Annotated in this window: 52 protein-coding genes (1 of these 52 only partly in view); 29 read left to right on the top strand and 23 right to left on the bottom strand. The window is 72.1% G+C overall.

Annotation, left to right across the window (positions count from 1 at the left end; all coding sequences use genetic code 11):
• The 4 genes in view from dnaK to ADK52_RS28670 are tightly spaced (at most 39 nt apart) and all read left to right on the top strand, a layout consistent with a single transcriptional unit that may run on beyond the window.
• A protein-coding gene (gene dnaK, locus ADK52_RS28685; protein WP_030152904.1) for a molecular chaperone DnaK crosses the window boundary here: on the top strand, positions 1-857 show its final stretch. Its footprint begins 991 nt before the window's first position; 857 of the gene's 1,848 nt are visible here — the last part of the coding sequence; the start codon falls outside the window, past its left edge; its stop codon occupies positions 855-857.
• A complete protein-coding gene (gene grpE / locus ADK52_RS28680; protein WP_053692748.1) occupies positions 857-1,522 on the top strand; it encodes a nucleotide exchange factor GrpE in 666 nt (221 codons plus the stop codon). Before dnaK ends, grpE begins: the two co-directional genes overlap by 1 nt.
• Before the next feature lie 39 nt (positions 1,523-1,561).
• A complete protein-coding gene (gene dnaJ, locus ADK52_RS28675) occupies positions 1,562-2,752 on the top strand; it encodes a molecular chaperone DnaJ (protein WP_053692747.1) in 1,191 nt (396 codons plus the stop codon).
• A 2-nt stretch (positions 2,753-2,754) separates the two neighbouring features.
• Positions 2,755-3,207: a heat shock protein transcriptional repressor HspR gene (locus ADK52_RS28670; RefSeq protein ID WP_053692746.1), complete on the top strand. Its 453-nt coding sequence runs from the start codon at positions 2,755-2,757 to the stop codon at positions 3,205-3,207.
• 54 nt (positions 3,208-3,261) lie between these two features.
• On the opposite strand, the gene ADK52_RS28665 is transcribed toward ADK52_RS28670, so the two are convergent.
• Positions 3,262-4,275, bottom strand: a complete 1,014-nt coding sequence (locus ADK52_RS28665) for a helix-turn-helix transcriptional regulator (protein WP_078988675.1) — start codon at positions 4,273-4,275, stop codon at positions 3,262-3,264.
• A 326-nt stretch (positions 4,276-4,601) separates the two neighbouring features.
• Here ADK52_RS28665 and ADK52_RS28660 point away from each other — a divergent pair, with 326 nt between their 5' ends.
• Positions 4,602-4,916 carry a hypothetical protein gene (locus ADK52_RS28660; RefSeq protein ID WP_030299141.1) on the top strand — a complete coding sequence of 105 codons (315 nt, stop codon included), beginning with the start codon at positions 4,602-4,604 and terminating at the stop codon, positions 4,914-4,916.
• Positions 4,917-5,104: 188 nt separating this feature from the next.
• Here ADK52_RS28660 and ADK52_RS28655 read toward each other — a convergent pair whose 3' ends face one another.
• Entirely contained in the window at positions 5,105-5,518 is a 414-nt protein-coding gene (locus ADK52_RS28655) for a pyridoxamine 5'-phosphate oxidase family protein (RefSeq protein WP_053692745.1), read from the bottom strand.
• A 127-nt stretch (positions 5,519-5,645) separates the two neighbouring features.
• Between ADK52_RS28655 and clpB the strand changes: the two genes are divergently transcribed.
• Positions 5,646-8,246 (top strand): ATP-dependent chaperone ClpB, encoded by a 2,601-nt coding sequence (gene clpB / locus ADK52_RS28650; RefSeq protein WP_053692744.1) that lies wholly within the window; start codon positions 5,646-5,648, stop codon positions 8,244-8,246.
• A 100-nt stretch (positions 8,247-8,346) separates the two neighbouring features.
• Here the strand turns inward: clpB and ADK52_RS28645 are convergent, their stop codons facing one another.
• The gene (locus ADK52_RS28645) at positions 8,347-8,853 is read right to left on the bottom strand and encodes a hypothetical protein (RefSeq protein ID WP_053692743.1); all 507 of its coding nucleotides are present in this window, start codon (positions 8,851-8,853) and stop codon (positions 8,347-8,349) included.
• Between the two features lie 126 nt (positions 8,854-8,979).
• Here ADK52_RS28645 and ADK52_RS28640 point away from each other — a divergent pair, with 126 nt between their 5' ends.
• The gene (locus tag ADK52_RS28640; RefSeq protein WP_053692742.1) at positions 8,980-9,525 is read left to right on the top strand and encodes a YbjN domain-containing protein; all 546 of its coding nucleotides are present in this window, start codon (positions 8,980-8,982) and stop codon (positions 9,523-9,525) included.
• 10 nt (positions 9,526-9,535) lie between these two features.
• Here the strand turns inward: ADK52_RS28640 and ADK52_RS28635 are convergent, their stop codons facing one another.
• The 5 genes from ADK52_RS28635 to ADK52_RS28615 form a co-directional block, all read right to left on the bottom strand.
• Positions 9,536-10,624, bottom strand: a complete 1,089-nt coding sequence (locus ADK52_RS28635; protein WP_053692741.1) for a hypothetical protein — start codon at positions 10,622-10,624, stop codon at positions 9,536-9,538.
• 235 nt (positions 10,625-10,859) lie between these two features.
• Positions 10,860-12,029, bottom strand: coding sequence for a pyridoxal phosphate-dependent aminotransferase (locus ADK52_RS28630; RefSeq protein ID WP_053692740.1), 1,170 nt, complete (start codon positions 12,027-12,029; stop codon positions 10,860-10,862).
• Positions 12,030-12,042: 13 nt separating this feature from the next.
• Positions 12,043-13,359 (bottom strand): hypothetical protein, encoded by a 1,317-nt coding sequence (locus tag ADK52_RS28625; RefSeq protein WP_053692739.1) that lies wholly within the window; start codon positions 13,357-13,359, stop codon positions 12,043-12,045.
• Positions 13,359-14,879 (bottom strand): N-6 DNA methylase, encoded by a 1,521-nt coding sequence (locus tag ADK52_RS28620; RefSeq protein ID WP_234344293.1) that lies wholly within the window; start codon positions 14,877-14,879, stop codon positions 13,359-13,361. Before ADK52_RS28620 ends, ADK52_RS28625 begins: the two co-directional genes overlap by 1 nt.
• Complete coding sequence (locus ADK52_RS28615) at positions 14,876-15,067, bottom strand: hypothetical protein (protein ID WP_053692738.1); 192 nt, start codon at positions 15,065-15,067, stop codon at positions 14,876-14,878. The genes ADK52_RS28620 and ADK52_RS28615 overlap by 4 nt, the downstream gene beginning before the upstream one ends.
• A gap of 388 nt (positions 15,068-15,455) precedes the next feature.
• Here ADK52_RS28615 and ADK52_RS28610 point away from each other — a divergent pair, with 388 nt between their 5' ends.
• From ADK52_RS28610 to ADK52_RS28560, 11 genes are all read left to right on the top strand, one after another.
• Complete coding sequence (locus tag ADK52_RS28610; protein ID WP_078988674.1) at positions 15,456-15,716, top strand: hypothetical protein; 261 nt, start codon at positions 15,456-15,458, stop codon at positions 15,714-15,716.
• Between the two features lie 257 nt (positions 15,717-15,973).
• Entirely contained in the window at positions 15,974-16,516 is a 543-nt protein-coding gene (locus tag ADK52_RS28605) for a DUF2617 family protein (RefSeq protein WP_053692736.1), read from the top strand.
• 139 nt (positions 16,517-16,655) lie between these two features.
• Positions 16,656-18,296 carry a polyamine aminopropyltransferase gene (locus ADK52_RS28600; RefSeq protein ID WP_053692735.1) on the top strand — a complete coding sequence of 547 codons (1,641 nt, stop codon included), beginning with the start codon at positions 16,656-16,658 and terminating at the stop codon, positions 18,294-18,296.
• Positions 18,297-18,531: 235 nt separating this feature from the next.
• Positions 18,532-19,425, top strand: a complete 894-nt coding sequence (locus tag ADK52_RS28595; protein WP_053692734.1) for an SRPBCC family protein — start codon at positions 18,532-18,534, stop codon at positions 19,423-19,425.
• A gap of 21 nt (positions 19,426-19,446) precedes the next feature.
• Positions 19,447-20,232 carry an aldose epimerase gene (locus tag ADK52_RS28590; protein ID WP_053692733.1) on the top strand — a complete coding sequence of 262 codons (786 nt, stop codon included), beginning with the start codon at positions 19,447-19,449 and terminating at the stop codon, positions 20,230-20,232.
• A 21-nt stretch (positions 20,233-20,253) separates the two neighbouring features.
• Positions 20,254-20,793 carry an orotate phosphoribosyltransferase gene (gene pyrE / locus ADK52_RS28585; RefSeq protein ID WP_030152877.1) on the top strand — a complete coding sequence of 180 codons (540 nt, stop codon included), beginning with the start codon at positions 20,254-20,256 and terminating at the stop codon, positions 20,791-20,793.
• A 322-nt stretch (positions 20,794-21,115) separates the two neighbouring features.
• Positions 21,116-22,138, top strand: coding sequence for a class II fructose-bisphosphate aldolase (gene fbaA, locus ADK52_RS28580; protein WP_030152875.1), 1,023 nt, complete (start codon positions 21,116-21,118; stop codon positions 22,136-22,138).
• A gap of 112 nt (positions 22,139-22,250) precedes the next feature.
• Complete coding sequence (locus ADK52_RS28575; protein WP_053692732.1) at positions 22,251-22,664, top strand: DUF3151 domain-containing protein; 414 nt, start codon at positions 22,251-22,253, stop codon at positions 22,662-22,664.
• Between the two features lie 197 nt (positions 22,665-22,861).
• Complete coding sequence (locus ADK52_RS28570; RefSeq protein ID WP_053692731.1) at positions 22,862-23,707, top strand: tryptophan 2,3-dioxygenase family protein; 846 nt, start codon at positions 22,862-22,864, stop codon at positions 23,705-23,707.
• A complete protein-coding gene (gene kynU, locus ADK52_RS28565; protein WP_053692730.1) occupies positions 23,700-24,911 on the top strand; it encodes a kynureninase in 1,212 nt (403 codons plus the stop codon). Before ADK52_RS28570 ends, kynU begins: the two co-directional genes overlap by 8 nt.
• A 167-nt stretch (positions 24,912-25,078) precedes the next feature.
• Entirely contained in the window at positions 25,079-25,963 is an 885-nt protein-coding gene (locus tag ADK52_RS28560; protein ID WP_053692729.1) for an alpha/beta hydrolase family protein, read from the top strand.
• On the opposite strand, the gene ADK52_RS28555 is transcribed toward ADK52_RS28560, so the two are convergent.
• Positions 25,888-26,364 carry a hypothetical protein gene (locus ADK52_RS28555; protein ID WP_234344292.1) on the bottom strand — a complete coding sequence of 159 codons (477 nt, stop codon included), beginning with the start codon at positions 26,362-26,364 and terminating at the stop codon, positions 25,888-25,890. The genes ADK52_RS28560 and ADK52_RS28555 overlap by 76 nt on opposite strands.
• 153 nt (positions 26,365-26,517) lie before the next feature.
• Here ADK52_RS28555 and ADK52_RS28550 point away from each other — a divergent pair, with 153 nt between their 5' ends.
• A complete protein-coding gene (locus tag ADK52_RS28550; RefSeq protein ID WP_053692728.1) occupies positions 26,518-29,289 on the top strand; it encodes a PKD domain-containing protein in 2,772 nt (923 codons plus the stop codon).
• 79 nt (positions 29,290-29,368) lie between these two features.
• Here the strand turns inward: ADK52_RS28550 and wrbA are convergent, their stop codons facing one another.
• Positions 29,369-29,998 (bottom strand): NAD(P)H:quinone oxidoreductase, encoded by a 630-nt coding sequence (gene wrbA / locus ADK52_RS28545; RefSeq protein ID WP_053692727.1) that lies wholly within the window; start codon positions 29,996-29,998, stop codon positions 29,369-29,371.
• 112 nt (positions 29,999-30,110) lie between these two features.
• Here wrbA and ADK52_RS28540 point away from each other — a divergent pair, with 112 nt between their 5' ends.
• A complete protein-coding gene (locus ADK52_RS28540) occupies positions 30,111-30,725 on the top strand; it encodes a TetR/AcrR family transcriptional regulator (protein WP_053692726.1) in 615 nt (204 codons plus the stop codon).
• Between the two features lie 102 nt (positions 30,726-30,827).
• Positions 30,828-32,540 carry a PKD domain-containing protein gene (locus ADK52_RS28535; protein WP_159046049.1) on the top strand — a complete coding sequence of 571 codons (1,713 nt, stop codon included), beginning with the start codon at positions 30,828-30,830 and terminating at the stop codon, positions 32,538-32,540.
• 114 nt (positions 32,541-32,654) lie between these two features.
• Here the strand turns inward: ADK52_RS28535 and ADK52_RS28530 are convergent, their stop codons facing one another.
• Positions 32,655-33,152 carry a DUF4232 domain-containing protein gene (locus tag ADK52_RS28530; RefSeq protein WP_053692724.1) on the bottom strand — a complete coding sequence of 166 codons (498 nt, stop codon included), beginning with the start codon at positions 33,150-33,152 and terminating at the stop codon, positions 32,655-32,657.
• Between the two features lie 299 nt (positions 33,153-33,451).
• Positions 33,452-34,735, bottom strand: coding sequence for an adenylosuccinate synthase (locus tag ADK52_RS28525; RefSeq protein WP_030152855.1), 1,284 nt, complete (start codon positions 34,733-34,735; stop codon positions 33,452-33,454).
• A gap of 184 nt (positions 34,736-34,919) precedes the next feature.
• Here ADK52_RS28525 and ADK52_RS28520 point away from each other — a divergent pair, with 184 nt between their 5' ends.
• Complete coding sequence (locus ADK52_RS28520) at positions 34,920-35,726, top strand: hypothetical protein (protein ID WP_053692723.1); 807 nt, start codon at positions 34,920-34,922, stop codon at positions 35,724-35,726.
• Between the two features lie 101 nt (positions 35,727-35,827).
• Here ADK52_RS28520 and ADK52_RS28515 read toward each other — a convergent pair whose 3' ends face one another.
• Positions 35,828-36,331, bottom strand: a complete 504-nt coding sequence (locus tag ADK52_RS28515) for a GbsR/MarR family transcriptional regulator (protein ID WP_053692753.1) — start codon at positions 36,329-36,331, stop codon at positions 35,828-35,830.
• Between the two features lie 75 nt (positions 36,332-36,406).
• On the opposite strand from ADK52_RS28515, the gene ADK52_RS28510 reads away from it, so the two are divergent.
• Both ADK52_RS28510 and ADK52_RS28505 read left to right on the top strand, forming a co-directional pair.
• Positions 36,407-37,339 (top strand): ABC transporter ATP-binding protein, encoded by a 933-nt coding sequence (locus ADK52_RS28510; protein ID WP_053692722.1) that lies wholly within the window; start codon positions 36,407-36,409, stop codon positions 37,337-37,339.
• Positions 37,336-38,910: an ABC transporter permease gene (locus ADK52_RS28505; protein ID WP_053692721.1), complete on the top strand. Its 1,575-nt coding sequence runs from the start codon at positions 37,336-37,338 to the stop codon at positions 38,908-38,910. The genes ADK52_RS28510 and ADK52_RS28505 overlap by 4 nt, the downstream gene beginning before the upstream one ends.
• Before the next feature lie 15 nt (positions 38,911-38,925).
• On the opposite strand, the gene ADK52_RS28500 is transcribed toward ADK52_RS28505, so the two are convergent.
• Entirely contained in the window at positions 38,926-40,122 is a 1,197-nt protein-coding gene (locus ADK52_RS28500; protein ID WP_053692720.1) for a cytochrome P450, read from the bottom strand.
• Between the two features lie 135 nt (positions 40,123-40,257).
• On the opposite strand from ADK52_RS28500, the gene ADK52_RS28495 reads away from it, so the two are divergent.
• Positions 40,258-41,703: a hypothetical protein gene (locus tag ADK52_RS28495; protein WP_053692719.1), complete on the top strand. Its 1,446-nt coding sequence runs from the start codon at positions 40,258-40,260 to the stop codon at positions 41,701-41,703.
• A gap of 53 nt (positions 41,704-41,756) precedes the next feature.
• Here ADK52_RS28495 and ADK52_RS28490 read toward each other — a convergent pair whose 3' ends face one another.
• The 9 genes from ADK52_RS28490 to ADK52_RS28450 form a co-directional block, all read right to left on the bottom strand.
• On the bottom strand, positions 41,757-42,416 hold the full coding sequence (locus ADK52_RS28490) for a response regulator (RefSeq protein ID WP_053692718.1): 660 nt from the start codon (positions 42,414-42,416) through the stop codon (positions 41,757-41,759).
• Positions 42,413-43,765 carry a sensor histidine kinase gene (locus ADK52_RS28485; RefSeq protein WP_053692717.1) on the bottom strand — a complete coding sequence of 451 codons (1,353 nt, stop codon included), beginning with the start codon at positions 43,763-43,765 and terminating at the stop codon, positions 42,413-42,415. Before ADK52_RS28485 ends, ADK52_RS28490 begins: the two co-directional genes overlap by 4 nt.
• An 87-nt stretch (positions 43,766-43,852) precedes the next feature.
• Complete coding sequence (locus ADK52_RS28480) at positions 43,853-44,533, bottom strand: response regulator (protein ID WP_053692716.1); 681 nt, start codon at positions 44,531-44,533, stop codon at positions 43,853-43,855.
• A gap of 9 nt (positions 44,534-44,542) precedes the next feature.
• The gene (locus ADK52_RS28475; protein WP_053692715.1) at positions 44,543-45,886 is read right to left on the bottom strand and encodes a sensor histidine kinase; all 1,344 of its coding nucleotides are present in this window, start codon (positions 45,884-45,886) and stop codon (positions 44,543-44,545) included.
• A complete protein-coding gene (locus ADK52_RS28470; protein WP_078988673.1) occupies positions 45,879-47,102 on the bottom strand; it encodes an acyltransferase family protein in 1,224 nt (407 codons plus the stop codon). The genes ADK52_RS28475 and ADK52_RS28470 overlap by 8 nt, the downstream gene beginning before the upstream one ends.
• Positions 47,095-48,123 (bottom strand): alpha/beta hydrolase, encoded by a 1,029-nt coding sequence (locus ADK52_RS28465; protein WP_078988672.1) that lies wholly within the window; start codon positions 48,121-48,123, stop codon positions 47,095-47,097. The genes ADK52_RS28470 and ADK52_RS28465 overlap by 8 nt, the downstream gene beginning before the upstream one ends.
• Before the next feature lie 376 nt (positions 48,124-48,499).
• Positions 48,500-49,102, bottom strand: a complete 603-nt coding sequence (locus tag ADK52_RS28460) for a LysE family translocator (RefSeq protein WP_053692714.1) — start codon at positions 49,100-49,102, stop codon at positions 48,500-48,502.
• Between the two features lie 112 nt (positions 49,103-49,214).
• Positions 49,215-49,694: a MarR family winged helix-turn-helix transcriptional regulator gene (locus ADK52_RS28455; protein ID WP_053692713.1), complete on the bottom strand. Its 480-nt coding sequence runs from the start codon at positions 49,692-49,694 to the stop codon at positions 49,215-49,217.
• Positions 49,687-50,358 (bottom strand): DJ-1/PfpI family protein, encoded by a 672-nt coding sequence (locus ADK52_RS28450; RefSeq protein WP_053692751.1) that lies wholly within the window; start codon positions 50,356-50,358, stop codon positions 49,687-49,689. The genes ADK52_RS28455 and ADK52_RS28450 overlap by 8 nt, the downstream gene beginning before the upstream one ends.
• 200 nt (positions 50,359-50,558) lie before the next feature.
• Between ADK52_RS28450 and ADK52_RS28445 the strand changes: the two genes are divergently transcribed.
• The 4 genes from ADK52_RS28445 to ADK52_RS28430 all read left to right on the top strand — a co-directional run bounded on the left by ADK52_RS28445 (position 50,559) and on the right by ADK52_RS28430 (position 56,095).
• Positions 50,559-51,941, top strand: a complete 1,383-nt coding sequence (locus ADK52_RS28445; RefSeq protein ID WP_053692712.1) for an aspartate aminotransferase family protein — start codon at positions 50,559-50,561, stop codon at positions 51,939-51,941.
• A 122-nt stretch (positions 51,942-52,063) separates the two neighbouring features.
• Positions 52,064-52,744, top strand: coding sequence for a GntR family transcriptional regulator (locus ADK52_RS28440; protein ID WP_053692711.1), 681 nt, complete (start codon positions 52,064-52,066; stop codon positions 52,742-52,744).
• Positions 52,741-55,293, top strand: a complete 2,553-nt coding sequence (locus ADK52_RS28435; protein ID WP_078988671.1) for a glycosyltransferase — start codon at positions 52,741-52,743, stop codon at positions 55,291-55,293. Before ADK52_RS28440 ends, ADK52_RS28435 begins: the two co-directional genes overlap by 4 nt.
• A 151-nt stretch (positions 55,294-55,444) precedes the next feature.
• Positions 55,445-56,095, top strand: coding sequence for a hypothetical protein (locus ADK52_RS28430; RefSeq protein ID WP_053692710.1), 651 nt, complete (start codon positions 55,445-55,447; stop codon positions 56,093-56,095).
• Positions 56,096-56,211: the final 116 nt, after the last annotated feature.

The raw sequence follows: 56,211 nt of genomic DNA, 5'->3' as shown, positions 1-56,211 counted from the left end.
ACGCCAACAAGGGCGTCAACCCGGACGAGGTCGTCGCCATCGGCGCCACCCTCCAGGCCGGTGTCCTCAAGGGTGAGGTCAAGGACGTCCTGCTCCTCGACGTGACCCCGCTGTCCCTCGGCATCGAGACCAAGGGCGGCATCATGACCAAGCTCATCGAGCGCAACACCACGATCCCGACCAAGCGGTCCGAGATCTTCACGACGGCCGAGGACAACCAGCCGTCCGTGCAGATCCAGGTCTACCAGGGTGAGCGCGAGATCGCGGCGTACAACAAGAAGCTCGGCATGTTCGAGCTGACCGGCCTGCCGCCGGCCCCGCGTGGCGTCCCGCAGATCGAGGTCTCCTTCGACATCGACGCGAACGGCATCATGCACGTCACGGCCAAGGACCTCGGCACGGGCAAGGAGCAGAAGATGACCGTCACCGGCGGCTCCTCGCTCGGCAAGGACGAGGTCGACCGCATGCGCCAGGAGGCGGAGCAGTACGCGGACGAGGACCTGCGCCGCAAGGAGGCGGCCGAGTCCCGCAACCAGGGCGAGCAGCTCGTCTACCAGACGGAGAAGTTCGTCAAGGACAACGAGGACAAGGTCCCGGCCGAGGTCAAGACCGAGGTCGAGGCGGCCGTCGCCGAGCTGAAGGAAAAGCTCAAGGGCGAGGACACCGCCGAGATCCGCACCGCGACCGAGAAGCTCGCCGCGGTCAGCCAGAAGCTCGGCCAGGCCATCTACGCCGACGCGCAGGCCGCCCAGGGCGCGGCCGGTGCCGCGGGTGACGCGGGCCAGGCCAAGCCGGAAGACGACGTCGTCGACGCCGAGATCGTGGACGAGGACAAGCCGAAGGGCGGCGCTGCCTGATGTCGGAGGAGACCCCGGGCTTCGAGGAGAAGCCCGAAGTCCCCGCCGACGGCACGCCTGACGACGCCGCCGAGCCGAAGGCCGCAGCTTCCTCCAAGGAGGAGGCCGCGGCCCCGGCCGGGGACTCCGCAGCAGCACAGGATGTCGCTCTGCTGGCGCAGCTGGACCAGGCCCGCACCGCGCTCGGCGAGCGCACCGCGGACCTCCAGCGGCTCCAGGCGGAGTACCAGAACTACCGCCGCCGGGTCGAGCGGGACCGGATCGCCGTCAAGGAGATCGCGGTCGCGTCCCTCCTGACGGAACTGCTCCCGACCCTGGACGACATCGGCCGGGCGCGGGACCATGGCGAGCTGGTCGGCGGCTTCAAGTCGGTGGCCGAATCGCTGGAGACCGCCGCGGCCAAGATGGGGCTGCAGCAGTTCGGCAAGGAGGGCGAGCCCTTCGACCCGACGATCCACGAGGCCCTGATGCACTCGTACGCGCCGGACGTCACCGAGGACACCTGCGTCGCGATCCTGCAGCCGGGGTACCGGATCGGCGAGCGTACGATCCGCCCCGCGCGGGTCGCGGTGGCCGAGCCCCAGCCGGGCGCGGCCCCCAAGTCCGAGTCGGCCGAGGCCGACGCGCCTTCGGACAAGGACACGGATGCCCCCGACAAGGGCTGATGTTGAACCAGTAGCGGTACGAGAGGAGGGACACCGGGGATGAGCACGAAGGACTTCGTCGAGAAGGACTACTACAAGGTCCTCGGTGTCCCGAAGGACGCCACCGAGGCCGAGATCAAGAAGGCGTACCGGAAGCTCGCCCGCGAGTTCCACCCGGACGCCAACAAGGGCGACGCCTCGGCCGAGGAGCGCTTCAAGGAGATCTCCGAGGCCAACGACATCCTCGGTGACGCCAAGAAGCGCAAGGAGTACGACGAGGCCCGCGCCCTGTTCGGGAACGGCGGCTTCCGCCCCGGTCCCGGCGGGGGCGGCGGCTCGTTCAACTTCGACCTGGGCGACCTCTTCGGAGGCACCCAGCAGGGTGGCGGCGCGGCCGGCGGCTTCGGCGGTGGCGGCGGCGGTCTGGGCGACGTGTTCGGCGGACTGTTCAACCGCGGCGGCGCGGGTCCCGGGACCCGTGTCCAGCCGCGCCGCGGCCAGGACATCGAGTCGGAGGTCACCCTCTCCTTCACGGAGGCGGTGGACGGGGCCACGGTCCCGCTCCGGATGTCCTCCCAGGCTCCCTGCAAGGCCTGTTCGGGCACCGGCGACAAGAACGGCACGCCGCGCGTGTGCCCGACCTGCGTCGGCACCGGCCAGGTGTCGCGGGGCAGCGGCGGCGGCTTCTCGCTGACCGACCCCTGCGCGGACTGCAAGGGCCGCGGCCTGATCGCCGAGACCCCCTGCGACGTCTGCAAGGGCAGCGGGCGGGCCAAGTCCTCCCGCACCATGCAGGTCCGCATCCCGGCGGGCGTCTCCGACGGGCAGCGGATCCGGCTGCGCGGCAAGGGCGCCCCGGGCGAGCGCGGCGGCCCCGCCGGTGACTTGTACGTGGTCGTCCACGTCGACGGGCACCCGGTGTTCGGCCGCAAGGACGACAACCTGACGGTCACCGTCCCGGTGACGATCGCCGAGGCGGCCCTGGGCGCCGACATCAAGGTCCCGACCCTGAACGGCCCCTCGGTGACGCTGAAGCTGCCCCCGGGCACCCCCAGCGGCCGCACGATGCGGGCCCGCGGCAAGGGCGCGGTCCGCAAGGACGGCACCCGCGGGGACCTGCTGGTGACGGTGGAGGTCGCCGTTCCGGCCTCGCTGTCGGACAAGGCCCGGGAGGCGCTGGAGATGTACCGCGACGCGACGGAGTCGGAGGACCCGCGCGCCGTGCTGTTCGAGTCCGCGAAGGGAGCATGATCATGGACGGCCGCCGCAGGAGCCACTACCAGCTCAACGACGACACTCCTGTCTACGTCATCTCGGTGGCCGCCCAGCTCTCGGGCCTGCATCCGCAGACCCTGCGCCAGTACGACCGGCTCGGCCTGGTCTCCCCGGACCGGACGGCCGGCCGCGGCCGGCGCTACTCGGCCCGCGACATCGAACTGCTCCGCACGGTGCAGGCGCTGTCCCAGGACGAGGGCATCAACCTGGCCGGGATCAAGCGGATCATCGAACTGGAGAACCAGGTCGCGGCGCTCCAGCAGCGCGTGGCCGAGCTCTCGGCGGCGGTGGACGGCGCGGCGGCCGTGCTCCAGCAGCGCGAGGCCCAGGTGCACGCCTCGTACCGGCGAGATCTGGTCAAGTACCAGCCACCGGTGCCGGGCAACGCCCTGGTCGTCTGGCGCCCCGCGCCGAAGCGCCAGAGCGACTGACGCCACGTACCGCGCACAGGCCCCGTCCGGGATTCCGGGCGGGGCCCGCCCGTTTCAGTCGCCCTCGTCCTCCAGGATCCCGGAGCGGGCGATGAGGAAGCCGAGCTGGGCCCGGCTGCCGCTCCCGAGGGTGCTGGCGAGCTTCGCGATGTGCGCGCGGCAGGTCCGTACGTTCATGCCCAGCCGGCGGGCGATGGCCTCGTCCACGTGCCCCTCGATGAGGAGCTGCGCGATGGTGCGCTGCACGCCCGAGATGCCCCCGCGGGTGTGCTGGTACGTGACTTCCTCCTGGAGCGGCACAGCGCGGTGCCAGAGCTGCTCGAACACCTTGATGAGGTAGTCCACCAGCCCCGGGTGGCGCAGCTCCAGGGCGACCTGGCGGTCGTCGCTGGCCGGGATGAAGGCGACGGTCCGGTCGAAGATGATGAGGCGCTCGAAGAGCTCCTCCAGCGTGCGCACCTCGACCTTGCCCGCCTTGAGGAGGTCGACGTACGCGAGCGTGCCGCGGCTGTGCCGGACGGTGTGCTGGTAGAGGGTCCGGATCCGGACACCGCGGTCGGTCAGCGGCTGGTCGCGCTCCAGGGCTTCGGTGAGCTCCAGGCTGGGGCGGGCGCCGCCGGGCTGGATGGTGAGCATCTCGGTGTGGCACTCGGCCGTCGCGAGGTTGAGGGCGGCGTTGATGGGGTCGAAGCCCTCGAGAACGGTGATGGCGTGGGTGCTCGCCGGATTTTGCGCGCTGATGGCGAGAAACGGCTCGAATGCCTCGGACAGTTCGAGCGAGTCGCGGCGTCTGTCGCGGATCTCGCGTTCGATCGGATGCAGCCGCTGTGCGAGTGCCACCGCCGGTGGAACCGGACGGAGGGAATTAACGTCATCAGGATCTGGCTGCAACAACGCCAGATCGAGCAGGCAGGGTGCCGTTTTGACATCCCCACGTGCGATACGTCCCGTGCGCAGTGCGCTCGTGTAGAGCCGTGCCCCCTCGCTGCACAGCTCGGTGACCGAGTGGGGATGTGTCGCTTTTGTTCTGTTTGTAGTCAAATCTCCACCCCCCAGGGTCCTGAACATGCAAGAACATGATGCATCGTCCCTGTGGCAGCGACGTGCCTGAATGAGCCATCGTCTGACAGGCGGGGGAGAGGATTTCATCAAGTGAGGACGAAGCCGACCATGAACAAGAGAATGCTTCGCTCGGCGCTTGCCACCGTCATCTTCTCGGCTGTGGCCGGTCTGGGACTTGCCGGGGTCACCCTGGGGGGAGCTGAAGGGGGTGCCGCGGTCCTCGAGGCGGCGCCGCTGGAGGACAGCGGATGGCGTGCGGCACCGTTGGACAGCGGATGGCGCTCATCCCCCGCGGACGCCCAAGCCGGCGCCGTTGGCGTGGAGAGCGCGGCATGACCCCCGACGACCGCGGTTTCCGTCGCGAAATGGCCTCTGCCTACCGCTCCGGCTGGCAGTTCATCGACCTCGCCACCGCCATCCCCCACCCCGGCGACTCGCTGATGGTCACCCTGTTCGGACAGCCCATCGTCATCACGCGCGAGGAGGACGAGGACGTCCGGGCGTACCGGTGCCTGCGCCGCCCCCGCGGCGCGCCGCAGCCCGTCCGCTGCGAGGTGCGCTACGGAATGGTCTTCGTCAACCTTGATCAGCGCGACCACCAGCTCTTCGAACCCGATATCACCACCGCCACCCCCCGCAGTGCCTGAAGCGATTCCCCCGTCGTTGCAGATCGCTCCAGGTGCTCCCCCACACAACGGCGCCATCGTGGACCTGACCACGATGGCGCCGTTGTGATGTCCGCGTCCAGTGCTTGAACCGGACAAGGTGAAAACCGAACTGTTCCGCCGGTCCGGGGGGCTGGTTGGGTCCGGTGGGTCCGGTCGCCGGCGCCGGTTCAGGCCCGGCCCATCGCGCGGTCGAGGGTGATCTCCAGGACGACCCGGTCCGGATTGGGCGACGGCGTCCGCCCGTAGCGCTCCGCGTAGCGCGCCACCGCCTCGGCGACCGAGGCCTCGTCGGTACGGACCACCGCGTGCCCCTCCAGGGTCGCCCAGCGGCGCCCCGCCATCTGGCACACCGCGACCCGCGCCGGGCCCGCCTGCGTCCCCTGCGCCGCCAGCACGTTGCGGATCTTCTTGCTGTTCTTGTTGCTGATCACCCGGGCCAGGCCGGCCTCCGGGTCGTACGTGACGCCCACCGGCACCACGTGCGGGGTCCCGTCGGGGCGCGGGGTGGTCAGCGTGCAGACGTGCCGCTCCCGCCAGAAGGCGAGGTACTCGGGCGTCGGGTTGAGTACGTCAAGAGCCATGGCCCGAGCGTACGGGAGGGCACCGATTCTGCCCTTGAGTGGAATAGACTCAACTTTGCGGACGCTGCCATACTCAAAGAGCGGGACCCCGCCCTGTGTCCGACCTGTCTGAGAGGAGAAGTCGCACGTGGATGCCGAGCTGACCAACAAGAGCCGGGACGCCCTGAACGCCGCCACCAGCCGCGCCGTGAAGGACGGCCACGCGGACCTGACCCCGGCGCACCTGCTGCTGGCCCTGCTGGCCGGCGAGGACAACGAGAACATCACCGACCTCCTCGCGGCCACCGAGGCCGACCAGGCGGCGGTCCGGAACGGCGCCGAGCGGCTGCTGGCCGCCCTGCCCAGCGTCACGGGCTCCACGGTCGCGCCCCCGCAGCCCACCCGCGAGCTGCTCGCCGTACTCGCCGAGGCCGACCAGCAGGCCGGGAAGCTCGGCGACGAGTACCTCTCCACCGAACACCTCCTCATCGCGATCGCCGCCAAGGGCGGCGCGGCCGGTGAGGTCCTTTCCGCACAGGGCGCGACGGCGAAGAAGCTGCTGGACGCCTTCGAGAACGCACGAGGAGGACGGCGGGTGACCACCCCCGACCCCGAGGGCCAGTACAAGGCCCTCGAAAAGTTCGGCACGGACTTCACGGCAGCCGCCCGCGAGGGCAAGCTCGACCCGGTCATCGGCCGCGACCAGGAGATCCGGCGCGTCGTCCAGGTCCTGTCGCGCCGTACGAAGAACAACCCGGTGCTGATCGGCGAGCCGGGCGTCGGCAAGACGGCCGTCGTCGAAGGCCTGGCGCAGCGCATCGTCAAGGGCGACGTCCCCGAGTCCCTGAAGAACAAGCGGCTGGTCTCCCTCGACCTCGGCGCGATGGTCGCGGGAGCCAAGTACCGCGGCGAGTTCGAGGAGCGGCTGAAGACGGTCCTCGCGGAGATCAAGTCGAGCGACGGCCAGATCATCACCTTCATCGACGAGCTGCACACGGTCGTCGGCGCGGGCGCCGGCGGGGATTCGGCCATGGACGCGGGCAACATGCTCAAGCCCATGCTGGCCCGCGGCGAGCTGCGCATGGTCGGCGCGACCACCCTCGACGAGTACCGCGAGCGCATCGAGAAGGACCCGGCGCTGGAGCGGCGCTTCCAGCAGGTGCTGGTGGCGGAGCCGTCCGTCGAGGACACGATCGCGATCCTGCGCGGGCTCAAGGGCCGCTACGAGGCCCACCACAAGGTCGTCATCAACGACAGCGCGCTGGTGGCCGCGGCGACCCTCTCCGACCGCTACATCACCTCCCGCTTCCTGCCCGACAAGGCCATCGACCTGGTCGACGAGGCCGCGTCCCGCCTGCGCATGGAGATCGACTCCTCGCCGCTGGAGATCGACGAGCTGCAGCGCTCGGTCGACCGCCTGCGCATGGAGGAGCTGGCGCTGAAGAACGAGTCCGACCCGGCCTCGATCGAGCGCCTGGAGAAGATCCGCAAGGACCTCGCGGACAAGGAGGAGGACCTGCGGGGCCTGACCGCCCGCTGGGAGAAGGAGAAGCAGTCCCTCAACCGCGTCGGCGAGCTCAAGGAGCGCCTGGACGACCTGCGCGGCCAGGCCGAGCGCGCGCAGCGCGACGGCGACTTCGACACCGCCTCCAAGCTGCTCTACGGGGAGATCCCGACCCTGGAGCGCGAGCTGGCGGAGGCCACCGAGGAGGAGGAAGAGGCCTCCAAGACCGGAACCTCCAAGTCCGCGATGGTCAAGGACGAGGTCGGCCCCGACGACATCGCCGACGTGGTGGGTGCCTGGACCGGCATCCCGGCGGGCCGTCTCCTGGAAGGGGAGACGCAGAAGCTGCTGCGCATGGAGGACGAGCTGGGCCGCCGCCTGATCGGCCAGAGCGAGGCCGTACGGGCCGTCTCGGACGCCGTACGCCGCACCCGGGCCGGCATCGCGGACCCGGACCGGCCGACCGGCTCGTTCCTCTTCCTGGGCCCGACGGGCGTGGGCAAGACGGAGCTGGCCAAGGCGCTGGCGGACTTCCTCTTCGACGACGAGCGGGCCATGGTCCGCATCGACATGTCGGAGTACTCGGAGAAGCACTCCGTGGCCCGCCTGGTCGGCGCCCCGCCCGGATACGTCGGCTACGAGGAGGGCGGCCAGCTGACCGAGGCGGTCCGGCGCCGCCCGTACTCGGTGGTGCTGCTGGACGAGGTCGAGAAGGCGCATCCGGAGGTCTTCGACATCCTGCTCCAGGTCCTGGACGACGGCCGCCTCACGGACGGCCAGGGCCGCACCGTGGACTTCCGCAACACGATCCTGATCCTGACCTCGAACCTGGGCAGCCAGTTCCTCATGGACCCGGCGACCTCCCCGGAGGAGAAGCGCGACCGGGTCCTGGACGTGGTCCGCGCCTCGTTCAAGCCGGAGTTCCTCAACCGCCTGGACGACCTGGTGGTCTTCTCCGCGCTGGACGCGCAGGAGCTGGCCAGGATCGCCGAGCTCCAGATCGCCGGTCTCGCCAAGCGCCTGGCGCAGCGCCGCCTGACCCTGGACGTCACCCCCGAGGCCCTGGCCTGGCTCGCCGACAAGGGCAACGACCCCGCCTACGGCGCCCGCCCCCTGCGCCGCCTGATCCAGACGGCGATCGGCGACCGCCTCGCCAAGGAGATCCTGGCGGGCGAGGTCCGCGACGGCGACACCGTCCGCGTCGACGTGGCCGGCGAGGACCTGATCGTCGGAAAGGCCCTCTGAGCCGTGCTGAGGCGGCTCCGGGGTGCCCCGGAGCCGCCCGGGATCCCCGGCCCCCGGCCGCCCCGGCCGCCCCGGCCGCCGCGGTCCGGGGTCCGGGGTCCTACCCGTCGTACGCGACGAACCGGACCAGGACGTCGTACCCCACCTGCTGCTCGGCGCTGATCTCCACCCGTTTCGCCAGCCCGGGCACGGAGTCGGGATGGTCGACGGTGATGCACCGGCTCCCGGCCTCCGGGTCGTACCCCGGCCCCGGCTTCGGGCAGACCGCCGGCCGCCCCCTGCGGCCGTGCTCCTGCGCCTGCGGGAAGGCGGCCGCCAGCCACGTCTCCAGCCCGCTGCGGTCCATCCGGAACGATCCGGTCACGGTGGTGTCCGGCCAGTCGGTCCGCTCGCACCGCCCGCCCCGGGCCCCCTCCGGCAGGCTCCCGCGGGCGAACTGCAGGGCCTGCGCGCAGTCGGTCCCCGTCCGTTTCTCCCGGCCGTCCGAGTGGTGGGACCAGCCGTCCAGGACCAGCCACAGGCCCACCAACCCGCCGATGCCGATGACCAGCGGCGCGGCCAGCACCACGACGGCGAGCCACGATATGCCGCCGGTACGTCCTGCCATGTGCCCCCCGGTCGCTCTTATCGGCGGCTTACTCCTGTCCGCCCTGCGCGGATCGTACGTGCAGGGGTGGACAGGGGGTGGGAGCGATGGGGGAGGATGACATCATCCGCACGAAGGGAAATCACGGTGAGCATCGACCCGGCCTCGATTCCGAACTTCGGAGGGCAGCAGCCCGATCCGCAGGCCACAGGACCGGCGGGCCCCGTCGTCCCCGACCAGGATCTGGTCAAGCAGCTGCTGGAGCAGATGGAGCTCAAGTACGTCGTCGACGACGAGGGTGACCTCGCGGCGCCGTGGGAGGAGTTCCGGACGTACTTCATGTTCCGCGGCGAGGAGGAGCAGCAGGTCTTCTCGGTGCGGACCTTCTACGACCGTCCGCACGCGATCGAGGACAAGCCCCAGCTCCTCGAGTCGATCGACGACTGGAACCGCCGCACCCTGTGGCCGAAGGTCTACAGCCACACGCACGACGACGGCTCCGTCCGCCTGATCGGCGAGGCGCAGATGCTGATCGGCACCGGCGTCAGCCTGGAGCACTTCGTCTCGTCCACGGTCAGCTGGGTCCGCGCCTCCATCGAGTTCGACAAGTGGCTCGTGGAGCAGCTCGGACTGGAGAAGGAGATCGACTCCACCGACGGTGAAGGCGACGACAAGGACGGCGACGACAACTAGTCGCCCCCGGTCACAGCGGTACGCGGGCGACCAGCAACAGGTACAGCCCGTAGCCGTACGAGAGCCCGGCCAGCCCCGCGGTCACAGCGACCGCGGAGCGCGGCCGGGCTCGCGCCATTGCGGCCGCGACCGGCAGGAGCAGCGGGAACGCGGGCAGCAGGAAGCGCGGCTTCGACTCGAAGTAGCCGGCCCCGCCGTAGGCGATCAGCAGCAGGACGGCGGTGTAGACGAGCAGCGCCGGAGGCATCCGGTCCAGCGCCAGGAGCACCCCCAGGAACCCGGCGGCGGCGAGGATCACGACGGTCACGACGGTGGCGAGCGGTACGTGCCCGCCGGTCAGCACCCGCCATATGCTGCCCGTCGTGTACGAGCCGAAGTCGAAGCGGGAGCCCCAGCGCCGCTGCACGGTGAAGTACCCGGCCGGCTCCCCCGTACGTATCCCGACGGCGAGGACGTACGCGGCCCAGCCCGCCGGGGCCAGCAGCGCGGCCGCCCACACCTCGGGCGCGCGGGACCTCCGTACGAGCAGCGCGTGCAGCGCGACGGCGGTCACGGCGGCGGCGACGGCGATCCCGGTCGGCCGGGTCAGACCGGCGAGTATCGCGAGGCCCGCGGCCCACAGCCAGCGCCGGCGCAGTACGGCGTACAGGGCCCAGGCGCCCAGCGCGGCCAGCAGCGGCTCGGTGTAGGCGAGGGTCAGCACCACGGAGTGCGGGGTCGCCGCCCACAGCGCCACCAGCAGCACCCCGACGCGCCGGCCGAGCAGCAGCTCCCCGACGCGGTACACCCCGGCGGCGGCCACCACGGCGGCGGTCCAGGCCACCAGCAGCCCGGCCCAGGGGGTGGCCCCGGCCAGCCGTACGAGCAGCGGGTAGAGCGGGAAGAAGGCGTAGTCGCTCTGGACCAGCCCGGACCGGGCCCACATCTGGGTGCGGCCGTAGCCGTGGACGGCGATGCCGAGGTACCAGACGGAGTCCCAGGAGTACCCGAGCACGCGCACGGGGCTCCGCCCGGCCCACCACGCCCCGACGGCGAGCACCACCGCCCCGCCGATCCGCACGGCGGCGAAGACCCCGAGCGCGACGAGGGCCGCGGGCACCCTGCCGGTCCGGAGTCGCTGCGGCCGCACGGAAACCGACACACTGCCCGTCGCCGTCATGAACCCCGTCTTTCCCGCGCTGCGAGTGGAAGCCGTCCGGACGAGGAGGGCCTCGGGCACCCTAAAGCTCACGGCCTCGCGGGGGGCGTGAATGCCCTCGGAATCTCCGGTGAACTCGGAGCCCGTCCGTCACACGCCGCTCCGGCCGGCCGGGGGGTCGTCGCCGGGCGTGGGTTCAGGACGCGAGGCGTTGCAGGCGGTCGGCGGCCTCGTGGAGGACGTCGTCCTTCTTGCAGAAGGTGAAGCGGACCTGGCTGCGGCCGGCGTCCGGGTCGTCGTAGAAGACGGAGTTGGGAATGGCGACGACACCGCAGCGTTCGGGCAGCTCACGGCAGAAGGCGTAGGCGTCCTTCTCGCCGAAGGGGGTGATGTCGGTCGTGATGAAGTACGTGCCCTGGGGCTGGTAGACCTCGAACCCGGCCGCGCGCAAGCCGGCGCCGAGCAGGTCGCGCTTGCGTTGCAGGTCGGCGCGGAAGCCGTCGAAGTACGCGTCCGGCAGGCGGAGCGCCTCGGCGATCGCGTACTGGAACGGGCCCGCGCTGACGTACGTCAGGTACTGCTTGGCGGTCCGGACCGCGGCGACGAGCGGGCCGTCCGCCATGACCCAGCCGACCTTCCACCCGGTGAAGGAGAAGGTCTTGCCGGCGGAGGAGATGGAGACGGTGCGCTCGCGCATGCCGGGCATCGTCGCCATCGGGACGTGGGTGGCGCCGTCGAAGGCCAGGTGCTCGTACACCTCGTCGGTGACGACGAGCAGGTCGTGTTCGACGGCGAGCGCGGCGATGGCGCTCTGCTCTTCGGCGGTGAGGACCGTCCCGGTCGGGTTGTGCGGCGTGTTCAGGAGCAGGAGGCGGGTCCGTGGGGTGATCTTGGACCGCAGTTCGTCCAGGTCCGGGCGGAACGACGGTGCGCGCAGGGTGAGCGGCACCCGGTGCGCGCCGGCCATGGCGATGCAGGCGGCGTAGGAGTCGTAGAAGGGTTCGAAGGCGATCACCTCGTCGCCGGGCTCCAGCAGCGCGAGCATGGTCGCGGCGATCGCTTCCGTCGCCCCCGCGGTGACCAGGACCTCCGTGTCCGGGTCGAGACCCAGGCCGTAGAAGCGGCGCTGGTGGTCGGCGATCGCCTGGCGCAGCTCCGGGATGCCCGGGCCCGGCGGGTACTGGTTGCCGCGGCCGTCGCGCAGCGCTCGTACGGCAGCCTCGCGTACGGACTCCGGGCCGTCCGTGTCCGGGAAGCCCTGGCCCAGGTTGATCGCGCCCGTCGCTGTCGCCAGCGCCGACATCTCCGCGAAGATCGTCGTCCCGAGTCCGTCCAGCCTTCGGTTCAGCAGTGGCCTGGCGCTCATGTCTCCACCGTTCTCACTCGGGTACCCGTCGATGCTCCGGAGACCATCCTGACTCATCGCCGGTCTCGCTTCCGGGTGTTGCGGGGACCGCAGCGGGGCGGGGAGCGGTGGCGCCCTCCTCTTCCGGCTCCGCCGCCTGCTCCCGCAGGACGCCGGCCTTTGCCGAGATGTCGCGCAGGAGCGCGTCCCGCAGGGCGTGCAGCGTCGCGGTCTTGGAGATCAGGAGTCGCGCCGTGGTGTGCAGGGGATCGGCCATCGCGTGGAAGTCGGTGCGCGTGAACCGGTCCGGCCAGGTGACCTCCAGACGCTTGAGGGCACCCGCGGAGATCTCCCGGGCGTTGCGGCCCTGCGTCATCTGCGTGATGTCGCCGCTCCGGCTTCTGAGTTCGTGGAGCAGCCACCAGCGGTCCCCGTCCTCGACGGGCCGTACCGCCACGACACCTCTGAGGGGTGTCGCCGGGCGGCGCGTCACAGCGATGTGCGCGCCGTCGGGACGGGTGCTCAGCATGAAGGTGCCGGGAGGATGTGCCTCGCCGGCGTCCGCCGGGCTTCGCAGGCGGAAGCTCTCCACGTGGGGCACGGGGAGGTCGAAGAGGTCGCTCGGCGCGATCACGTCGATGGTGGGTCCCGTCGGCACAGGGGGGAGCGAGCGTTCGGAACCTTTGCCCGTCTTCGGTCTGGCGACCTCGGCGAGCGTCCGTTTTTCCCAGGAGGGATCCGCCGACGCCCAGTCGTCGTGGAGGGCGTCGGCCAGTTCCACCGCCTTCCGCGCGGTGTCCCGGTAGAGGGAGGCCATCTCCTCGATGAGGCCGAAGGCCCGGTGGTACGCGGTGACGACGTCCGGCGGGGGCAGCGGGAACAGCATGCGGCGGAGGGTGTCGAGGCTGACGGTGGGCTCGACGTGCGCCGTCACGTCCTCGTCGATCCGGGCCTTGGCCGTGGGCGTCTGCAGCCAGATGCGCAGCCACCGCACGAGGTGCGGCTCGGCGCGGACGATCCCGATCGACCTGGTCGCCGTCCACCCCGCGTGCGCGGCGGTGACCAGCGCGGAATCGCCCACCCGTCTGACGAGCACCACGGCCAGGTCGCCCTCCCTGAGGGTGGCCCGGGTGGGCGGGGACCCGCCCGGCCCGCACGTGTCGGTCCGGGGCGAGAGGATGCGCCCGTCCTGGACGAACGTCGAGCTGACGACTCCCGGAGCCTGATCGAAGGCCCCCTCCTCGAGGAAGCCGGAGGTGATGTGAATGTTCCTGCGGGCCCGCTCGATCTCGATGGAGGTCGTCGGCCAGGCCGCCGTGTCCGGATCGGCCTGGTGGGTACCGGCTTCCATCAGATCTCCTCCAAGGCGTCCAGGAGCTGGAGTTCCAGTTGGCCCATCTGCTCGAACTGATGGACCAGTTCGAGCTTGAGCCGCTCGATCCGGCTCCGTGTGTCCCGTGTGGGACCCGGCGGCTCCACGGCGTACGAGGTCGGCATCAGGCTGTACTCGCGGCCGGAGATCTCGTCGGTGGAGCAGCTTCGGGACCAGCCGGCCGCGTCGATGTAGGGCGTGGGCGCGGCGCCCTGCTCGGAGAGGCCGCGCCAGGCTGCGAGGGTGGACAGGATCGACGCCGTGTTCTTGTCGCCCAGCCTCCGTGCCCTCGACCCCGGGACCGGTTCGAAGGCCCGCCGCGCGTTGATGAAGAGCACCTGTCGGCGACGGTCCACGACACCCCAGTCGGGGCGCGCGCTCTTGTCCCTGTTCAGCACCCACAGACACGCCGGGGCTTGGGTGTGACCGAACACGCGAGGCGGCAAGGCGATCACGCATTCGACGAGGTCGTCACGCAGGAGGCGCTCCCGGAGCCTTCGGGTGATGGGCTGTCGGCTGTTCGCCACCCTGTCGGCCATCAGGAAGGCGGCGCGTCCGGCCGGTGCCAGCGCGTGTGCGATGTGCTGGATCCATGCGGAGTCGGCGGATCCGCGGGACGGCGGTTCCTCCGGCCATCGGGGATCGACGGGGACCGGGCCCGCCGCCGGCCGGCGGGCGCTCTGCTCCGCCTTGTCCTCCGGCTTGTCCTCCGGCGCCCAGTCGCGCTGGTTGAAGGGAAGGTTGGCCAGGATGATGTCGTGGGGCTCGGGTTCGGGCTCCGCGAGGCTGTCCCCGGGCGGGAAGACGTGGGCGGCGATCCCCCGCACGGCGAAGTTCATGCGGGCCACCTGTGAGGTGTGGGCGTGCCGCTCCTTCCCCTGCAAGGACAGGGCCGGGTCCAGCTCGACGCGGTCGCGGACGTAGCGGTGGCTCTCGACGAGGAGTCCTCCTGAACCGCAGACCGGGTCCAGCACCCTGTGCCCGTCGCGGGGAACGGCCGCGCCGACCATGAGGCGCGCCATGTCGACCGGCGTGAAGTAGTGGCTGCCCTCCGCCTGGTCGGCCGAGAGGTCCCGCAGGCATTGATCGAGCAGGGGACCGACCCGCTGGGTGGAGCCGATGACCTGGACGAGCGCGTGCAGTGGTCCTTCGGAACCGGGGGGCGGAACGGGCATCAGGCTCCTCGTGCCCGCATCGGCGCCCGGTACGTCGGTTGCGGGAAGCCAGTGGGCCAGACACGCGCCCACGGCGGTACGGATCGCCGAACCGCGTCCTGCGGGCTGGTCCAGCAACCACGACCACGTCGGCACGCCGGCGCCGGGAGCGGCGTGCGCCCTCCGGCTCAGGTACAGCAGCCCGAGGACGAGACGAGTCGCGTCGGGGGCGCTCATCAGCCGTGAGAGGTGCGTGCGGTGTCGTCGTACCTTCACGAGCACCTCGTCGAGCGAGGAGGGGTCCTCGGCCTGCACGCGCCCCCGAAGGGCGCCCGTGCCGCTCACGGGCCCACCACACCCAGGGCGCCCATGACCACGATGAGGAGCGACAGGGAGCCGGCGAAGGTCAGTGCTCCGGCCTTGAAGGCCGCCGTGCGCCGCCCTCCCTCGGCGACGGTCAAGAAGCTGCCGGCCAGAGCGGCGACGAGCGCCACGAGGACCGCGATGATCATGTACATCAGCCTCAGCTGCACGTGGTTCCTTCCTGAGGTCGGGGGGATCTCCCGGTGGACGAGCGAGCCGGTGATCCCCGGCTTCAGGAAGGACAGTAGGAGACGGGGGCCACGCACCGGTGGGTGCACGCTGTTTGGGATTTTCCTAGGCGCGCGCCCGGAGTTCAGGCACTTTCGGCGAGTGCACGTTGTTTGGGACGCGGGCCGACCCTCGCGATGGCAGAAGGATGCGGGGCGGCGGTTCGGGAGGGGCGGTTCGGGAGGGGCCTCTGCCGCCCGCGGGTGCGCTCATGGGCGTCGTTCCGCGGGGAACCTCTGGACTTGCTCAAGTGTGCTTTGGCCCCGGTGGCCTGCGGGCATCTCCCCTTCACACCCGGGGGGACCGGGCGATGAACGGGGGTTTGAGCTCATGTCTGTTTTCGGTTGGGTGCTGGCCGCGGTGGTCGTCGTGTGCTTCGTGGCTCTGGTCAGGAAGGTGGTCCGTGCCTGGACCGGTGCCGATTCCGGCTCCGGCTCCGGCTCCGGCTCCGGATCCGGTTCGGGCTCCTCGTGGTGGGCGGGCGGGGACGGCTCCTCCGGCGGGTGTTCGAGCGGATCCTCCTGCGGTTCCTCCTCGTCCTGCGGCGGATCCTCGTCCTCCTGCGGCGGTGGGGGCTGCGGTTCCAGCTGACCCGGGTCGGCTGGAAACCGTCCGCGCGGGACCCGTGGGTTGAACACGTGAACTGTGTAGCCCCCGGGGGGATGTAAACCCAATCAAGTTGGGTAAAAACGCTGTGAGTGCCGTGCCTTTCATGATTCCCTCGGTTGAGTAGACCAGTCCTCGGACCTCCCTGGACTTCCTGTGGACCCGTGCCGGTGTCCCCCCACCCGTTGACTACCGCTGGCGGGCCCCGGCCCATCTCCCTCGCGCGTTTGCGGAGCCGACTCATGCTCACGACCCTCCAGACCACCTACACCGACACGCGTGCCGCCGATCTCGCCTGGGCCCTGGGTCGGGACCGGCTGCCCGCCCTGGCCGTACTGAACCTCGAACTGGCGGGTGCGAAGCTGGAGTTGCGCCTCCTCGGCGCCTCGCACCAGGTGCTCCTGGAGGAGGGCGGGGTGCTCTGTTCGGAGACGGTCGCCTGCATGCCCGGCAGCCGTACGCCGCTGCCGCTCGGCGTGGCCAAGCGGATGGGCGACTGGGACTACGAGTTCGCCGCGCGGGTCGAGACCCTGTCGCAGGGCTCGTTCGCGGGGCGGGCGCAGGAGCTGCTCGCGCTGGTCGCGGATCACCCGAACGGATTGGCCGGAACCTTTCCCGGCAGCCCGTACGCCTTCACCGCCATGCTCGCGCAGCACCACGAGGGCCAGGTGCGCTGGCGGACCTGGCACGCGTACCCGCAGGAAGGCCAGTTGGTGGCCACTCGTACGAGGGTCGGCGTGCGCATGGGCGCACCGAGCGGAGCCCTGGAGTCCGCCGCACGGTAGTGCGGGACTGGGCTGGGGCTTCCGGGGCGCGGGCGCCGCGAGCCTCCCCACACGGTTACGCCAACCGGATGGAACGGTGCGCCACTTGCACCCATGTGGGTGACGGGATGTGAGTGGGTGGTGACGTACGGTTCGCTTCATGATCGACCGTTCCGTCCCGCGCCGGGTGCTCCCGGCTCCGGAGCCGCGGGGCGTGGCGACCCTCCCGGCCGCCCTGCCCGTACGGCCCCGGACCGGCCGACTCCTCGTCCTGGCCACCGTGTTCGTCTGCGCCGCCTGCGGCCTCGTGTACGAGCTGGAGCTGCTCGCCCTCGGCTCCTACCTCATCGGCGACTCCGTCACCCAGGCGTCCGTCGTGCTGTCCGTCATGGTCTTCGCGATGGGCGTCGGCTCCCTGCTGGCCAAACGGCTGCGCAGACGGCCCGCCTTCGGGTTCGCCGCCATCGAGGCGGGCCTCGCGCTGCTCGGCGGGCTCTCCGCGATGTCGCTGTACGCGAGCTTCGCCTGGCTCGGCGAATCGCGGCCCGCGCTCGTGGCGTTCTCCTTCGCGATCGGCGTGCTCATCGGCGCCGAGATCCCGCTGCTGATGGTCCTCATCCAGCGCATCCGCAGGCAGGACGCGGGCGGCGCCGTCGCCGACCTGTTCGCCGCCGACTACGTGGGCGCCCTCGTCGGCGGGCTGGCCTTCCCCTTCCTGCTGCTGCCGCTGCTCGGCCAGCTGACCGGCGCCATGCTGACCGGCACCGTCAACGCGGTCGTCGGGGCGGGCCTCGTCCTGTGGCTGTTCCGCCGCGACCTGAGCCGCCGCTCCCGCTGGCTGCTGATCGCCGCGCACCTCACCGTGCTCGCCGTCCTCGCCTGCGCGACCGTCCTCGCCGACGACTTCGAGCGGGTCGCCCGCCACGCCGTCTACGGCGCCGAGGTCCGGGTCGCGCGGCAGACCGGCGTGCAGGAGCTCGTCCTGACCGGCCCCGCCACCGGCTCCCCGCGCTCCCTCGACCTGTTCCTCGACGGCCGGCTGCGGGTCAGCGGCTACGACGAGTACCGCTACCACGAGGCCCTCGTGCACCCCGCGATGACCGGTCCGCACGCCCGCGTCCTGGTGCTCGGCGGCGGCGACGGGCTCGCCGCCCGCGAGGTGCTGCGCTACCGGGACGTCGCCTCCGTCACCGTCGTCGAGCTCGACCCCGGCGTGGTCCGGCTCGCCCGCACCGACCCGATGCTGTCCGCGCTCAACGGCCGGGCGTACGAGGACCCGCGCCTCGGCGTCGTCACGCAGGACGCGTTCCAATGGCTGCGCGGGCCCGCCGCCCGGGACCGGTTCGACGTCATCGTCTCCGACCTCCCCGACCCGGGCATCACCCCGAGCACCAAGCTGTACTCGCAGGAGTTCTACGGGCTCGCCGCGCGGGCCCTGCGCCCCGGCGGGCGGCTCGCCGTGCACGCGGGCCCGCTGGCCACCCGCCCGCGCACCTACTGGACGGTCGAGGCCACCCTGCGCGCGGCCGGCCTGCGCACCGCGCCCTACAGCGCCGGCGGCCGGCTCTCCGGCTTCGCCGCCGGCCCCGACCGCAGCCCCGGCACGTCGGACGCGCCACCGCAGGACTGGGGCTTCGTCCTGGCCGGCCGGGAGCGGGTCCCCGAGCTGCGGGTGGACCGGGACACGCCGTGGCCGCGCTCGCTGTCCACGCAGTCCCTGCGGGACGCCGCGCGCGACGCCGAGCGGACGCGGGTGGCCGGCCTGCCGCCGTCGACGCTGCCGCACCCGAGGTATTCGTAAGCACCGGCCGTTCGTGGGCGCGGGCCGATCCGCCAGCGCCGGCCAGGCGTAGGCACCGGCCACGTGTAAGCACGAGCCAGGCATAGGCACCGGCCACGCGTAAGCACGAGCCAGGCGTAGGCGCCGGCCAAGCGCAAGCACCGGCCATTCGGAGGCACCGGCCATTCGGAGGTACCGGCCATTCGTGAGTGCCGGACCGGGTACGGGAGGGCCTCCCCTCGGTAGGCTCGACCACATGGAGCATCAGGTGTTCGTTCCGGTACCGGCAGACGACCTCCGCGCCGTGCTGCGCGACCCCGCCCGGGTGGCCCGCTGCGTTCCCGGGCTCCAGCAGGACGCCGACGCGGCGTCCGGGCCCGTGTCGGGCCGCCTCAAACTGCGGGTCGGCGGGAACACCGTCACCTACCGCGGTTCCCTGACCGTCACCGAACGGGATCCGGACCGCTTCACCGTGGCCGGCGAGGGCACCGAGATCCGCGGCAGCGGCACCGTCAAGCTGGCGCTCGCGCTGCTGCTGACCCCGGCCGACGACGGGACCCGGCTGGAGTTCACCGCCGAGGGCACCGCCGACGGGCGGGCCGCCGCCTTCCCGCCGGAGGCCACCGCCACCGCCGTCCGCCGCCTCCTGGACCGGGCCGCCGAGCAGCTCGCTGCGCTGGCGGCCGGAGCGGGTGAGCCGGTGACCGACGTCATCGCGGAGGCGGAGGAGGCCGAGGCCGGCGCGGACGGGGAAGAAGGCGCCGACGGCAAGGACGGCGGTGTCACCGACGAGGTCACGGCGTCCGTCTTCGACACCGAAGTGCCGCCCCCGTCCCTGGAGCCCTTCATGGACGGCGATTTCGAGGGCCTCCCGGAGCTCGACCGGATCGGGGAGATCGGCGACATCGGGGACGTCGACGAGTTCGCCGCCGCCGCGCAGCCCCCCGCCGAGGCCGCCCACGCCCGCCGCACCATGATCGGCCGGAGCGCCGAGGAAGTGGACCACGCGCCGCCGCGCGGCCGCTACGCCCCGGTCCCGGCCCCCGCGGCCTCGGGCGCCGGCGCCAGTCTGCGCTGGATCGCCCCGGCCGCCGCCCTGGCGCTGGCCTCGGCGGTCGTCGTCGGCCGAGCCCTGCGACGGCGCCGCTGACCCGTCGTTAGAGTCGGGCGCATGAGTACGCAACTGAGCGCGGGCGGCGCCGAGGTGACCGTCGACCAGGAGAACGGCTGCCGGATCAGCAGTCTGCGCATCGACGGCACGGAGTTGCTGCGCCAAGGGGCGCACTTCGGCGCGTTCCCCATGGTGCCGTGGTGCGGGCGGACCGCGAACGGGCGCTTCCGGGACGGCGGAATCCTCCGCGAGCTCCCGCTCAACCACCCCCCGCACGCCATCCACGGCTTCGGCCGCGACCACCCCTGGCGCAAGGTCCGCCACGGCGACACCGACGCGGCGTTCGTCTACGACCTCGCCGACCCGTGGCCCTGGCCCGGCCGGGTCACCCAGACCGTCGAGCTGACCGCCGAGGGCCTGACGCTCTCCATGGGCGTCGAGACGTACGGCGACTCCTTCCCGGCCCAGGCCGGCTGGCACCCCTGGTTCCGCCGCAACCTCGGCACCGGCGAGGACGCGCGGCTCGACTTCGAGGCCGAGTGGCAGGAGGAGCGGGACGCCGACCACATCCCCACCGGGCACCGTGTCGCTCCCAAGCCCGGCCCCTGGGACGACTGCTTCGGCATGCCGAACGGCGTGGACGTCACCCTCACCTGGCCCGGCGCGCTGGAGCTGAAGGTCCGCAGCCGCGAGGAGTGGGTGGTCATCTACGACGAGGAGTCCGAGGCGGTCTGCGTGGAGCCCCAGTCCGGTCCGCCGAACGGGCTGAACAGCCTCCCGCGCCTGGTCACGCCGGTCGACCCGCTGGAGATCTCCACGACGTGGACGTGGCGCCGGCTCGGTTAGCGCGCCTTTAAGCTCGGGGTCATGACTGATGTACGCGATGCGCTTCTGCAGCAGATCAAGGACAAGGCCGTCGTGCACGGCAAGGTGATCCTCTCCTCCGGCAAGGAGGCCGACTACTACATCGACCTCCGCCGGATCACCCTGGACGGCGAGGCGGCCCCGATGGTCGGCCAGGTCATGCTCGACCTCACCGCCGACCTGGACTTCGACTGCGTGGGCGGTCTGACCCTGGGCGCCGACCCGGTCGCGACCTCGATGCTGCACGCCTCCGCCGCGCGCGGCGGTCGCCTGGACGCGTTCGTCGTCCGCAAGGCGCAGAAGGCCCACGGCATGCAGCGCCGTATCGAGGGCACCGACGTGAAGGGCAAGCGCTGCCTGGTCGTCGAGGACACCTCCACCACCGGCGGGTCCCCGCTGACCGCCGTCGAGGCCGTCCGCGAGGCCGGCGGTGAGGTCGTCGCCGTCGCCACGATCGTGGACCGCGGCGCCGCGGACGCCATCGCCGAGGCGGGTCTGCCGTACCTCACCGGCTACCGGCTCGCCGATCTCGACCTGGGCTGATCCCGCACCCGGGCTGATCCTGAACCTGAGCTGATCCCGAACCTGGGCGGATCCCGCACCCGGGCCGATCCCGCCCGATCGCAGTTGATCTTGTTCGGTCTCGCATGCTGACCCCCGCAGAACTGGTGACTTAGGTCCCCGGTGCTGCGGGCACAGGTCCTGACCTGCTCTTTCCCGGCCGGGCGGAGTGTTTCACGTGAAACGGTCCACCCGGCACGGGTGGAGTGTCGCGCGGAGTCTGGAAAGATGAGCGCGACGGTTACGTCGCCCCCAGGTCAGGGCCAGCAATCGCACACTCCCCGCACATCCAAGGAGCGGACAGATGCCCATCGCAACCCCCGAGGTCTACAACGAGATGCTCGACCGGGCGAAGGCAGGCAAGTTTGCCTACCCGGCGATCAACGTGACCTCGACCCAGACCCTGCACGCTGCACTGCGCGGCTTCGCGGAGGCCGAGAGCGACGGCATCATCCAGATCTCCACCGGTGGTGCGGAGTTCCTGGGTGGCCAGTACAAGAAGGACATGGTCACGGGCGCGGTCGCCCTGGCCGAGTTCGCGCACATCGTTGCGGCCAAGTACGACGTCACCGTCGCGCTGCACACGGACCACTGCCCCAAGGACAAGCTGGACGGCTACGTCCGCCCGCTCCTGGAGGTGTCCGCCGAGCGCGTGGCCCGTGGTCTGAACCCGCTCTTCCAGTCGCACATGTGGGACGGCTCCGCCGAGACCCTGGCCGACAACCTGGCCATCGGCCAGGAGCTGCTCGCCAAGGCCGCCGCCGCGAAGATCATCCTTGAGGTCGAGATCACCCCGACCGGTGGCGAGGAAGACGGCGTCACCCACGAGATCAACGACGAGCTGTACACCACCGTCGACGACGCGATCCGCACCGCCGAGGCCCTGGGCCTGGGCGAGAAGGGCCGCTACCTGCTGGCCGCCTCCTTCGGCAACGTGCACGGCGTCTACAAGCCGGGCAACGTCGTCCTGCGTCCCGAGCTGCTGAAGGACCTCCAGCAGGGCGTCGGCGAGAAGTACGGCAAGACCAGCCCGTTCGACTTCGTCTTCCACGGCGGCTCCGGCTCCTCCGAGCAGGAGATCGCCACCGCGCTGGAGAACGGCGTCGTGAAGATGAACCTCGACACCGACACCCAGTACGCCTTCACCCGCCCGGTCGCGGACCACATGTTCCGCAACTACGACGGTGTCCTGAAGGTCGACGGCGAGGTCGGCAAGAAGTCCACCTACGACCCGCGCACCTGGGGCAAGCTCGCCGAGGCGAGCATGGCCAAGCGCGTCACCGAGGCGTGCGCGAACCTGCGCTCGACGGGCACGAAGCTGAAGTAACACCGGCCGCACCCCGCCGCATCCCGCGTTGAAGGGCCCGGTCCACCGTCTCGCGACGGCGGACCGGGCCCTTCGCCGTGGGAGGAGCTGCCCGATACCCCAGACTTGGGGCATGTCCATTCACCAGAACCTGCTCGGGGGCCCCGCCCCCACCCACCTCCCCGACGAGCCGGGCCGCGAGGCCATCGCCGCCGGCACGCCCGCCGTCGAGGTGGCCGCCGCGCACCCGACCTCCTCCCTCGCCTGGGCGGTCCTCGCCGACGAGGCGTTCGCCGCCGGCCGCACCGTCGAGTCGTACGCGTACGCCCGTACGGGCTACCACCGCGCCCTCGACGCCCTGCGCCGCGCCGGCTGGAAGGGCCACGGCCCCGTGCCGTGGGAGCACGAGCCGAACCGCGGTTTCCTGCGCGCCCTGTACGCCCTGTCCCGCGCCGCCGAGGCGATCGGCGAGAAGGAGGAGTACGAGCGCTGCTCCACCTTCCTGCGCGACTCCTCCGAGACGGCCGCGGACGTCCTCGGCGCCTGAGCCCCATCCGGACCGCCGGGGTCCCGCGCGCGGGCCCCCGGCATGCCGTAGTGTCCGAAAAACACCTGTGACCCCAGTCACACCCCAATAGAGGGAGTCCGCCAACCGGTCCTATGATGCGAGCAGGGGACCGGGGCTCCACTCACCCATCGAAAGGGGCGGACCGCTACCCGGAAGCACGTGTCGAGGAGACAGCGATGTCGAACACCCTTGATGCCTCCGGAGCCGGTTCGGACACCCCGAACCTCGACTTCGCCGGCACGACCCCGTACGAGGACTACGTCCAGGCGGACGTCCTCACCCACCTCCAGCACCTCCGTTCGGACGACCCGGGCGAGATGGTCTTCCTGGTGACGACCCAGGTCATGGAGCTGTGGTTCACGGTCATCGTCCACGAATGGGAGACGGCCGCGAAGGCCCTCCGCGAGGACAGCATCCCCGTCGCGATGGATGCGCTGAAACGATCCCTCCGCGAACTGGAGGCCCTCAACGCCTCCTGGCGTCCGCTCGCCCAGCTCACCCCGGGCCAGTTCAACGCCTACCGCGCCGCCCTCGGCGAGGGCTCCGGCTTCCAGTCGGCGATGTACCGCCGCATGGAGTTCCTGCTCGGCGAGAAGTCGGCCTCGATGCTCGTCCCGCACCGCGGCGCCCCGCGCGTCCACGCGGAGCTGGAGAAGGCGCTCCAGGAGCCCAGCCTGTACGACGAGGTCCTGCGCCTGCTGGCCCGCCGCGGCCTGCCGGTCCCGCAGGCGGTCCTGGAGCGGGACCTCTCCCGGCGGTACGAGCCCTCGCCCGAGGTCGAGGCCGTCTGGACCTCCCTGTACGCGGACCCCGACGCGCAGCTCGACCTCCACCGCCTCGGCGAGGTCCTCACGGACGTCGCGGAGCTCGTCTGGCGCTGGCGCAACGACCACCTGGTCGCCACCCGCCGGGCCATGGGCGCCAAGACCGGCACGGGCGGCTCGGCCGGCGTGACCTGGCTCGAAAAGCGCGCCACGAAGAACGTGTTCCCGGAGCTCTGGACGGCCCGCAGCCATGTCTGACGCGAACGCGAAACTCCCGGCGGACCTCGCGGCCCGCGCCGCCGCCCTCGACACCGCCGACGAGCTCGGCAAGCTCCGCGACCGCTTCACGCTCCCCGACGGCGTCGTCTACCTGGACGGCAACTCCCTGGGAGCGCTGACGACCGGGGTCGCGGCCCGCATCGCCCAGGTCATCACCCACGAGTGGGGCACGGAGCTCATCCAGTCCTGGAGCACCGGCACCTGGTGGACCGCCCCCGAGCGGATCGGCGACAAGCTCTCCCCGCTCATCGGCGCGGCCCCCGGTCAGACGGTCGTCGGAGACTCCACCAGCGTCAACCTGTTCAAGGCCCTGGTCGGCGCCGCCCGCCTGGCCCGCCCCGGGCGCACGCGGATGCTGGTCGACGCCTCCACCTTCCCCACCGACGGCTACATCGCCGAGTCGGCCGCCCGGATGACCGGCCTCACGGTCGTACCGGTCGACCCCTCGCACGCGGCCGAGGCGATGGGGGAGGACACCGCCGTCGTCCTCCTCAACCACGTCGACTACCGCACCGGCCGGCTCCACGACCTCCCGGCCCTCACCGCGGCGGCCCGCGCCGCCGGGGCCGTCACCGTCTGGGACCTCTGCCACTCGGCCGGAGCCCTCCCCGTCGGCCTCGACGAGCACGGCGTCGACCTCGCGGTCGGCTGTACGTACAAGTACCTGAACGGCGGCCCCGGCTCCCCGGCGTACCTCTACATCGCCGCCCGCCACCAGGGGGCCTTCGACTCCCCGCTCCCCGGCTGGAACGGCCACGCGGACCCCTTCGCGATGACCCCGGACTACACCCCGGCGGCCGGCGCGGTGCGCGGCCGGGTCGGGACCCCGGACATCCTGTCCATGCTGGCCCTGGAAGCGGCGCTGGACGCCTGGGACGGGGTCTCGGTGGAAGCCGTACGGGCCAAGTCCCTCGCCCTGACCGACTTCTTCCTGGAGTGCGTGGCCGTGTACGTCCCGGCCGGGAAGGTCGAGTCGGTCACCCCCGCCGAGCACGACCGGCGCGGCAGCCAGGTCTCGCTGCGCACCGAGAACGCCCGCGCGGTCATGGACGACCTGATCTCCCGCGGCGTGATCGGGGACTTCCGCGCCCCCGACGTCCTGCGCTTCGGTTTCACGCCGCTGTACGTCGGTTTCGCCGACGCGGAGCGTGCGGCCCGGACACTGGGTCACATTTTCGGGTGATGTAGGGGCGAAACGTCACGGCAACCGGGCGGGCGGGGCTTCGGCTCCGTCCGCCCCCGCACATCCCCGGCCACGGCCCCCGCCCCCCACCGACACTCCCGTTCCGGCCTGATACGGTCCCGCTCTGCCGGAACTCCAGTCCCACGCGTTACCGAGAGGTTGAGCCGATGACGGACCCCGCAGTCGAACGGGACGCCGCCGAGGCCGCCTCGGCCTTCGCCCACCCGCCGGTCGCCCCGGACGCGACGGGGGCGTACGGGGACCACCCCGACCAGGTGATCGACTTCTACGCCCCGCGCGGCGAGAGCGCCACGGGATCGGTCCCGCTGGTGGTACTCCTGCACGGCGGCGCCTGGCGCGCCCCGTACGACCGGCACCACATCACCCCGCTCGCGGACTTCCTGGCCCGCCGGGGTTTCGCCGTCGCCAACGTCGAGTACCGGCGCGGAAGTTCCCTGCCGCACCAGAACGCCGAGGGGCACGTGGCCGGCCGCTGGCCCGAGACCTTCGACGACGTCGCCGCCGCGATGGACGCCCTCCCGCGGCTCGTCCCGGCCCACCTCCCGCAGGCGGACCCGCGCCGTACCGTCATCACCGGCCATTCCGCGGGCGGCCACCTCGCGCTGTGGGCGTCGGCCCGGCACGTCCTGCCCCCCCAGTCGCCGGCCGCCTGGAGGCTGCCTTCCCCGCCGCTGCTGCGCGGGGTGGTGGCGCTGGCCCCCATCGCGGACTTCGTGGCCGCGGAGGAGCTGGGTGTGTGCGGCGGCGCGTCCGCGCAGCTGTTGGGCGGCGCCTACCAGTGGGCGGAGCGGCTGCCGTTCGCGGACCCGGCGGTCCTGCTGCCGACCGGGATCGCGACGGCCGTCGTCCACGGCCGGGAGGACATCGTGGTCCCGGCGTCGGTGGCCGAGTCGTACGTGGCCGCGGCGGCCGGGGCCGGGGAGACCGTGGGCCTGACCCTGCTGGACGGGGTCGGTCACTTCCCGCTCATCGACCCCGCGGCCGACGCCTGCGCGGTGGTGGCCGAGGAGATCTCGCAGCTCGCCTGGTAGAGGCCGGCGGCGCGGTACAGCAGCAGCGCGTGCACGAACCGGTCCTCGCGCGTGGGCGGGCACCGCCAGGCCAGCGGCCAGGCGCCGTCGAGGGCGGGGACGGGGACGTACGTGGTCCGGCGCGGCCCCGACGCGAGCCGCGTGAATCCGGGTGGCCAGGCCCGGTACGCGGCGCTCCCGACCGGGATCAGGAAGTAGACGGGCCGCCGCCCGTTGGCCTGAACGACGATCGGCCCGGGATCACCGCCCGTGAGCGTGACGAGGAGGTCGGCGAGATCCCGTCCCATGTCACCGTCCACACGTACGGCGTCAAACATCACTCCTGCCTTGCGGATTCCGATACCGGTGGCCGGAATCCAGCTGGGCGCAGGGGAGTTGGGCGAGTGACTTCCAGTGCTCATGGAGCAAGCGTGACGGTTCAGGTCCACCGTTTCCAGGTATCGGACGTGATAGGTGAGAAGTCCGCGCGTTCGGCGCCGAATCGAAGTGACATCGGCTTTCGGACAGCAGAAGATGGTCTCCTTGGTCATCTTTCCGCAAAGGAACCCCTGCTGGTGCGTCCCACTCGTACGACCGTCCTGCTGACCGCGGGTCTGGTCACACTCCTCGGCATACCGGCGGCCACGGCCGCCGATGCCCCCGACTCCCTCTACGTGAACAATCACTTCGATTCCCACTGCACCGACAGCGGATCCGGCTCACAGGCCGTGCCGTTCTGCACGATCTCGGCGGCCGCCAAGGTCGTGGCGCCGGGCCAGACCGTGCGGATCAAGCCGGGCAATGCGTACGACGAAGCCGTCACGATCGACCGCTCCGGGGAGCCCGGCAAGCCCATCGGTTTCGTGGTCGACGCAGAGGGTCTCCCGCTCCGTGTGAGCCTCCGCTCCGGCAGGGGGATGACCATCAGCGGTGCGTCCCACGTGGTGGTCCGCGGCATCACGCTCGCCGCGCCCCTCCAGGTCGGCCGGTCCAGCGATGTCGAGCTGGACCAGATCGTTGCCGGCGCGGGCCGGGACGCCGCCGGGGGCAACGGGGCCGTGGTCGGCGAGGGAAGTGCCGACGTACGCATCACCCGGAGCGCACTGCAAGGCGTCCGGGTCGACGGCGGCTCGCGGAACACCGTGCTCGCCCGCAACGTGATCTCGGGCGTCTCCGCGTCGGCGCTCGGCATGACGGACGCGCCCGGCACCGTCGTCACCAACAACACGCTCCGGGGCCTGTGCTCGGCCACCCTGGCGCTCGGCGGGAACTCGACCGGCTCGGCCGCGTTCAACAACGTGGTCATCACCTCCGCCCGCAGCAGTTACTGCACGTCGGACGGTGCGCGCAACCCGTTCCTGGTCGCCCAGAGCGCGACGGCGGGAACCCGCGCCGACTACAACCTGATCGCCGGCAACGCCGGCCCCGAGCAGGTGTACAGCTGGTCCGGTACCGCGTACAAGGACCCGGCCGCCTTCCAGGCCGGCACCGGGCAGGGCGCGCACGACATCCTCACGCCGTCCTCCGACGGCGTCGGCACCATGGACGGCTCTCCGACCATCGACTCCGCCGACCCGACGGCGCCGGGCGTACTGCCCACCGACTTCAGCGGCTACCCGACCGCGGACGACCCGCGGGTCCCCAACACCGGGCGCAACGGCGGGTACCTCGACCGCGGGGCTTACGAGGGTCAGGACGGCCTCAGCAGAGCCACGATGTCGATCGACCAGAGCTGGGCGCCGGCCGGCACCAAGGTGGAGGTGAAGGCCTCGTCGGACAGCAAGTGGCCCTCCACGATGAGCTACCGCGTCGACTTCGGCGACGGCGCGGAACCGGTCGTCACCCGGCAGGGCGACGCGCCCCAGGCCCTCGCCGCGCACACCTATGCCAAGCCGGGCGACTACGTGGTCAAGGTGACGGCGGTGAGCGGCGTGGGCCGGACGGCCACCGCGGAGCAGACGACCAAGGTGACCGCGGCCGACAAGCCGCTGGCCGCGGACTTCACCGCCTCGCCGGTCCTGCCGGCCTCGGACAGTCCGGACGAGCACGTTCCCCCGCTGACCATGGGGCTCGACCTGAAGTCCACGGTGGCGCCGTGGCCGGTGCAGAGCATGCAGGTCGACTTCGGCGGCGAGGGCGGCGGCTTCGAGTCGCGTGACTACAACTCCCCCGGGCAGCACACGTACAGCGCGCCGGGCGAGTACAAGGTGACGGTCAAGCTCCAGGACGTCAAGGGCGCCACGTCCACGGTGACCAAGACGGTGCGCGTGGACTACCCGGCGTCCGGGTACGTGGCCACCGAGCCCTTCCGCATCGTCGACACCCGGACCCACCTCTGGTCGCTGCGCGGCGGAGAGCCCTGGTCCACGCGCCTGCCGGCCGGCGGGTCGCTCTCGGGCAGCATGACCGCTGCGGTCCTCAACGTGACCGTCACCGGCGCGAGCGAGGACACCCACCTCAGCGTGTCGCCGAACCGCCAGGACCGTCCGGCGACCTCGAACGTCAACGTCCGCGCGGGCGGTACGTCGTCCAACACCGTCACCGTTCCGGTCGGTTCCGACGGTTCCGTGTGGTTCCGGCTCAACTCCGGTGAGGCGAAGCTGATCGTCGACTTCGTCGGCTACTACCAGCCGAACATCGGGCAGCGCTTCAGCCCGGTCACCCCGACCCGCGTCGCCGACACCCGTACGGGTGCGGGCGGCGCGCTCGCCGGCGGCCAGACGCGCACCGTCAAGGTCGCCGGTGTGGGCGGGATCCCCGCGGACGCCACGGCGGTCGCGCTGAACCTGACCGGTACCGGGGCGACGTCGGACACGCACGTGATCGCCTACCCGGACCCGGCGAAGCGGCCCGTGACGTCGAACCTGAACCCGGAGCCGGGCAAGGACAAGTCCAACCAGGCCATCGTGCCGGTGGGCCCGAACGGGACGATCACGCTCTACAACAACGCCGGTTCCACGCACCTGGTCGTGGACGCGGTGGGCTACTACGGCAAGGACGGCAAGGCCCTCTTCACGCCGGTCGTGCCCCAGCGCCTCGGCGACACCCGGACCACCGGCAAGCTGGCCCCGGGCGCGACCACGACCGTGGCCGGGCTGCCGTCCGGCGCGGTGGGCGCGGTGCTGAACGTGACCGCGACCGACACTTCCGCCGCGGGCTTCCTGACCGTCCACGGGTACGGGAGCGCACGGACGGACGCGAGCAGCCTGAACACGCTGCCCGGCCTCACCGTCCCGAACCACGTCACGACTCCGGTCGGGGACGGCAAGGTGAGCGTCTTCAACAGCTGGGGCGGCAGCAACCACGTGATCACGGACCTGCTCGGCTACTTCACCGAGAGCCGCTGACCTGGCCTGACCTGATCGGATCCGACCCGATCTGCCGTGTGTCCGGAGCCGGCCATTCCTGGAATGGCCGGCTTCCGGCTCAGCCGGCGGTGGAAGGGGCGGTGGAAGGGGCGGTGGCGGCCAGGCGGGCGGCGAACGTGGCGAGGCGCTCGCCCTGGTAGCGGGCCGCGGTCAGGGTCTCCTCGCTGACGGCGCCGCTGCCGCCGGGGTGCGAGGTGCCGTACGGGTTGCCGCCGGCGCCGTAGACGACCGGGTTGGTGTAGCCGGGCGAGACGATGACCGAGCCCCAGTGGTGGAACGTGTTGTAGAGGGCGAGCAGCGTGGACTCGTTGCCGCCGTGCGCGTTGTGGGCGCTGGTGAAGCCGGTGGCCGGCTTGTCGGCGAGGGCGCCCTGCTGCCAGATGCCGCCGGTGGTGTCGAGGAACTGCTTCAGCTGGCCCGCGATGTTGCCGTACCGGGTCGGCGAGCCGATCGCGTACGCGTCGGCCCAGGTGAGGTCGTCCAGCGTGGCGATCTCGACGTCCTTGGTGTCCTCGATGTGCCGGCGCCAGGCCGGGTTGGAGTCGATGGCCGCGTCCGGGGCCAGCTCGGGCACCCGCCGCAGGCGGACTTCGGCGCCCGCCTTCTCGGCGCCTTCGGCGACGGCCTTCGCGAGCTCGTGGACGTTTCCGGTGGACGAGTAGTAGATGACCGCGACCTTGGCACTCATGGTGGGACTCCTTGGCGTGACCGTAACCGGATGGCTATCCGCTTCGCTTCGATGGGTGGAAGTAAAGCGGATAGCTATCCGCTTGGCAAGGGTGGTCCGGTAGCCTCTGCGTATGAGCCGCATCGAACTCCCGGTCACGGGGCAGGCCCCGCCCGAGCGCGCGGACGCCGCCCGGAACCGGCGGAAGATCCTGGACGCGGCGGCGCAGCTGGTCGCCGAGCGGGGGCCGGACGCCGTGACGATGAACGCCGTCGCCCACGCCGCGGGGATGGGGGTCGGGACGGTCTACCGCCGCTTCGGCGATGTGAGCCGGCTGCTGTTCGCGCTGCTCGACGAGGACGAGCGGCGCTTCCAGGAGGCCTTCCTGAGCGGGCCGGCCCCGCTCGGCCCCGACGCGCCGGCCGACGTACGGCTGCGCGCGTTCCTGCACACCCTGGCCGAACGGCTCGTGGAGCAGCGGGCCGTGATGGCGGTCGCGGAGGCCGCGTCGCCGGGCGCCCGGTACGAGAGCGGCGCGTACCTGACCATGCACACGCACGTCGCGATGCTGCTCCGCGGGTCCCGCCCGCAGGAGGACGCCCCGGTGCTGGCGCACCTGCTCCTCGCCCCGTTCGTCCCCAGCCTCTTCGAGCACCTCACGGCCCGCGAGGTCCCGGTGGACCGGATCAAGGCGGCCATCGACGCCCTGCTCGGTGCCGGACGGGAACTCCGTGGATCAAGCCGCTGACCTGTCTGTACCCTGAACGGGATTTCGAACCCGTTCAGGGTTCTGCACCAGACCAAGGGGGGTACGGTGCTCCGTCGCCGTCTCATGTTTTCCGCCGCCCTCGTGGCAGCGGGCGTAGGCCTCGTCTCCGGTCCGGCCCAGGCGGCCGGTCCTGTCGCTCCCGTCGTTGCCGCCGCTCCCGCCGGCCACGGCGCGGCCGCGACGCCCGGGGGGAACCCGGGCAAGGGAGGGTCGCTGCCGGGGGGCAAGACCTTCTCCAGCCCGGCCGACCGCACGGTCCGCACGCCGCTGGCCGGATCCGCGTCCGGGGCGGGATCCGGGGCGGGATCCGCCGCCCGGACCGGGGCGGCCGCGCAGGCGCAGGGCGCGGTGGCGGACGCGTACCTTGCGATCGATCTGGAGGCCCGCGGCTCGACCGCGCACTCGATCGAACTGCGGACCGTCGTCACCGGCGAGGCCGCCGCGCTCGACGTCACCATCGACTGGGGCGACGGCGCCGCGGACCAGGTCGCCGTCACCAGTTCCGGCTCCGACCTCCGCTACACCACGCACAAGTACGCCAAGGTCGGGACGTACCCCGTCACGGTCACGGTGAAGGACACCACGCACGGCGTCCAGGCGGTGAACCGGCTCGACTTCGTCACCACGGGCAGCGAGTACACCGCCCACGCGCCCACGCGCCTGCTGGACACCCGCGCCGGCCTCGGCGCCGCCCAGGCCAAGGTCGCCGGGCGGGGCTCGGTGGTCCTGAAGGTCGCGGGCACCGCCAACATCCCCGCCGGGGCCACCGAAGTGGTCCTCAACGTCACCGCCACCAACGCCGCGGGAGCGGGCCACGTCGTGGTCCAGCCCGGCAAGGACGGCTTCGAGACCGGGTCGAACCTGAACTACGCCGCGGGGCAGACCGTTGCGAACCAGGTGATCGTGCCGGTCGGCGAGGACGGGTCCGTCCGTCTGATCAACGGCGGCTGGGACTCCGTCGACCTGCTCGCGGACGTCACCGGCTACTTCACGGCCTCGGTCGCGAGCGGCTACACCACGCTGAACCCGGTCCGCGCCGTCGATACCCGCGAGGGCATCGGTACGGCGAAGGGGCAGGTCCCCGGCTACGGGACCTTCGAGGTCGACATGGCCGGCCGCGTGGGCGTCCCGAAGGGCGTCACCGCCGTGGCGCTCAACCTGACGGCCACCGGTCCGCGGGCGGCCGGCCACCTGACCGCGTACCCGAGCGGGCAGGCGGCGCCGTCCACGTCGAGCGTGAACTTCTCCGCCGGTCAGACGGTCGCCAACTCGGTGATCGTGCCGGTGGGCCCCGACGGGAAGATCAGCATCCGCAACGGCAGTTGGGACCGGGCCGATGTGGTGGCCGACGTGGTCGGCTACTACAGCACCGACAGCAGGGCGGCCCTCGTGTGCCTCGGGGGGCCGTACCGGGTCATCGACACCCGCATCGACAGCTGGGGCCGCAAGGCCGGCCCGGTGCCGGGCCGCACGATGCTCCCGGAGCGGTTCGACGCCGATACGACGAACTCCGACATCGACGGCTGGGTGCTGAACACCACGGTCACCAACACCACCGGGGCGGGCTTCCTCTCGGTCACCGCCGACCCGAACACGTGGCCCGACTACGTGAAGGGCACCGCGGTCACGCCGCAGCGGCCCGTCTCCTCGTCCGTGAACTGGACGGCGGGTGCGACCGTGCCGAACCTCGTCCAGACCTCCGGCGGCAAGGGCGGCATCATCGACTTCTGGAACCAGGGCTGGCAGGACGTCGACCTGATCGTCGACCTGATCGCCTGGTACCAGACCGTCTAGCTCCGCACTCCGCGCTGCTTCACATTGCATGCGACTGATACGACGACGGGCAGCGAAAAGGGGCGGTGCGCCACATGGAGCACCGCCCCTTGGGCACACTTGGCCGGGCGGGGCTCATTCCGCGGCTTGCACCGGGCTGATCTCGAACTGTCCGCACACCCGCAAGTGGTACGGGATCTGCTCGGCCACACCGCTGTTCGGCGGGTAGACCTTGACGTAGGTCGACATCGGCCGACAGCTCGGCGCGACGCCCCGGCTGTTGGTGCGCAGGACGGCGGTCACGGTCTCGCTGGGGAAGACGGACACGGTCTCGTACGACTCGCCGGTGCGGATCGCGGAGGTACCGATCTGGCGATGCCGGGCATCCACGACACTGACGCCCGGGTATCCGCGCAACGCGCAGGTATGGGTTGTGGTGTTGGTGAACAGGATGGGGTAGTAGAGCGACCCCGCGGCGCCGTCCGGCTCGCCGACAGCCAGATCCAGGTCGGCCACACGGCAGGTCGGGGTCTTCGGCACGGCGGATGCCTGGGTGGCGCCGACCGAGGCGCCGGTGGTTGCGAGGAGGGCTGCGCACGCGATGGTCGCCGCCCGGGTCAGGACGTTGCTCATGGGCCAACTCCTGTGCCAGTGAAGGAATCTGTCCGCATCCGGGCACGACGGAATCCACACGACGAGATCCAGGGGAGTCGGTGTCCGGAGTCGAAGTCGGTGTCCGGTCTTTCGACGTGCCGCCTACGGGAGAAATGCTCGCACCCTCGCGGAAACCTGACCGAGTGGTGCGCTCCCGCGGCTGAACGGCGCGGGCCTGATGGCACCAGTTTACCGGCCGGGGGCTCCCTCGGCCTGTCGGCGGCGGACACGCCGGAGGGGCGGTGCGCCACACGGCGCACCGCCCCTCCGCGGTCCTGCTACAGGAACGAGTTGATCTCGATCGTCTCGGTGCGGCCGGGGCCGACGCCGATCGCGGAGATCGGGGCGCCCGACATCTCCTCAAGGGCCTTCACGTACGCCTGGGCGTTCTTCGGGAGGTCCGAGAACGTCTTGGCCTTGGTGATGTCCTCGGACCAGCCGGGGAGGTTTTCGTAGATCGGCTTCGCGTGGTGGAAGTCCGTCTGCGAGTACGGGAGCTCCTCGACGCGCTTGCCGTCGATCTCGTACGCGACGCAGACCGGGATCTGCTCCCAGCCGGTCAGCACGTCCAGCTTGGTGAGGAAGAAGTCCGTCAGGCCGTTCACGCGGGTGGCGTAACGGGCGATCGGCGCGTCGAACCAGCCGCAGCGGCGGTCGCGGCCGGTGGTCACGCCGCGCTCGCCGCCGATGCGGCGCAGGTCCTCGCCGTCCTGGTCGAACAGCTCGGTCGGGAACGGGCCGGCGCCGACGCGGGTCGTGTACGCCTTGAGGATGCCGATGACGCGGCTGATCTTCGTCGGGCCCACGCCGGTGCCGGTGCAGGCGCCGCCGGCGGTCGGGTTCGAGGAGGTGACGAAGGGGTACGTGCCGTGGTCGACGTCGAGCAGGGTGCCCTGGCCGCCCTCGAACAGCACGACCTTGTCCTCGTCGAGCGCGTTGTTGAGGATCAGGGTGGTGTCGGCGACGTACGGCTTGATCTGCTCCGCGTACTGGAGCATCTCCTCCACGATCGCGGCGGCCTCGATGGCGCGGCGGTTGTAGAGCTTGGCGAGGAGCTGGTTCTTGCCCTCCAGCGCCGCTTCGACCTTCTGGGTGAGGATCGACTCGTCGTACAGGTCCTGGACACGGATGCCGATGCGGTTGATCTTGTCCGCGTACGTCGGACCGATGCCGCGGCCGGTCGTACCGATCTTGCGCTTGCCGAGGAAGCGCTCGCCGACCTTGTCGAGGGTGACGTTGTACGGCGTGATCAGGTGCGCGTTGCCGCTGATGAGCAGCTTGGAGGTGTCGATGCCGCGCTCGTTCAGGCCGCGCAGCTCGGAGAGCAGGACGGCCGGGTCGACGACGACGCCGTTGCCGATGACCGGGGTGCATCCGGGGGACAGGATGCCGGAAGGGAGAAGGTGCAGCGCGTACTTCTGGTCGCCTACGACGACCGTGTGGCCGGCGTTGTTGCCGCCCTGGTAGCGCACCACATAGTCAACGGATCCACCGAGCAGGTCGGTGGCCTTTCCCTTGCCCTCGTCACCCCACTGAGCTCCGAGCAGCACAAGAGCGGGCACAGGCGTACACCTCTTCCGGATGGGGCATGTCCAAGGTCAGGGGGCGTACGACGATGTACACCGCAGGCTGAGCCGTCGGACCGGTACCCCGGAATAGACGAAGGCCCTGGCGCAATAGCGCAAGGGCCTCTTGCACAAAGATGCTACCCGAGGAAGGACCGAGGTGTCGGCTCCAGAGCCCACCATGAGCCATGCGGGCGCGCCGGTAGGCGGCCTGCTCGTGCTCGTCGACCCGGTCGCCCGCCGTCTTGACGGCGAGTCCGTGCGGATCGCGAAGGATGTTCTGTCGGCGGGGGCTGCGGCGAAAATCTGCCTCCCGGACTCGCAGGAGGAGTTTGCGCGGGCCCTAGCCCGCCGGGGCCATCGGCAGCCGGTGATCGTCGGCGACGACCGGGCGCTGGTCCGGGCCGTGGGGCTGCTGCACCGCGAGCGCGGGCTCGGGGACGGGGCCGTTTCGCTGATTCCGGTGGGGCAGGTGGGGTCGCTGGGGCTGGCGCGGTCTCTGGGTGTTCCGCTGTCGGCGGTGGCGGCGGCGCGGGCGGTGCTGGACGGGGCCGTACGGACGCGGGACCTGCTGGTGGACGACAGCGACGGGGTGGTGCTCGGGGACCTGCGGATTCCACCCGTCCGGGCGGCGCCGAGGCCGTCGGGGCCGTCGGTCTGGAGCGCCTACCGCTCGCTGGTGCGGACGCTGGTCCCGCCGGGGGCCCGGGTGGGGCACCGGCTGCGGGTGGAGGCGGACGGGCAGCTGCTGGTGGACGTGGACCGGACGGTGGAGGACCTGCGGATGGTGCCGGTGTCGGCCGGCGGGGTGGCGGAGGTGACGCTCCGGCTGGCCGGCGGCCCCTCGCTGCGGGTGAAGGCGAGCTCGTTGACGGTGTCGGGCCCGGACTTCCGCTACCGGGCGGACGCGCTGGTGGCGGGCCCGGTCCGTCGCCGTACGTGGACCCTGCGGCCGGGCGCCTGGTCGCTGACGGTGCCGCGGGGGTAGCGGCGGCGGGAGGGGGCGCCATGGCGTTCGCCGGGCGTTCGGTACGCCGTTCGCCGGGCGTTCGGTATGCCGTTCGCCTTGGCGTTCGCCGTGGCGTGGCGTTACGGGTTCGAGAGGTCCAGGGTGGCCCGGTGGGCCCGCCAGCGGTCCATCATCGCGTGCATCTCGCCCTGGAGGAACTCGAAGAACGCCGCCGTCTCCGCCATGCGCGCGCCGGCCGGGGTGTCCGTGCCGACTCCGGCCGCGCCGTCGCGGAGGGTCTTCTCGAAGAGGTTCAGCACCTGGTCCCGCCGGGTGAACGTCTCGTACCAGAGCTCGTTGTGCAGGACGTACCGGTCCCGGCGGGAGCCCGGCTCCCGCTCCCGGCTGACCATGGTCACCTGGGTCAGGTAGGCCACCGCCCCCGACACCGCCGCCGGGCTGATCCGGAGCGCCTCGCTCAGCTCCGCCGAGGTCATCGATCCGCTGTCGCTCGCGAGCAGCTGCGCGAAGACCCGCGAGGCCATCCGCTGCATCCCCGCCTCGGTCAGCTGCGCGGCGAACCGCTCCACGAAGCGCGAGACCGCCGCCTCGTCGCTCCGTACGTCCTGAGCCTGCACATCCATGTCGTCCGCCACCCTTCTGACTTTATACGTTTCCCTAGCTTCACAAGTTTGTGAAAGTAGCGTACGTTCAGAATCATGACGAAGGCAATCAGCGTCGCCGGACTCCACAAGGCGTTCGGCCGCACCCACGCACTGGACGGTCTCGACCTCTCGGTCGCCACCGGCGAGGTCCACGGCTTCCTCGGCCCCAACGGCTCCGGCAAGTCCACCACCATCCGGGTTCTGCTGGGCCTGCTGCGCGCCGACTCCGGAACCGCCGAGCTGCTCGGCGGCGATCCCTGGGCCGACGCCGTGGACCTGCACCGCCGCGTCGCCTACGTCCCCGGCGACGTGACCCTGTGGCGCAACCTCTCCGGCGGCGAGGTCATCGACCTCTACGGGCGGCTGCGCGGCGGCCTGGACCGGGCCCGGCGCGCCGAGCTGATCGAGCGGTTCGAGCTGGACCCCACCAAGAAGGGGCGCACGTACTCCAAGGGGAACCGGCAGAAGGTCGCGCTCGTCGCCGCCTTCTCCTGCGACGCCGAACTGCTCATCCTCGACGAGCCCACCTCCGGGCTGGACCCGCTGATGGAGGGGGTCTTCCAGGACTGCGTCGCCGAGGCGCGCGCCGCCGGGCGGACCGTGCTGCTCAGCTCGCACATCCTGAGCGAGGTCGAGACCCTCTGCGACCGGGTCAGCATCATCCGCAAGGGCCGCACGGTGGAGACGGGCACGCTGGCCGATCTGCGGCACCTGACGCGTACGTCGATCAGCGCCGAGCTCGCCGGCCCGCCGAACGGCATCGCGCACCTGCCGGGCGTGCACGACGTGGAGGTGCAGGGGCTGAAGATCCGGCTCCAGGCCGACACGGACAAGCTGGACGCGGTACTGCGCTCGCTCGCCGACTCGGGGGTGCGGTCGCTGACCTCGACCCCGCCCACGCTGGAGGAGCTCTTCCTGCGGCACTACGCGGACGACGTCCACGGGGGTGGCGTCGACGGCGACGTGAAGGCGGGCGTGTCGCGATGAAGAACCAACTGGCCGGCACCGGCACGCTGCTGCGCCTCGCACTCCGCCGCGACCGGGTGATGATGCCGGTCTGGATCATGGTCGTGGCGCTGCTGGTGCTCAGCCTGCCCGCCTCGCTGGAGTCGGTGTACGGGAGCGCCGCCGAGCGGGCCCGGCTGCTCACCACGATGAACGCCAACGGCTCGCTGCGCGCCCTGTACGGGCCGGTCTTCGGAGACTCCGTCGGCGCCCTGACCGCCTGGCGCGGCGGGGTCTTCGCCGGGGTGCTCGCCGGGATCATGAGCCTGGTCATCGTGGTCCGGCACACCCGCGAGGAGGAGGAGACGGGCCGTCAGGAGATGCTCTCCGCCGCGATGGTGGGCCGCCGGGCACCCCTGACGGCCGCGCTGCTGGCGGCCTTGACGGCCAACGGGCTGGCCGCGCTGCTGGTGACGGTGGGGCTCGCCGGGCGCGGGGCGGGCGGTGCGCTCGCCCTCGGGCTGGGCATCGGCGCCACCGGGATGCTGTTCGCGGCCCTGGCCGCCATCGCGGCGCAGCTCACCGAGAGCGCGCGGCTCGCGAAGGGGCTCACGGGCGCGCTGATCGGCGTGGCGTTCGTCCTGCGCGCCGCCGGGGATGCCGGGAGCGCCGGGGGCTCGAGCGCGCTGACCTGGGTGTCGCCGCTGGGCTGGCTGGAGCACGTACGGGCCTTCGCGGCCGAACGCCCGTGGGTGTTCGCCCTGTTCGCGGTGGCCGTGGCGGTGCAGGTGGCGGCGGCGTACACGCTGGCCGGGCGCCGCGACGTCGGCATGAGCTTCCTGCCGGCCCGGCCGGGCCCGGCGGAGGGCCGGCTCGGCAGTGCGGGGGCGCTGGCCTGGCGGCTCCAGCGGGGGAGCCTGATCGGGTGGAGCCTGGCGTTCCTGGCGGCCGGGGTGGTCTTCGGCGGGATGACGGACGGGGCCACGCAGCTGGTCGGCGACAACGAGCGGACCCGCGAGATCATCGAGCGGATGGGCGGGCAGAGCGGGATCGCGGACGCCTTCCTCGCGACGATGGCCGGGATGCTCGGCATGATCGCCGCCCTGTACATCGTCTCGGCGGTGCTGCGGCAGAGCGGTGAGGAGTCCGGGCAGCGCGCCGAACCGCTGCTCGCGAACGCGGTCGGCCGGCTGCGCTGGGCGGGCGGCCACCTGGTGGTGGCGTTCGGCGGCTCGGCGCTGATCCTGCTGCTGGCGGGGCTGGGCCTGGGGCTCGGGCACGGCCAGGGCGTGGCCGCGGCGGTGGGCGCGACGCTCGCCCAGCTCCCGGCGGTCTGGGTGATCGGCGCCCTCGCGGCCCTCCTGCACGGCGCCGCCCCGCGGTACGCGGTGGCCGCCTGGGCGGTGGCCGGGGGTGCGCTGACGCTGGGCTGGATCGGCCCGGCGCTGAACCTCCCGCAGGCGGTCCTGAACCTCTCGCCCTTCGCCCACCTGCCCAAGCTGCCGGGTGCCGAGGCCCTGGCCTGGGCCCCGCTGCTGGTGCTGACCGCGCTGGCGGCGGCCCTGCTGGCGGCCGGCCTGACGGCACTGCGCCGCCGGGACCTGGCCGTGTAGCCCTCGCCCCAACTGTCAGAACTCCACGAGGAGTTCGTCCAGACCGCGGATGACGTACCCGTCCCGCCACCGAGGCTCCCGTACGAGCTTCAGGGGCGGGACGCCGTCTGCCAGCAGGGCCCCGAACGAGGCGGTCAGCTCCCGCCGCGCGAGCGGAGCGCCGAGGCAGTAGTGGATCCCGGCACCGAAGCTGAGGTGCGGATTGTCGGCCCGTACGAGGTCCAGGTCGTCGGGCCGCTCGAACCGGGCGGGATCCCGGTTCGCGGACCCGAAGAGCAGCGCGACCTCGGCTCCGCGCGGGATGACGGTGTCACCGATCCGGATGTCGTCGAGCACCCAGCGTTCGAACATCTGGAGGGGAGTGTCGTAGCGCATGAGTTCATCCACAGCTGTGGACAACTTTTCGGAATCGAGCGAGGCGAGCTGCTCGGGGTGGCGGAAGAGGGTCCACCAGCCGTTGACGGTGGTGTTCACGGTGGCCTCGTGGCCGGCGTTCAGCAGGAGGACGCAGGTGGAGATCATCTCCTGCTCGCTGAGCCGGCCCTCGTCATCGTGGGCGGCGATCAGCCCGGAGATCAGGTCCTCGCCGGGCTTCTTGCGCCGCTCGGCGATCAGCTCGCGCAGGTAGGCGCTGAACTCCTCGCTCGCGCGGACCGCCCGCCGCGCGGTCTCCTCGTCGGGGCGGAGCTCGTACATCCCGCAGATGTCCGCCGACCAGGGCCGCAGCGGGGCCCGGTCCGCCTCCGGAACGCCGAGCAGTTCGGCGATCACCGCCACGGGCAGCGGCTCGGCGACGACGGTGAGCAAGTCCCCGCCCCCGTCGGCGAGGAGCTGCCCGACCAGCTCGCGGGCGAGCCGGTCCACGGCGGGTGCGAGCTGCTCCACGGTGCGCGGGGTGAACGCCTTGGACACCAGGCGCCGTACGCGCGCGTGGGCGGGATCCTCCAGGTCCAACAGGCCGTTGTCGTTGAGGACATGGAACGGTTCGTGACCCGGGGGCGGGGCCTCGCGGCCGAACTCCTCGTGCGAGAAGCGGTGCAGGTAGGTCCGGCCCAGCCGGCGGTCGCGCAGCAGCGCGCTCACATCGGCGTAGTGCGGCACGAGCCACTGCCCGGTCGCCTCCCACCACAGCGCACGGCCCTGTTCCCGCAGCTCCCGGTAGGCAGGGTAAGGATCGGCAACAAACGCGGCGTCCCACGGATCAAAGCCCATCCCCGAAGCCTAAGACGTCTCCCCGCAGGGGGTGTGACGCGCCGTCATGTCGCTTCCTTGTGTGCGGCGCCCGGTGATGTCAAGATCCCGGCAAAAGTGAAGAATCATCATATTTCGCCACTGAGGGAGACCCGGATGGGCCGTACGGACTCGAAAGGGAGCGTTCTGGCCCGCTCCTGCCGGCTGCTGGCCGCGCTGCTGGCCGGGGTCGCACTCCAGGCGGGGGTGGCGGCCGGAGCAGGATCCGGCGGCGGGGCGGACCGGGTCGACGGGCGGCTCGATCCCCGGTTCGGCAGCGGCGGCATCGTGTCGACGGCCATCGCGCCGAACGGCGGTCCCGACTTCCAGAACGGGCTCGCGGTCGACGGCCGCGGCCGCTCGCTCGTATCCGGTTCCTCCGACGTCGGCTCGGGGGGCGGAAGCCAGTGGCGGATCGCCCGCTATACGCCCCAGGGGCAGCTGGACCGCTCGTTCGGCTCGGGAGGCACCGTACTGACCGGCATGTCGGCCGCGGGCGGGGAGGACGAGCACGTCTGGCGGCTCGCGGTGCAGCACGACGGGAAGATCGTGGCCGTGGGCCACGCCATCACACCCACGGGCGGCGAGGACTTCGCGCTGGCCCGCTACCTGCCCGACGGACGCCTCGACCGCAGCTTCGGCGACGGAGGCAGGGTTTTCACCGCGATCGGCTCCGGCCTGTTCGACGACGAAGCCCAAGCCGTCGGGATCCTGGCGGACGGCAAGATCCTGGTCGCCGGTTTCGCCGGAACGGGCGCGGGCACCGAAGGCCGTGACTTCGCCCTCGCCCGCTACCTCCCGGACGGCCGGCTCGACCGCTCCTACAACCGCCACGGCAGCCGTCCCGGAATCGTCGTGACCGACATCGCCGGGCAGCGCGACCAGCTCAAGAACATGGTGATCGACTCGCGGGGCAGGGCCGTGGCCGTGGGATCGGCAACTCTCGGCGCGGGCCGGGGAGGTACGGACTTCGCGGTCGCCCGGTACCTGCCCGACGGCGTGCTCGACCGGTCCTTCGGCCGGACCGGCCCACACCCGGGCGTGGCCGTCACCGCCATGGCCCCCGGCGACGACCTCGACCTGGCGGAAGGCGTCGCGATCGACCGCAAGGAAAGGATCACCGTCGGCGGTTCGGCGGACACCGGGCACCTCTTCGACCTCGCGCTCGCCCGCTACACCCCCGAGGGCGAACTCGACGGGACGTTCGGGACGGGCGGGAAGGTGCTGACCAACGTGGGCCCGGGGTTCACCGATGACGATCTCGAAGGGCTCGTCCTCCAGCCCAACGGGAAGATCATCATTGGCGGGAGCGTCGCCACGACCGAGTTCCTGGTCGACGGGGACTTCCTGCTCGCCCGCTACGAACCGAACGGGAACCTCGACCGGTCCTTCGGCCACGACGGATTCGTCAGGACCTCCACCGCCCCGGGCAAGGCCGACGACGAGATCTTCGACATCGCCCTCGCCGGCGCAGGAAAGCTCATCGCCGCCGGAGAGTGCGACCAGCCGGCGACGGGCCGCGACGTCTGCCTGGCCCGGTACGAGGTCGGCTCCCCGCACTGACCCGGGTGGACCGGCACGGCCGCACTGACCCGGGTGGGCCGGCGCGGCCGCGGCTATGCCGGGGTCACCAGGCGGGTCTCGTAGGCGAACACCGCGGCCTGGGTGCGGTCGCGCAGGCCCAGTTTCACCAGGATGCGGCTCACGTGCGTCTTGATCGTGGACTCCGCGACGATGAGCCGGTCCGCTATCTCCGCGTTGGACAGCCCCTGCGCGATCAGCACCAGCACCTCCGTCTCCCGCTCCGTCAACTCACCTATCCCCGCCGGATCCGCCAGCTTCGGCGGGGTCGACAGCTTCGAGAACTCCAGGATCAGCCGCTTGGTGACCGTCGGCGCCAGCAGCGCCTCACCGGAGGCCACCACCCGCACCCCTTCGGCCAGCTGCCGGGCCGAGGCGTCCTTGAGCAGGAACCCGGAGGCCCCGGCCCGCAGCGCCTGGTACACGTACTCGTCGAGGTCGAAGGTCGTCAGGACCAGCACCTTCGCGTCCGTGTCGGAGGCCACGATCTCCCGCGTCGCCTCCAGCCCGTTCATGACCGGCATCCGGATGTCCATCAGCACCACGTCCGGCCGCAGCGCCGCGACCTTGGCGATGGCCTCGCGGCCGTCCACCGCCTCGCCGACCACCTCGATACCGTCCATCGCGTTCAGCAGGACGGAGAAGCCCTCCCGGACCATCATCTGGTCGTCGACGATCAGCACCCTGATCGTCATGCCGACTGCCCCGGCCCCTGCGCCGCGTCCTGCGCCTCGCCCTGTCGCCCGCGCACCGGTATGAACACCGCCACCTCGTACCCGCCCGCCTCGGTCTTCCCGGCCGTCATCTCACCCTCCAGCATGGCCACCCGCTCCCGCATCCCGGTGATCCCGTGCCCCGCGCCCGGCGAGGGCCGCACGTCCCCGGTCGCCGCCGCATTGACCACCCGTATGCCCAACCCGCCCAGCACGTACGAGACCTCGACCGAGGCCGTCGCCCCCGGCGCATGGCGCAGGGTGTTGCTGAGCGCCTCCTGGATGATCCGGTACGCCGACAGCTCCACACCCGGCGGCAGCTCCCGCACCGCACCCGTCACCGCCTTCTCCACGCTCAGCCCGGCCTCCCGCACATTGGCCAGCAGCCCGTCCAACGAGGCCAGCGTCGGCTGCGGGGCGTCCGGCGCCTCGTAGTCCGCGGAGCGCACCACACCCAGCACCCGGCGCAGCTCCGTCAGCGCCGCCACCGCGTTCTCCCGGATGGTGGCGAACGCCGCCTCCAGCTCCGGCGGCGGGTTCTTCACCCGGTACGGCGCGGCCTCCGCCTGGATCGCCACCACCGACATGTGGTGGGCCACCACGTCGTGCAGCTCCCGCGCGATCGTCGTCCGCTCCTCCAGCAGCGTCCGCCGGTCCCGCTCGACGGCCGTGACCTCCTGCTGCGCGCTGACCTCCTCCTCCGCTTCCCTGCGTATGTTGCGGACCGTCACCACCAGCAGCGAGACCGCCAGGACGAAGGCCATCGGCATGATCTCGACGGGCTCCCCCCGGCCGAGCACGACCGGTATCCCGATCCCGACCCCCACGGTGATCAGCCACATCCAGCCCGCCGCCCGGGGCCTGATCCGCATCGCGGCGAAGGTCACCGTGGCCAGGTAGGAGACGAAGGCACCCGGCGTCCAGGGCCACACGTCGTTCATGCCGGAGCCGACCACCGAGAGCGCCCCGGCGGCGGCGATGGCCGCCCAGAACGCACCCACCGGCCGCACCAGGGTCATCAGCACCGGCGTGGCCGCGACCAGCCCCATCACGAGGGAGCTGCTCGGTACGACGTAGTCCCCGCTGGTCGCGGACGTCAGCATCACCACGAAGAACGCGACGACTCCGACGACCGCATGCGGCAGATACGCCATGTACGGCCGTATCCGCCCGGGCAGCCGCCGCGTCACCGGACCGTCCGTACGCATCGGCGCCAGCGGCCGGTACGCGAAGGCGTCCGTGATCAGATCCTGGCGCAGGCTCTGGAACAGGCCGGAGGCCATCCGGAACTCGGGTGTCCGGGGGTTCACCCGGGAGGTCGTCTCGGTCATACCCACACCGTAGGTCGGCCGCCCCGTCGTCCGCGTCGCCGCTGAAGGGGATATCCCCGCCTCCCCCTCAAGTACTACCCGGGGCACTCAGTAGCCCGCCGGACGGACCAGACCCGTCTCGTACGCGAACACCGCGGCCTGGGTGCGGTCCCGCAGGCCCAGCTTCACCAGGATCCGCCCCACATGGGTCTTCACGGTCTGCTCGGCCACCATCAGGTGCGCGGCGATCTCCGCATTGGACAGCCCCTGCGCGATCAGCGACAGCACCTCCGTCTCCCGTTCGGTCAGCTCGTCGATCCGCGCCTTCGAGGGCGCCCGCGGCGCCCCCATCCGGGAGAACTCCGTGATCAGCCGCTTGGTGATGTTCGGCGAGAGCAGCGCCTCGCCGGCCGCCACCACTCGGACCGCCTCCGCGAGCTGGTCGGCCGACGCGTCCTTCAGCAGGAACCCCGAGGCCCCGGCGCGCAGCGCCTCGTACACGTACTCGTCGAGGTCGAAGGTGGTCAGCACCAGCACCTTGACGGTGGAGTCCGGGGCTGCGGTGATGATCGAGGTGGCCTCGATGCCGCCCATCCCGGGCATGCGGATGTCCATCAGGACCACGTCCGGCCCGAGTCCGGCGACCTTGGCCACCGCGTCGGCCCCGTCCACGGCCTGGCCCACGACCTCGATGTCGGGCTGGGCGTTGAGGAGGACGGTGAAGCCCTGCCGGACCATCATCTGGTCGTCGGCGATCATCACCTTGATCGGGTCGGCCGGAGTGCTCATGCGTCCTCTTCAGTCCTTCTTCGTCTCGGGATCCATCGGGAGCACGGCGCTCACCTCGTAGCCGCCGCCGGGGCGGGGGCCGGCGGCGAGCTCGCCCCCCAGCATGCCCGCCCGCTCCCGCATCCCGAGCAGACCGTGCCCGGCGCCGTGCGAGGGCGGGGCCGGCCGGGTCGGGGCGCTGTTGGCGATGCACAGGTGCAGTTCGCGCGGCCCGTACGCGATGCCGACCTCGACGCGCGATCCGGGCGCGTGGCGCAGGCAGTTGCTCAGCGCCTCCTGCACGATCCGGTACGCGGTGAGCTCGACGCCCGGGGTGAGGGGCCGCCGGATGCCCGCGATCTCGGTGGTGACGGCCAGGCCGGCGCTGCGCACGTTGTCCACGAGGCCGTCCAGTTCGGCGAGGGTGGGCTGCGGATGGTGCGGGTTCGCCGGATCGTCCGGCTGCTCGGAGCGCAGCACGCCCAGCACCCGGCGCAGTTCCGTCAGGGCCTCCAGCGCGTTCTCCCGGATGCCCGCCAGGTTCTCCTTGAGCTCCTCGGAGGGGTTCTCCACCAGGTGCGGGGCGACCTGCGCCTGGATGGAGATCACCGACATGTGGTGGGCGACGACGTCGTGCAGCTCGCGGGCGATCCGGTTGCGTTCCTCCAGCAGGGTGCGCTGGGCCCGCTCCTCCTCGGTGAGCGTCTCCTGTTCGACGAGCTTGCCGCGGGCCAGGCGGGTGGCCCGCAGGGCGTACCCCAGCAGGCCGACGAAGCCGAAGACGAGAAGTGCGGCCAGGACGCTGCTCTGGCTGTGCTCCGGTTTGAGCAACAGCTCGGCCAGACCGGTCAGCGCGATGGGGACGGCGATCGCGGCGACGGTCACCCGGGGCGGCACCCGCAGGGCCACCAGCAGCAGGACGAGTGCGAACGCGAGGAGCCCGGAGGGCATCCAGGGCCAGGTCTGGCCGGGGCCGACGTTGTCCCGGATCGACCAGGCGGCCACGCCCGCGGCCAGCAGGCCGAACCACCATCCGCCGATCGGGCGGAACATCGCGAGGACGATGGACGTGCCGGTCAGGAGCGCCGCCAGCAGTGGGATGCCGCCGTAGTCGTCGTAGTGCTCGCCCATCTGCTGCGCGGTGAGGAACCCGAAGAAGACCGCGGCGTAGATGACCACCGCGTGCGGCAGCCGGGCCAGCCAGCGGGGCCGGGACATCCGGGGCAGCGGGTCCCGCTCGACGGTGAGCAGGTCGTGGACGAGGGTCTGCAGGAGCCGGGCCCGTGGCGCGGTGGTCCTCCCGGAGTCCGCTTGCGCTTCCACTTTCACGGCGGGCGGTTCGCTCTGCTCGTTCACGGCGTCCAGCCTAGGCATGGTGGATCACCTCGTCGGGCGCCCGCAGGGTGCGGGCCGTGGTCCGGGAGCCCGCGACCGCACCGGAGACCGTACGGAAGGACTCGCTCCGATTCGGCCGCCTGGCCTGCTCGTACGTACGGAACGCGGTCCAGCAGACGCCCAGCGCGGCGGCGAACACCGGCAGCCACAGCAGCCGGGCGGCTATCCACAGCGGGGAGTCGGGCACGGTGTGCAGCCCGGGCAGATCGGTGGGGGCCAGCAGCCCCAGGGCGGTGACGGCCATCATCGCCGTCTGGTGCCACAGGAAGATCGTCATCGCGGACAGGTTCATCAGCGCCACCTTCGCCCAGGCCCGGGGCCGTCGCATGGCCCGGTCCAGCGGCCCGCGGAGCAGCAGGGCCAGCCCGCACTGGGCCAGGCCGAAGGCGACGGCGGCCAGTGTCGGCGGGTTCAGGTTCGATATCGGGGCCCCGGGGACACCGACCATGGACGCCGGATACCCGCCCCAGAGGACCAGCCCGACGGTGGCCGCGGCTCCGGCGCCGAGCAGCAGGGCTGCCGGGGCGCGCCGGGCGAACGCCCCGCGGGACCAGGCGGCGCCCAGGGTGTAGGGGACGAGCCAGCCGGCGGCCACATTGACCCAGCCGATCCACTCGGGCCCGCCGAGGCCGAACCGCCACACGTCCACACCGGCCACCACGGCCAGCGGCCACAGCGGGTTGAGCCGGGCCACGAGCGGCGTGGCGGCGGTGAGCACGGCGAAGACGAGGAGGAACCAGAGCGGGGAGAGGACGAGCTTGACCAGCGTCTGGACGGTGCTCGGCTCGGCGCCGCCGAGCAGCATCCCGACCGACGCCACCGCCCACAGGGCGAGCACCGCGGCGACCGGCCGGAACAGCCGCGACAGCCGCTGCCCGACCCACACCCCGTACGGGATCCCGCGCTCGCGCGCCGAGGCGTGACCACGGGCGGCGACATGGCCGCCGACCAGGAAGAACACGGCCAGCGTCTGGAACACCCAGGACACCGGCGCCAGCCACGGCAGGTGGGCCAGCGGACTGGTGTTGCTCAGGCCGCCGTTGGCGGTGGTCAGCGCGGTCACCAGCCAGTGGCCCAGCACCACGCCGAGGATGGCGAAGGCCCGCAGGGCGTCCACGGTCCGGTCCCGGTCGGCGGGCGTCCCGGCGTCGATGCGGTCCGCGAGGACGGACCAGCGGGCGCGGAGCTCAGGCATGGGGAGCCTCCGGGGCGGTGCCGAGGACGATGCGGGTCAGGCTGTCGAGGGACGCGGTGCCGGGCTTGAGGTAGTCGCTGTGGCCGCCGGGGCCGGCGGCGAAGGGCCGGGCCCCGAAGGCCGGGTCGACGGGGTCGGCGGCGAAGCCGACCCCGCCGAGGCGGACATGGGGGACATGGCCGATCCAGTCGGCCCCGCCGCGCCCGGCCCAGACCCGCGCCCCGGTCGGCAGTTCGGCGGCAGTGGAGGCCCCCGTACCGGGGCTGCCGAACAGGGCCATGTCGGCGACCTCGGGGCCGGTGCGGGTCCGGGCGCAGACCACCGACCCGTACGAATGGCAGAGCAGGGAGAGCCGGGCGCCGGGCGCGGCCGCCCGCCCCAAGCGGTCGAGGAAGGGACCCAGTTCGGCGGCCGCCGCATCCGCCCGGTCGGCGGTCAGGACGGTCGCGCTGACCGTGCCGGGGGTGTCGTACCCGAGCCAGGCGACCACGGCGGAGCGGGGATGCCCGGCCTGGAGGCGCTGGTGCAGGGCGACGGCCCCGGCACGGAAACGCTGGTAGGTGTCCAGCGTGGTGTCGGAGCCGGGCACCAGGACGGCGACCCGGTCGGCGGTCTCCAGATCGCCGAGCACCTCGACGGCCCGGCCCTTGCCGCGGCCGTCGAAGGCGAGGAACCGGGCGGTGCCGTCCGCCTCCATGGCGTGCAGTTTCGCCGCGCGGCCGGTGCGGCCGGCGTCCTGCGCCATGCGGGCCGCCTCGGCGATGCCGGCGAGGCGGGCGGCGTACCGGTCGGGGAGCGTGGCGTGTTCGGCGAGCTCGGCGGGCGCCGGAGCGGGGACATCGGGAGAGGCGGCGGCGGATACGGGAAGCACGACGGCCGCGGCGACGAGCCCGGCCAGCAGGGTGCGCCGCAGCCGGCCGCGGGGGCGTCCTGCGCGACGTTCGGCGGCGGTGTCCCCGTCTGCGTGTCCGTCGGCGTGTCCGTCGAGGCGTCCATCGGGGCGTCCTGCGGCGCGGGTCATGGCGGGTCCCTTTTCCTTCGCTCGATCCAGAGGGGCTGTGCTCGCTTCATCTCTGGTTCCGAAGTTAGGAATTGAGGGGCATCGTCGGCGTCCCGCTGTGGAGCCCCCTTTCCGCATAGCTCTCAGGTATGACAGGGCAGACCTGAGAGCCACGCCCGAAGTGGGCCGCCCCGTCCCGGGGATGCATCCCCGAGCCGTGGACCGGGGTCCCGGGTTGACCGACGGCGACCGGCACAACCGCCGGCGCAACGACCGGCGCAACGACCGGCGCAACGACCGGCGCAACGACCGCACAGGCAGCGCGCATCGGGGCGGGAACCCCCGTCCGGCCCCGCCACGGCCAGGGCCCAGCCGTGATCGGGGAAGGCGTGCGCGGCTACGGCGTCGTCGCCACGCGGAGGCCGAAGGCGATCAGGACCACGCCCGTCGCGCGGTCCAGGGCGCGCCGGACGCGGGGGAGGGCGAAGAAGCGCCGGGCGCGCGAGAGGACGTACACGTACGTGCCGAGCCAGACCGCCGTCAGGACGAGGTGGATCAGGACGAGCAGTGCCATGCCGGCGGCCGGGCGCAGGCCCGGCGGGGCGAGGGCGGGCAGCAGGCCGGTGTAGAAGACGGCGATCTTGGGGTTGAGGGCGTTGCTGACCAGGCCGGTCCGCCAGGCGCTGCCCGTGGAGCCCCGTACGGCGGGCGGCTGCGCGCCGGGCCGGCGCAGGGACTGGACGCCGAGGAAGCAGAGGTACGCGGCGCCCGCGAGTTTCACCGCCAGGTACACCTCCGCCGAGGCGGCGAGCAGCGCCGCCAGCCCGACGACGGTGAGGGCACCCCACAGCAGCAGCCCGGTGGCGATCCCGGCGACGGTGCGCAGCCCGTCGGCCCGCCCGCGCGAGACCGCGCGCTTCGTCACGACGGCCATGTCGGGGCCGGGCACGAGGGTCAGCAGTGCCAGGACGCCGGTGGCGGTGAGGAGTTGCGGGAGCACGGGGTCAGTGTGCCACCGGCTCCGGCGCGCCGACGGGGTGCCGGGTCGAGGACTTCGAGGTCTCCGCCGACTCCCGCGCCGCCGACGCGCCGCCGACTCCCGCGCCGCCCCCTCAGGCGTCGGCGCGGTCGGTGCCGGCCAGCAGCGTGTCCAGCGCCTTCGTGAGGCGGTCGAGGACCTCGACCGTTTCCGCGAAGGCCGCCTCGCCCAGTTCCTCCGCGAGCCGGGTGGCCAGTTCGGCGTGGGCCGGGGTGATGCGGGCCACGGCGCCGCGCCCCTCCTCCGTCGGGCGGAGCAGCTTCGCGCGCCGGTGGGCCGGGTTCGGGACGTACTCCGCGAGGCCCTTGGCCACCAGCAGGTCCGCGATGCGCTGGACGCTCTGCCGGGTGATGCCCATGACCCGGGCGATCCCCGCCACCGGCAGCGGCTCGTGGAGCACCGCGCCCAGCACCTGCCACCAGGCCGCGGTCAGCCCGGCCGGTCCGGCCAGTTCCTCGGAGATCGCGAGGAACCGGCCGTTCAGGCCGAACACCCCCAGGGCGGTGCGGCTCAGCAGGTCCTGCCGGGCCCGTACCGGCGAAGCGTCAGGCATCGCCGCGCTCCGCCGCCGCCATCAGCACCGGGAACGCGCTCGCGTCCGAGTCGTGGAACAGGCGGTACCAGGCGTCGAGGACCTCCGGCCCGTAGACGTCGAGCCGGGCGAAGACCTCCCGGGCGAAGGCCACCGGTTCGGTCGGGCCCGCCGTGATCAGGTCGCCGTCCGTCACCGCGTCGGCCTCGACGTACCGCCCGGCGCCCGCGTAGCCCGGCTGCTCCGCGAGGTAGCCGGCGGCCGCGCTGGTGTGGTCGTACGCGTCGAGCAGGCCTTCCCGGGCCAGGCCGGCCGTGGCTCCGCAGATCGCCGCGACCGGGACGCCGGCCGCCAGGAACTCCCGTGCCTTCGCGGCGAAGGGGGCCAGGTCGTCGCCGGTGTCCCAGAGCGAGGCGCCGGTCAGGATGAGGAGGGAGGAGTCCTCGGGCGAGAGGTCCGCGAGGGCCAGGTCGGGCTGGACGCGGACGCCGCCCATGGTGGTGACCGGCGCTCCGGCGGCGAAGCCGACCGTACGGACCCGGTGGCCGCGCTGGGTCAGGTGCGCGGTGGTGTGGCCGGTCTCCCAGTCCGCGTACGTGTCGTACACCGCGAGGTGGACCGGCCGGGCGGGCGGAGCGGAGGGAGCGGACGGAGCGGAGGGAGCGGTCGTCTCGTTCGTCGTCATCTTCATCGCCTCTTCCATCGGTATGACAGCAGGCTGTCACTTCGACAGCGTGCTGTCAATCACTCGATTTCGCGATCCGTTCCGCGATCCGTTCCGCGATCCGTTCCGCATTCCGTGCCGACAGACTGCCGAGGCCCGGCCCCCACCCGCATACAGTCCGCCGATATCCCCTCCCACCTGGGCACTCTTAGCGTGGCCGCATGACCCCTCACGTCACCACGGGCAACCCCGCAGACATCGCGGCCGCCGGCGCGGCCGTCAAGGCCGCCGACCGCGCCCACGTCTTCCACTCCTGGTCCGCCCAGGCCCTGATCGACCCGCTCGCCGTCGCCGGGGCCGAGGGGTCGTACTTCTGGGACTACGACGGCAACCGCTACCTCGACTTCTCCTCCCAGCTGGTGAACACCAACATCGGCCACCAGCACCCCAAGGTCGTCGCCGCGATCCAGGAGCAGGCCGCCCGGCTCTGCACCCTCGCGCCCGGCTTCGCCGTCGACGTCCGCTCCGAGGCCGCACGCCTCATCGCCGAGCGGACCCCGGGCGACCTGGACAAGGTCTTCTTCACCAACGGCGGCGCCGAGGCCGTCGAGAACGCCGTCCGCATGGCCCGTCTGCACACGGGCCGGCAGAAGGTGCTGTCGACGTACCGCTCGTACCACGGGGCCACCGCCGCCGCGATCAACCTGACCGGCGACCCGCGCCGCTGGCCCTCCGACACGGCCGCCGCCGGGGTCGTGCACTTCTGGGGCCCGTTCCTCTACCGCTCGCCGTTCCACGCCGCCACCGAGGCCGAGGAGTGCGAGCGCGCCCTCGCGCACCTCGCCGACACCATCGCCTTCGAGGGGCCGGCGACCATCGCCGCGATCATCCTGGAGAGCGTGCCCGGCACCGCCGGGATCATGACCCCGCCGGCCGGTTACCTCGCGGGCGTGCGCGAGCTCTGCGACCGCCACGGCATCGTCTTCATCCTCGACGAGGTCATGTCCGGCTTCGGCCGGACCGGCAAGTGGTTCGCCGCCCAGCACTGGGACGTCACCCCCGACCTGATCACCTTCGCCAAGGGCGTGAACAGCGGGTACGTGCCCCTCGGCGGCGTCGCCATCTCCGGCGCCATCGCCGAGACCTTCGCCACCCGCCCCTACCCCGGCGGCCTGACGTACTCCGGCCACCCCCTGGCCTGCGCCGCCGCCGTGGCGACGATCAACGCGATGGAGGAGGAGGGCGTCGTCGAGCACGCCGCCCACCTCGGCGCGAACGTGATCGGCCCGGCGCTCGCCGAGATCGCCGAGCGGCACCCGTCGGTCGGCGAGGTCCGCGGCCTGGGCGCGTTCTGGGCGCTGGAGCTCGTACGGGACAAGGAGACGCGCGAGCCGCTCGTCCCGTACAACGCGGCCGGGGCCGACAACGCGCCGATGGCCGAGTTCGCCGCGGCCTGCAAGGCCTCCGGCCTGTGGCCCTTCGTCAACATGAACCGGACGCACGTCGTGCCGCCGTGCACCATCACGGAGGCGGAGGCCAAGGAGGGCCTGGCCCTGCTGGACGAGGCGCTGACGGTCGCGGACCGGCACACCACGGCGGCCTGACCGGCACACCACGGCGGCCCCACCGGCGGCCTCCGATCAGGAAACCGGCGACGCCGGATCGGTTTCAGCCTCGCTGTCTGGCCTAAGGTGTCCGAAAAGTTCACCGAAGGAGACGGACCCCTATGTCAGGCAGCGGCGCTGTCACCCGCAACACACTTCGCCAGCAGATCGCGGACGCGCTGCGCGACGAAGTGCTGGCGGGACGCCTGCCACCGGGCACCGAGTTCACGGTCAAGCAGATCGCCGAACAGTACGAGGTCTCCGCGACCCCCGTACGCGAGGCACTGGTCGACCTCGCGGCGCAAGGGCTCCTGGAATCGGTCCAGCACCGGGGCTTCCGCGTGCGCGTCTTCTCCGTGGACGACTACCGGGGCATGATCGAGGCCCGTACGCTCATAGTGGACGGGATCTTCCGGCGGCTCGTCGAGCGCGGCACCGCGCCCGGCTCCGGCGAAATGCTGGTGTCGGTGCGCCGTCGTGCCGAGGAGGCGTGCAGGGCCGCGCAGAGCGGTTCCCTCGAAGTGCTGATCGGCTACGACCTGCGCTTCTGGAGGGAGCTGAGCGGGCTGGTCGGCAACACGTACATCTCGGAGTTCCTGCACCGCATCCGGGTGCAGTGCTGGGTCTTCGCCGTACCGCACCTGAAGGCGGCTCCGGATCTGCACACCGGACTGTGGTCCGGCCACAACGAGCTGGTGGACGCGGTGACGCGGGCCGACGCCGAAGAGGTACGCAGCCTCGTGTACGCGTACAACCAGCACGGGCTGGACTGGGCCGCGGGCCTGAAGGCGGTCGGCGCATGACCGACACGACCGCGACCGGCGAAGCCGAAGCGGCCGAAGCCCCCGAAGCGGCCGAAGCCGCGCCCGTCTGGCTCGGCGCCGTCGGGCTCTCGGTCGTCATCCCCGCCCACGACGACGCGCACCGGATCGGCGCGACGCTCGACGCCTTCCGCGCCCACCTCGACGCCCGCCTCGGTGGCGGCCCCGGCGACTGGGAACTCGTTGTCGCCGACGACGCCTCCACCGACGCCACCGCCGCCCTCGTCGAGGCCGCGGCGGCCGACGAGCCCCGGATCCGGCTGATCCGCTCCGAGCACCACCGCGGCAGGGGCGCCGCGCTGCGCGCCGGAGTGCTCGCCTCCGCCGGGGAGCGGGTGCTGCTCGCCGACGCCGGGCTCAGGACGCCGCCGGCCGAGCTGGACCGACTGGAGCAGGCCCTCGGCGAAGAGGGCCACGAGGGCCACGAGGGCCACGAGGGCCACGAGAGCCACGAGGGCCAGGAGAGCCACGAGAGCCACGAGGGCCACGAGAGCCACGAGGGCCAGGGAAACCAGGAGCAGCAGGGCGCGACCGCCGCCCTCGGCCGGTCGGGAAACCGCCTGGTCCGCGCCCTGGGCGTCCCCGGGATACCGGGCTTCCGCGCCGACACCTGCGGCTTCGCCCTCTTCGACGGGGACCGGGCGCGGGCCGCCTTCGGCGCCTCCGCCCTCGACGGCCCGGCCATCGACGCCGAGGTGCTGCGCTGGATGCGCCGCCAGGGCTGGCAGGTGGCCGAGGTACCGGTGCGCCGCACCCCGGACCCGGCGGCACGCCCCCGCCGCGCCGCCGGCGACCGCCGCCGCGCGCTGGCGGAACTGTTCCGGCTGAACGCCGGCGGCCTCGCCGTCGCCGCCGTCTTCATCGCCCTCTCCGCGTACGTCTTCCACGGACTGTGGGCGGACCTCGACGGCCGCTACCTCAAGGACGCGCTCCAGGACCAGAACCAGTGGGAGTGGTTCGTCGGCGTCGCCACCGACAACATCACCCACCTGCGCAATCCGCTCTTCACCACCGCCCAGGGCATGCCCGACGGCGTGAACCTGATGGCCAACGCCACGATGCTCGGCCTGACCGTCCCGCTGATCCCGGTCACGCTCCTGTTCGGGGAGACGGTCACCTTCGCGCTCGTCCTCACGCTCGGCATGGCCGCCAGCGCCTGGACCTGGTACTGGCTGATCCGCCGCCGCCTCGTGCAGAGCCGCTGGGCCGCCGCCGCGGGCGGGGCGCTCGCCGCGTTCGCGCCGCCGATGGTCTCGCACGCCAACGGCCACCCGAACTTCGTCGTCCTGTTCATGCTCCCGCTGATCATCGACCGGGCCCTGCGCCTGTGCGAGGGGCGCAACGTCGTGCGCGACGGGGTCCTGCTCGGCCTGTTCGCGACGTACCAGATCTTCCTCGGCGAGGAGCCGCTGCTCATCGCCGCGCTCGGCATGCTGGTCTTCTCGCTGGCGTACCTGCTGGTCGACCGGCGGCGCGCCCTGGCGGCCGCACGGCCGCTGGGCCTGGGCCTGGTCATCGCCGCCGGCGTCTGCGTACCGCTGCTGATCCTCCCGCTGTACTGGCAGTTCTTCGGCCCGCAGAGCTACCACTCGGTGCTCCACGGGGACAACGCCGGGAACAGCCCGCGCGCCCTGGTCGAGTACGCCGCCCGCTCGCTCTTCGGCGACGCCGAGACGGCCGGGCGGCTCTCCCTGAACACCACCGAGCAGAACGCCTTCTACGGCTGGCCGCTGCTGGCGCTCGGCGTGGCCGTCTGCGTGTGGATGTGGCGCCGCAGGGTCGTCCGGGCGCTCGCGATCACCGGCGCCGTGGTCCTGGCGCTGTCCCTCGGGCCCTGGGTGCCCGTCCCGCGTACGGACGTCGTGCTGCCGGGGCCGTGGCGGCTGATGGTGAAGCTGCCGCTGTTCGAGTCGGTGATCGAGGGGCGCGTGGCGATGGTGTGCGCCCCCGTACTGGGCGTGCTGCTCGCGCTCGCGCTGGACCGGATCGTACGGATGCGCACGCGCGAGCTGCGCACGCTCGGTCTGCTCGCGGTGGCGGCGGCGCTGATTCCGGTGCTGCCGCTGCCGCTGGCCGTACGGGAGCGGGCGCCGGTGCCGGCGTTCATCACCTCGGGGGCCTGGAAGGGCTACGTCAAGGACGGCGAGGCACTCGTTCCGGTACCGCTGCCGGACCCCGGACAGGCGGACGCGCTGCACTGGCAGGTCGAGGCGGACTTCGGCTTCCGGCTGGCCGGTGGGTACTTCAACGGCCCGTGGGGGCCCGACCGGATCGGCATCTACGGGGCCACCCCGCGCCACCTCTCGAACCTCCTGCGGGACGTCCGGTACGGGGCGCAGCCGCCGGAGATCACCCCGCAGTGGCGGGAGCAGGCCCGGCAGGACCTGGAGTTCTGGAAGGCGGGCGCGGTCGTGCTGCCGTTCCAGGACCGGGGGGTGGAGCTGCGGGACATGATCAGCGAGCTGCTGGGCCGGCAGCCGCTGAAGGTGGAGGACGCATGGGTCTGGAGGGTGGGTCCGGGGCAGGTGTAGCGGTGGCTCCGGCGCGGATCGTGCCTGATGGGGGCCGGGTCGCGCCGCGGGTTCGCCAAGGGTTCGGCCACAGGTTCTGCGCAGCCCTTCGCGGAGGGTGTTCGGCGCACTACTCTGGCCGGATCGGCGGCATCGACTGATCGGAGCCCGCGTGGCCTGTGACCTGTGGCTGGTCCCCCTTGTCGACGTGCTGTGCCACAGCCCCGACAACCCGTTCGCGGAAGAGATCGCCTCGTACGACAAGGCACTGGGCGAGGCGGGGCTCCCGTCGGTGCCCGTGTTCGCGTACATGCCGGGCCTGAGCGGGGACGTGGCCCCCGTGGCCGGCTTCGACTACGACGCCCTCCACTTCCTGCGGCGGGCGTACCTGCTGCAGATCTGCGGTCTGCCGGTGACGCCGGTGGACGAGCTGGGCGGGGACTACGAGCAGCTGCTGGAGATGTTCGAGTCGACGGCGCAGCGGTCGCACCTGGTGTGGCACTACGACCATGCCGGGGCGTACGTGCCGGTGGACTTCGCGTTTCCGCTGGCCAACGAGGAGCTGTTGGCCGGGGGTGGGCCGCTGGGGTCGGCGCAGGGGTTGCTGCGCGAGCTGATGGTGGTGGCGCCGGCGATCGGGATCGACCCCGGGAATCCGCCGGTGGCGCCGGCGGCGCCGGGGCGGCCCACGTCCTTGGAGGAGCCGGCGGGGCCGATTCCGTACGACGAGAGTCCCTTCGCCCGGGAGCGGCACGTGTGGCTGGGGCTGCACGCGGCCGCGACGCGATGCCTCGGACAGGGCTCGATGATCATCTTCAGCTGACCCCGGCCGGGTCGGGGGCCGGCCCCCGACCCCTCACCGGGCGGCCCGGCCCCTCACATGCCGGCGGGCCCGGTCAGCGGGGCTGTTCCGGGGGGCGCTGGCGGGGCATGTTGGGG

The sequence above is a fragment of the Streptomyces sp. WM6372 genome (assembly GCF_001279655.1).
In the GTDB taxonomy this organism is placed as follows: domain Bacteria; phylum Actinomycetota; class Actinomycetes; order Streptomycetales; family Streptomycetaceae; genus Streptomyces.
Note: the sequence above shows the minus strand (reverse complement) of the source record. Positions and strands in the feature narration are given on the sequence as shown.

Excerpts from the sequence above, each read along its gene's own strand:
- ADK52_RS28475 (WP_053692715.1), bottom strand. The coding sequence starts at position 45,886 with ATGCCTAGGCTGGACGCCGTGAACGAGCAGAGCGAACCGCCCGCCGTG.
- kynU (WP_053692730.1), top strand. The coding sequence starts at position 23,700 with ATGTCTGACGCGAACGCGAAACTCCCGGCGGACCTCGCGGCCCGCGCC.
- ADK52_RS28655 (WP_053692745.1), bottom strand. The coding sequence starts at position 5,518 with ATGGCTCTTGACGTACTCAACCCGACGCCCGAGTACCTCGCCTTCTGG.
- ADK52_RS28520 (WP_053692723.1), top strand. The coding sequence starts at position 34,920 with ATGAGCCATGCGGGCGCGCCGGTAGGCGGCCTGCTCGTGCTCGTCGAC.
- ADK52_RS28560 (WP_053692729.1), top strand. The coding sequence starts at position 25,079 with ATGACGGACCCCGCAGTCGAACGGGACGCCGCCGAGGCCGCCTCGGCC.
- ADK52_RS28555 (WP_234344292.1), bottom strand. The coding sequence starts at position 26,364 with ATGAGCACTGGAAGTCACTCGCCCAACTCCCCTGCGCCCAGCTGGATT.
- ADK52_RS28470 (WP_078988673.1), bottom strand. The coding sequence starts at position 47,102 with ATGCCTGAGCTCCGCGCCCGCTGGTCCGTCCTCGCGGACCGCATCGAC.
- ADK52_RS28540 (WP_053692726.1), top strand. The coding sequence starts at position 30,111 with ATGAGCCGCATCGAACTCCCGGTCACGGGGCAGGCCCCGCCCGAGCGC.
- dnaJ (WP_053692747.1), top strand. The coding sequence starts at position 1,562 with ATGAGCACGAAGGACTTCGTCGAGAAGGACTACTACAAGGTCCTCGGT.
- ADK52_RS28645 (WP_053692743.1), bottom strand. The coding sequence starts at position 8,853 with ATGGCAGGACGTACCGGCGGCATATCGTGGCTCGCCGTCGTGGTGCTG.
- ADK52_RS28575 (WP_053692732.1), top strand. The coding sequence starts at position 22,251 with ATGTCCATTCACCAGAACCTGCTCGGGGGCCCCGCCCCCACCCACCTC.
- ADK52_RS28510 (WP_053692722.1), top strand. The coding sequence starts at position 36,407 with ATGACGAAGGCAATCAGCGTCGCCGGACTCCACAAGGCGTTCGGCCGC.
- ADK52_RS28445 (WP_053692712.1), top strand. The coding sequence starts at position 50,559 with ATGACCCCTCACGTCACCACGGGCAACCCCGCAGACATCGCGGCCGCC.
- ADK52_RS28485 (WP_053692717.1), bottom strand. The coding sequence starts at position 43,765 with ATGACCGAGACGACCTCCCGGGTGAACCCCCGGACACCCGAGTTCCGG.
- ADK52_RS28600 (WP_053692735.1), top strand. The coding sequence starts at position 16,656 with ATGATCGACCGTTCCGTCCCGCGCCGGGTGCTCCCGGCTCCGGAGCCG.
- ADK52_RS28610 (WP_078988674.1), top strand. The coding sequence starts at position 15,456 with ATGTCTGTTTTCGGTTGGGTGCTGGCCGCGGTGGTCGTCGTGTGCTTC.
- ADK52_RS28570 (WP_053692731.1), top strand. The coding sequence starts at position 22,862 with ATGTCGAACACCCTTGATGCCTCCGGAGCCGGTTCGGACACCCCGAAC.
- ADK52_RS28435 (WP_078988671.1), top strand. The coding sequence starts at position 52,741 with ATGACCGACACGACCGCGACCGGCGAAGCCGAAGCGGCCGAAGCCCCC.
- ADK52_RS28530 (WP_053692724.1), bottom strand. The coding sequence starts at position 33,152 with ATGAGCAACGTCCTGACCCGGGCGGCGACCATCGCGTGCGCAGCCCTC.
- ADK52_RS28500 (WP_053692720.1), bottom strand. The coding sequence starts at position 40,122 with ATGGGCTTTGATCCGTGGGACGCCGCGTTTGTTGCCGATCCTTACCCT.
- ADK52_RS28450 (WP_053692751.1), bottom strand. The coding sequence starts at position 50,358 with ATGACGACGAACGAGACGACCGCTCCCTCCGCTCCGTCCGCTCCCTCC.
- ADK52_RS28670 (WP_053692746.1), top strand. The coding sequence starts at position 2,755 with ATGGACGGCCGCCGCAGGAGCCACTACCAGCTCAACGACGACACTCCT.
- ADK52_RS28605 (WP_053692736.1), top strand. The coding sequence starts at position 15,974 with ATGCTCACGACCCTCCAGACCACCTACACCGACACGCGTGCCGCCGAT.
- ADK52_RS28660 (WP_030299141.1), top strand. The coding sequence starts at position 4,602 with ATGACCCCCGACGACCGCGGTTTCCGTCGCGAAATGGCCTCTGCCTAC.
- ADK52_RS28455 (WP_053692713.1), bottom strand. The coding sequence starts at position 49,694 with ATGCCTGACGCTTCGCCGGTACGGGCCCGGCAGGACCTGCTGAGCCGC.
- ADK52_RS28495 (WP_053692719.1), top strand. The coding sequence starts at position 40,258 with ATGGGCCGTACGGACTCGAAAGGGAGCGTTCTGGCCCGCTCCTGCCGG.
- ADK52_RS28440 (WP_053692711.1), top strand. The coding sequence starts at position 52,064 with ATGTCAGGCAGCGGCGCTGTCACCCGCAACACACTTCGCCAGCAGATC.
- ADK52_RS28490 (WP_053692718.1), bottom strand. The coding sequence starts at position 42,416 with ATGACGATCAGGGTGCTGATCGTCGACGACCAGATGATGGTCCGGGAG.
- ADK52_RS28480 (WP_053692716.1), bottom strand. The coding sequence starts at position 44,533 with ATGAGCACTCCGGCCGACCCGATCAAGGTGATGATCGCCGACGACCAG.
- ADK52_RS28625 (WP_053692739.1), bottom strand. The coding sequence starts at position 13,359 with ATGGAAGCCGGTACCCACCAGGCCGATCCGGACACGGCGGCCTGGCCG.
- grpE (WP_053692748.1), top strand. The coding sequence starts at position 857 with ATGTCGGAGGAGACCCCGGGCTTCGAGGAGAAGCCCGAAGTCCCCGCC.
- ADK52_RS28505 (WP_053692721.1), top strand. The coding sequence starts at position 37,336 with ATGAAGAACCAACTGGCCGGCACCGGCACGCTGCTGCGCCTCGCACTC.
- ADK52_RS28515 (WP_053692753.1), bottom strand. The coding sequence starts at position 36,331 with ATGGATGTGCAGGCTCAGGACGTACGGAGCGACGAGGCGGCGGTCTCG.
- ADK52_RS28665 (WP_078988675.1), bottom strand. The coding sequence starts at position 4,275 with ATGTTCAGGACCCTGGGGGGTGGAGATTTGACTACAAACAGAACAAAA.
- pyrE (WP_030152877.1), top strand. The coding sequence starts at position 20,254 with ATGACTGATGTACGCGATGCGCTTCTGCAGCAGATCAAGGACAAGGCC.
- wrbA (WP_053692727.1), bottom strand. The coding sequence starts at position 29,998 with ATGAGTGCCAAGGTCGCGGTCATCTACTACTCGTCCACCGGAAACGTC.
- ADK52_RS28465 (WP_078988672.1), bottom strand. The coding sequence starts at position 48,123 with ATGACCCGCGCCGCAGGACGCCCCGATGGACGCCTCGACGGACACGCC.
- ADK52_RS28590 (WP_053692733.1), top strand. The coding sequence starts at position 19,447 with ATGAGTACGCAACTGAGCGCGGGCGGCGCCGAGGTGACCGTCGACCAG.
- fbaA (WP_030152875.1), top strand. The coding sequence starts at position 21,116 with ATGCCCATCGCAACCCCCGAGGTCTACAACGAGATGCTCGACCGGGCG.
- ADK52_RS28595 (WP_053692734.1), top strand. The coding sequence starts at position 18,532 with ATGGAGCATCAGGTGTTCGTTCCGGTACCGGCAGACGACCTCCGCGCC.
- ADK52_RS28630 (WP_053692740.1), bottom strand. The coding sequence starts at position 12,029 with ATGAGCGCCAGGCCACTGCTGAACCGAAGGCTGGACGGACTCGGGACG.